The organism is Kribbella sp. NPDC023855, from assembly GCF_040639475.1.
Classification (GTDB): domain Bacteria; phylum Actinomycetota; class Actinomycetes; order Propionibacteriales; family Kribbellaceae; genus Kribbella.
The window spans coordinates 340,915-398,585 of sequence record NZ_JBFAAA010000004.1; the positions used below are offsets into that span (position 1 = coordinate 340,915).

General features: G+C 68.4%; 46 protein-coding genes and 1 pseudogene (2 of these 47 only partly in view). 30 read left to right on the plus strand and 17 right to left on the minus strand.

The features are described from left to right. The 3 genes from AB0F51_RS16920 to AB0F51_RS16930 all read left to right on the plus strand — a co-directional run. A protein-coding gene (locus tag AB0F51_RS16920) for a winged helix DNA-binding domain-containing protein (protein ID WP_360280614.1) crosses the window boundary here: on the plus strand, positions 1-1,041 show its 3' portion. Its footprint begins 96 nt before the window's first position; 1,041 of the gene's 1,137 nt are visible here — the last part of the coding sequence; its start codon lies beyond the left edge, outside the window; its stop codon occupies positions 1,039-1,041. A gap of 180 nt (positions 1,042-1,221) precedes the next feature. Next, positions 1,222-2,415, plus strand: coding sequence for a methionine adenosyltransferase (gene metK / locus AB0F51_RS16925; protein WP_360280617.1), 1,194 nt, complete (start codon positions 1,222-1,224; stop codon positions 2,413-2,415). 72 nt (positions 2,416-2,487) lie between these two features. Next, a complete protein-coding gene (locus tag AB0F51_RS16930; RefSeq protein ID WP_360280620.1) occupies positions 2,488-4,527 on the plus strand; it encodes a primosomal protein N' in 2,040 nt (679 codons plus the stop codon). A 4-nt stretch (positions 4,528-4,531) separates the two neighbouring features. Here AB0F51_RS16930 and AB0F51_RS16935 read toward each other — a convergent pair whose 3' ends face one another. Continuing rightward, on the minus strand, positions 4,532-5,524 hold the full coding sequence (locus AB0F51_RS16935; protein ID WP_360280623.1) for a DUF5937 family protein: 993 nt from the start codon (positions 5,522-5,524) through the stop codon (positions 4,532-4,534). 95 nt (positions 5,525-5,619) lie between these two features. On the opposite strand from AB0F51_RS16935, the gene AB0F51_RS16940 reads away from it, so the two are divergent. From AB0F51_RS16940 to AB0F51_RS16955, 4 genes are all read left to right on the plus strand, one after another. Beyond that, positions 5,620-6,825 (plus strand): MFS transporter, encoded by a 1,206-nt coding sequence (locus AB0F51_RS16940; protein WP_360280626.1) that lies wholly within the window; start codon positions 5,620-5,622, stop codon positions 6,823-6,825. Further along, positions 6,822-7,139 (plus strand): hypothetical protein, encoded by a 318-nt coding sequence (locus AB0F51_RS16945; protein WP_360280629.1) that lies wholly within the window; start codon positions 6,822-6,824, stop codon positions 7,137-7,139. The genes AB0F51_RS16940 and AB0F51_RS16945 overlap by 4 nt, the downstream gene beginning before the upstream one ends. A 617-nt stretch (positions 7,140-7,756) precedes the next feature. Continuing rightward, entirely contained in the window at positions 7,757-9,805 is a 2,049-nt protein-coding gene (locus AB0F51_RS16950; protein ID WP_360280632.1) for a DUF222 domain-containing protein, read from the plus strand. A 623-nt stretch (positions 9,806-10,428) separates the two neighbouring features. Next, positions 10,429-11,046: an HAD family phosphatase gene (locus AB0F51_RS16955; RefSeq protein WP_360280635.1), complete on the plus strand. Its 618-nt coding sequence runs from the start codon at positions 10,429-10,431 to the stop codon at positions 11,044-11,046. A gap of 25 nt (positions 11,047-11,071) precedes the next feature. Here AB0F51_RS16955 and AB0F51_RS16960 read toward each other — a convergent pair whose 3' ends face one another. Both AB0F51_RS16960 and AB0F51_RS16965 read right to left on the minus strand, forming a co-directional pair. After that, entirely contained in the window at positions 11,072-12,265 is a 1,194-nt protein-coding gene (locus AB0F51_RS16960) for a hypothetical protein (protein ID WP_360280638.1), read from the minus strand. 4 nt (positions 12,266-12,269) lie between these two features. Continuing rightward, positions 12,270-13,544, minus strand: a complete 1,275-nt coding sequence (locus tag AB0F51_RS16965) for a C39 family peptidase (RefSeq protein ID WP_360280641.1) — start codon at positions 13,542-13,544, stop codon at positions 12,270-12,272. 184 nt (positions 13,545-13,728) lie between these two features. Between AB0F51_RS16965 and def the strand changes: the two genes are divergently transcribed. From def to AB0F51_RS16985, 4 genes are read left to right on the plus strand one after another with little or no spacing between them, the layout of a single operon-like run. Beyond that, a complete protein-coding gene (gene def, locus AB0F51_RS16970) occupies positions 13,729-14,277 on the plus strand; it encodes a peptide deformylase (protein WP_360280644.1) in 549 nt (182 codons plus the stop codon). Then, positions 14,274-15,206 (plus strand): methionyl-tRNA formyltransferase, encoded by a 933-nt coding sequence (gene fmt, locus AB0F51_RS16975; protein WP_360280647.1) that lies wholly within the window; start codon positions 14,274-14,276, stop codon positions 15,204-15,206. The genes def and fmt overlap by 4 nt, the downstream gene beginning before the upstream one ends. Beyond that, positions 15,203-16,588, plus strand: coding sequence for a transcription antitermination factor NusB (locus AB0F51_RS16980; protein ID WP_360280650.1), 1,386 nt, complete (start codon positions 15,203-15,205; stop codon positions 16,586-16,588). Before fmt ends, AB0F51_RS16980 begins: the two co-directional genes overlap by 4 nt. A 47-nt stretch (positions 16,589-16,635) precedes the next feature. After that, positions 16,636-17,637, plus strand: a complete 1,002-nt coding sequence (locus AB0F51_RS16985; RefSeq protein WP_360280653.1) for a DMT family transporter — start codon at positions 16,636-16,638, stop codon at positions 17,635-17,637. 51 nt (positions 17,638-17,688) lie between these two features. Here AB0F51_RS16985 and AB0F51_RS16990 read toward each other — a convergent pair. Continuing rightward, a pseudogene (locus AB0F51_RS16990) lies at positions 17,689-18,609 on the minus strand (DMT family transporter); the annotation flags it as partial. Positions 18,610-18,653: 44 nt separating this feature from the next. Here AB0F51_RS16990 and AB0F51_RS16995 point away from each other — a divergent pair. From AB0F51_RS16995 to AB0F51_RS17010, 4 genes are read left to right on the plus strand one after another with little or no spacing between them, the layout of a single operon-like run. Beyond that, a complete protein-coding gene (locus tag AB0F51_RS16995; protein WP_360280656.1) occupies positions 18,654-19,850 on the plus strand; it encodes a cysteine desulfurase-like protein in 1,197 nt (398 codons plus the stop codon). A 19-nt stretch (positions 19,851-19,869) separates the two neighbouring features. Beyond that, on the plus strand, positions 19,870-21,462 hold the full coding sequence (locus AB0F51_RS17000) for a hypothetical protein (protein ID WP_360280658.1): 1,593 nt from the start codon (positions 19,870-19,872) through the stop codon (positions 21,460-21,462). Then, positions 21,459-22,760 carry an ROK family transcriptional regulator gene (locus AB0F51_RS17005; RefSeq protein WP_360280661.1) on the plus strand — a complete coding sequence of 434 codons (1,302 nt, stop codon included), beginning with the start codon at positions 21,459-21,461 and terminating at the stop codon, positions 22,758-22,760. The genes AB0F51_RS17000 and AB0F51_RS17005 overlap by 4 nt, the downstream gene beginning before the upstream one ends. A gap of 7 nt (positions 22,761-22,767) precedes the next feature. Continuing rightward, on the plus strand, positions 22,768-24,048 hold the full coding sequence (locus AB0F51_RS17010) for a glycoside hydrolase family 125 protein (RefSeq protein ID WP_360280663.1): 1,281 nt from the start codon (positions 22,768-22,770) through the stop codon (positions 24,046-24,048). Here AB0F51_RS17010 and AB0F51_RS17015 read toward each other — a convergent pair. From AB0F51_RS17015 to AB0F51_RS17035, 5 genes are all read right to left on the minus strand, one after another. Continuing rightward, positions 24,041-24,886 (minus strand): ABC transporter permease subunit, encoded by an 846-nt coding sequence (locus tag AB0F51_RS17015; RefSeq protein WP_360280666.1) that lies wholly within the window; start codon positions 24,884-24,886, stop codon positions 24,041-24,043. The genes AB0F51_RS17010 and AB0F51_RS17015 overlap by 8 nt on opposite strands. Further along, positions 24,876-25,802, minus strand: coding sequence for an ABC transporter ATP-binding protein (locus tag AB0F51_RS17020; RefSeq protein WP_360280669.1), 927 nt, complete (start codon positions 25,800-25,802; stop codon positions 24,876-24,878). Before AB0F51_RS17020 ends, AB0F51_RS17015 begins: the two co-directional genes overlap by 11 nt. A gap of 87 nt (positions 25,803-25,889) precedes the next feature. After that, on the minus strand, positions 25,890-26,555 hold the full coding sequence (locus tag AB0F51_RS17025) for a response regulator transcription factor (RefSeq protein ID WP_360280672.1): 666 nt from the start codon (positions 26,553-26,555) through the stop codon (positions 25,890-25,892). Between the two features lie 26 nt (positions 26,556-26,581). Beyond that, positions 26,582-27,235, minus strand: a complete 654-nt coding sequence (locus AB0F51_RS17030) for a response regulator transcription factor (protein ID WP_360280675.1) — start codon at positions 27,233-27,235, stop codon at positions 26,582-26,584. Further along, complete coding sequence (locus AB0F51_RS17035) at positions 27,232-28,383, minus strand: histidine kinase (protein ID WP_360280677.1); 1,152 nt, start codon at positions 28,381-28,383, stop codon at positions 27,232-27,234. Before AB0F51_RS17035 ends, AB0F51_RS17030 begins: the two co-directional genes overlap by 4 nt. A gap of 129 nt (positions 28,384-28,512) precedes the next feature. Here AB0F51_RS17035 and AB0F51_RS17040 point away from each other — a divergent pair, with 129 nt between their 5' ends. Continuing rightward, entirely contained in the window at positions 28,513-28,950 is a 438-nt protein-coding gene (locus AB0F51_RS17040; RefSeq protein ID WP_360280680.1) for a DUF6069 family protein, read from the plus strand. On the opposite strand, the gene AB0F51_RS17045 is transcribed toward AB0F51_RS17040, so the two are convergent. Next, positions 28,947-29,639, minus strand: a complete 693-nt coding sequence (locus AB0F51_RS17045) for an FCD domain-containing protein (RefSeq protein ID WP_360280683.1) — start codon at positions 29,637-29,639, stop codon at positions 28,947-28,949. The genes AB0F51_RS17040 and AB0F51_RS17045 overlap by 4 nt on opposite strands. A gap of 80 nt (positions 29,640-29,719) precedes the next feature. Here AB0F51_RS17045 and AB0F51_RS17050 point away from each other — a divergent pair, with 80 nt between their 5' ends. Beyond that, positions 29,720-30,931: an alpha-hydroxy acid oxidase gene (locus AB0F51_RS17050; protein ID WP_360280686.1), complete on the plus strand. Its 1,212-nt coding sequence runs from the start codon at positions 29,720-29,722 to the stop codon at positions 30,929-30,931. Between the two features lie 15 nt (positions 30,932-30,946). On the opposite strand, the gene AB0F51_RS17055 is transcribed toward AB0F51_RS17050, so the two are convergent. From AB0F51_RS17055 to AB0F51_RS17065, 3 genes are all read right to left on the minus strand, one after another. Beyond that, positions 30,947-32,074, minus strand: coding sequence for a sensor histidine kinase (locus AB0F51_RS17055; RefSeq protein WP_360280689.1), 1,128 nt, complete (start codon positions 32,072-32,074; stop codon positions 30,947-30,949). 81 nt (positions 32,075-32,155) lie between these two features. Beyond that, positions 32,156-32,794, minus strand: a complete 639-nt coding sequence (locus tag AB0F51_RS17060) for a pyridoxamine 5'-phosphate oxidase family protein (RefSeq protein WP_360280691.1) — start codon at positions 32,792-32,794, stop codon at positions 32,156-32,158. Next, entirely contained in the window at positions 32,794-34,068 is a 1,275-nt protein-coding gene (locus AB0F51_RS17065) for an MFS transporter (protein WP_360280694.1), read from the minus strand. The genes AB0F51_RS17060 and AB0F51_RS17065 overlap by 1 nt, the downstream gene beginning before the upstream one ends. Positions 34,069-34,222: 154 nt before the next feature. On the opposite strand from AB0F51_RS17065, the gene AB0F51_RS17070 reads away from it, so the two are divergent. Beyond that, complete coding sequence (locus AB0F51_RS17070) at positions 34,223-34,696, plus strand: hypothetical protein (protein WP_360280696.1); 474 nt, start codon at positions 34,223-34,225, stop codon at positions 34,694-34,696. An 11-nt stretch (positions 34,697-34,707) separates the two neighbouring features. On the opposite strand, the gene AB0F51_RS17075 is transcribed toward AB0F51_RS17070, so the two are convergent. Continuing rightward, positions 34,708-35,352: an alpha-ketoglutarate-dependent dioxygenase AlkB gene (locus tag AB0F51_RS17075; protein ID WP_360280699.1), complete on the minus strand. Its 645-nt coding sequence runs from the start codon at positions 35,350-35,352 to the stop codon at positions 34,708-34,710. Positions 35,353-35,440: 88 nt separating this feature from the next. Here AB0F51_RS17075 and AB0F51_RS17080 point away from each other — a divergent pair, with 88 nt between their 5' ends. Beyond that, positions 35,441-35,932 carry a DinB family protein gene (locus AB0F51_RS17080; protein ID WP_360280702.1) on the plus strand — a complete coding sequence of 164 codons (492 nt, stop codon included), beginning with the start codon at positions 35,441-35,443 and terminating at the stop codon, positions 35,930-35,932. Between the two features lie 2 nt (positions 35,933-35,934). Here the strand turns inward: AB0F51_RS17080 and AB0F51_RS17085 are convergent, their stop codons facing one another. Further along, a complete protein-coding gene (locus tag AB0F51_RS17085) occupies positions 35,935-37,410 on the minus strand; it encodes an FAD-dependent monooxygenase (RefSeq protein ID WP_360281556.1) in 1,476 nt (491 codons plus the stop codon). Positions 37,411-37,488: 78 nt separating this feature from the next. Between AB0F51_RS17085 and AB0F51_RS17090 the strand changes: the two genes are divergently transcribed. From AB0F51_RS17090 to AB0F51_RS17100, 3 genes are all read left to right on the plus strand, one after another. After that, positions 37,489-38,850, plus strand: coding sequence for an amidohydrolase (locus tag AB0F51_RS17090; protein ID WP_360280705.1), 1,362 nt, complete (start codon positions 37,489-37,491; stop codon positions 38,848-38,850). A gap of 13 nt (positions 38,851-38,863) precedes the next feature. Further along, a complete protein-coding gene (locus AB0F51_RS17095) occupies positions 38,864-39,127 on the plus strand; it encodes a MepB family protein (RefSeq protein WP_360280707.1) in 264 nt (87 codons plus the stop codon). Between the two features lie 374 nt (positions 39,128-39,501). Beyond that, entirely contained in the window at positions 39,502-40,212 is a 711-nt protein-coding gene (locus AB0F51_RS17100) for a hypothetical protein (protein ID WP_360280710.1), read from the plus strand. Between the two features lie 10 nt (positions 40,213-40,222). On the opposite strand, the gene AB0F51_RS17105 is transcribed toward AB0F51_RS17100, so the two are convergent. After that, positions 40,223-41,746, minus strand: a complete 1,524-nt coding sequence (locus tag AB0F51_RS17105) for a glycoside hydrolase family 71/99-like protein (protein WP_360280713.1) — start codon at positions 41,744-41,746, stop codon at positions 40,223-40,225. 252 nt (positions 41,747-41,998) lie between these two features. On the opposite strand from AB0F51_RS17105, the gene AB0F51_RS17110 reads away from it, so the two are divergent. The 8 genes from AB0F51_RS17110 (at position 41,999) to AB0F51_RS17145 (ending at position 56,112) form a co-directional block, all read left to right on the plus strand. Beyond that, positions 41,999-43,270, plus strand: coding sequence for an ROK family transcriptional regulator (locus AB0F51_RS17110; protein ID WP_360280716.1), 1,272 nt, complete (start codon positions 41,999-42,001; stop codon positions 43,268-43,270). Further along, entirely contained in the window at positions 43,267-44,808 is a 1,542-nt protein-coding gene (locus AB0F51_RS17115) for a sugar ABC transporter ATP-binding protein (RefSeq protein ID WP_360280719.1), read from the plus strand. The genes AB0F51_RS17110 and AB0F51_RS17115 overlap by 4 nt, the downstream gene beginning before the upstream one ends. After that, complete coding sequence (locus AB0F51_RS17120) at positions 44,808-45,890, plus strand: ABC transporter permease (protein ID WP_360280722.1); 1,083 nt, start codon at positions 44,808-44,810, stop codon at positions 45,888-45,890. Before AB0F51_RS17115 ends, AB0F51_RS17120 begins: the two co-directional genes overlap by 1 nt. A gap of 47 nt (positions 45,891-45,937) precedes the next feature. Continuing rightward, positions 45,938-46,987, plus strand: a complete 1,050-nt coding sequence (locus AB0F51_RS17125; protein ID WP_360280725.1) for a substrate-binding domain-containing protein — start codon at positions 45,938-45,940, stop codon at positions 46,985-46,987. Positions 46,988-47,044: 57 nt separating this feature from the next. Then, entirely contained in the window at positions 47,045-48,208 is a 1,164-nt protein-coding gene (locus AB0F51_RS17130; protein WP_360280728.1) for a Gfo/Idh/MocA family oxidoreductase, read from the plus strand. Then, a complete protein-coding gene (gene xylA, locus AB0F51_RS17135; RefSeq protein ID WP_360280731.1) occupies positions 48,205-49,365 on the plus strand; it encodes a xylose isomerase in 1,161 nt (386 codons plus the stop codon). Before AB0F51_RS17130 ends, xylA begins: the two co-directional genes overlap by 4 nt. Positions 49,366-49,500: 135 nt before the next feature. Then, positions 49,501-54,882 carry a ThuA domain-containing protein gene (locus AB0F51_RS17140; RefSeq protein WP_360280734.1) on the plus strand — a complete coding sequence of 1,794 codons (5,382 nt, stop codon included), beginning with the start codon at positions 49,501-49,503 and terminating at the stop codon, positions 54,880-54,882. 228 nt (positions 54,883-55,110) lie between these two features. Continuing rightward, positions 55,111-56,112 carry a sugar phosphate isomerase/epimerase family protein gene (locus tag AB0F51_RS17145; protein ID WP_360280737.1) on the plus strand — a complete coding sequence of 334 codons (1,002 nt, stop codon included), beginning with the start codon at positions 55,111-55,113 and terminating at the stop codon, positions 56,110-56,112. A 67-nt stretch (positions 56,113-56,179) separates the two neighbouring features. On the opposite strand, the gene AB0F51_RS17150 is transcribed toward AB0F51_RS17145, so the two are convergent. Continuing rightward, positions 56,180-57,671 carry the end of a hypothetical protein gene (locus AB0F51_RS17150; RefSeq protein WP_360280740.1) on the minus strand. It continues 1,991 nt past the right edge of the window, so the window shows 1,492 of its 3,483 coding nt (coding positions 1,992-3,483); its start codon lies beyond the right edge, outside the window; its stop codon occupies positions 56,180-56,182.

The window sequence follows — 57,671 nt, forward strand, 5'->3', positions numbered from 1 at the left end:
GGGGCGCATGCTCAGGTGTTGTCGGCTGGTGAGACCTCTGTTGCCCTCCGGCTCGAGGGAGCGACGCGGGTCGACGTACAGCGGGCTCTGTGGGAGGACCGGACTCTGGTGAAGACGTTCGGGCCGCGGGGGACCGTTCATCTGTTGCCGACCGATGAGCTGGCCAGTTGGGTGGCCGGGTTGTCCGCTTTGCCGCGGCCGGCTGCTTCGGTGCCGGAGACGATGCGGATGACTGCGGAGCAGACCGCCCAGGTTGTAGCGGCGATCGGGGACGCGCTGGCGGACGACGACCTGACTGCCGACGAACTCGGCGACGAGGTGGTCGGCCGGACCGGTTCGTGGGCCGGCGACCTGGTGATGCCGGCCTTCCAGGGCTACTGGCCGCGATGGCGGCAGGCGATCTCCGAGGCCGCGAACGCCGGAGTCCTTTGCCACGGACCCAATCGGGGACGCAACACCACCTACACCAACCCGCACCGGTTCGCGCCGTTCGAGCCGGTGAGCAAGGACCAGGCGATCGGTGAGCTGGTACGGCGGTACCTGTGGTCCTACGGACCCGCGACCCCACAACACTTCGCGAAGTGGCTCAGCATCTCACCGGTCCTCGCCACCAAGGCCTTCACGTCGTTGGCCGACGAACTCGAGGAGGTCCTGCTCGACGGCACCCCCGCGTGGCTGATCCGCGGCGACACGGACTTCACCACCGAGTCCGCATCCGGCGTCCGCCTCCTCCCGTACTTCGATGCGTACGGCGTCGGCAGTCATCCCCGCGAACGGCTCTTCCCGGGCAAGGCCTGGGATCGTGCGCTGGCCCGCGGACAAGCCGGCAACTTCCCCTTGCTGCTGATCGACGGCATCGTGGCCGGCGTCTGGCACCAGCGACGCAGTGGCCGGACGCTCACCCTGACGGTCGAGCCGCTCCGCGACCTCAAGCCCGGTCAGCTGCGGCAGCTCGACGACCAGGCCGAGCGGCTCGGCGCGATCGTCGACGCGAACCCGGTGCTCACGATCGGAGCGGTGACGGTCGGACCCCACGCCTGATTCAGGCGGGTTAGTCCAGTATGTGAGCAGGCCGTCTCGCCACGTGGGCGAAATGCGTGCTGGTTCCGGCCGGTGGGCACAACTGCTGGCATACTTCCCCACAGCATCGCGTGAGGCGGTGCGCGGACGGGGACGACCTTTCCCGTCGGGTGGCAGACGAGAAAGTCCAAGGGAGAATCCGTGGCACGGCGCCTTTTCACGTCCGAGTCGGTGACCGAGGGTCATCCGGACAAGATCGCTGACCAGATCAGCGACTCGATCCTCGACGCCTTGCTGGCCGAGGACCCGAAGAGCCGCGTCGCGGTGGAGACCCTGGTGACCACCGGGCTGGTGGTGGTGGCCGGCGAGGTCACCACGTCGGCGTACGTGGACATCCCGGGGATCGTCCGCAACCGCATCCTGGAGATCGGCTACGACTCGTCGCTGAAGGGTTTCGACGGTGCCTCCTGTGGCGTCACGGTCGCGATCGGCAGCCAGTCGGCCGATATCGCCCAGGGCGTCGACACGGCGTACGAGACCCGTTCGGACGCGTCCTCGGACGTGCTCGACCTGCAGGGCGCCGGTGACCAGGGGCTGATGTTCGGCTACGCGTCGAACGAGACGCCCGAGCTGATGCCGCTGCCGATCACCATCGCGCACCGGTTGTCCGCGCGGCTGTCCGAGGTCCGCAAGGACGGCACGATGGCCTACCTGCGCCCGGACGGCAAGACCCAGGTGACGATCGAGTACGACGGTGACAAGGCGGTCCGGGTGCACACCGTGGTGGTGTCCAGCCAGCACGCGGCCGACATCAGCCTGGACTCGATGCTGACCCCGGACGTGAAGAAGCACGTGGTCGACCCGGTGCTGGAGCAGTTCGACATCGACTCGGCCGACTACCGGCTGCTGGTCAACCCGACCGGCCGGTTCGAGATCGGCGGCCCGATGGGCGACGCCGGGCTGACCGGCCGCAAGATCATCATCGACACGTACGGCGGGATGGCCCGCCACGGTGGCGGCGCCTTCTCCGGCAAGGACCCGTCGAAGGTCGACCGCTCGGCGGCGTACGCGATGCGCTGGGTGGCCAAGAACATCGTCGCGGCCGGCCTGGCCGCGCGGGCCGAGTGCCAGGTTGCCTACGCGATCGGCAAGGCGGCGCCGGTCGGTTTCTACGTGGACACGTTCGGCACCGAGACGGTGCCGGTGGACAAGATCAGCGACGCGGTGCTCGAGGTGTTCGACCTGCGCCCGGCCGCGATCATCCGCGACCTCGACCTGCTCCGGCCGATCTACGCGCAGACCGCGCGCAACGGTCACTTCGGCCGCACCGGTGAGGACTTCACCTGGGAGCGCACCGACCGGGTCGAAGAGCTGAAGGCAGCCGTCAGCAAGTAGTTCTCCACGAACCGCCCGTGACCTGTGGATGGTCGCGGGCGGTTTGTCGTTTCCCCCGACTAGAGTTCCTGGGTGGCATCGAACGGGGACTCACCTGAGCAGCTGACGCTGCTGCGCGAGACCGTTCGGCGTTCGCGGACCAAGGAGCCGGCCGGGATCACTTCGTCGCTGCCGGTCGCCCGGATCGCGGTCGACGTGTCGCTGCCGCACCTGGACCGGCCGTTCGACTATCTGGTGCCCGACGATCTCGCCGAGGCGGCGCAGCCCGGCGTACGGGTGAAGGTGCGGTTTGCCGGCAAGGACCTCGACGGGTACGTCCTGGAGCGGCTGGAATCGTCGGAGCACGAGGGCAAGCTCGCTAGGATCCGCAAGGTCGTCTCGCCCGAGCAGGTGCTGACGCCCGAGGTCGCCGATCTCTGCCGCGCCGTCGCCGACCGGTACGCCGGAGTCTTCGCCGACGTGACCCGCCTCGCGGTGCCACCACGCCATGCGAAGGTCGAAGCAGAGGCGCTGAAGTGCACCCAGCCGGTCCGCCCGGCAACGTCGGCCTCGCGCTCCGAGTGGGCGCCGTACCCGCTGGCTGCCGGGTTCCTCGATGCGGTGACCCGTGGCGAGGCGCCGCGCGCGATCTGGACCACAGTACCGGGGGCCGATTGGGCGACGGCCTTCGCCCAGGCCGCAGCTGCTTGTGCCTCGGCAGGTCGTGGCGCGCTGCTGCTCGCCCCAGACGCACGCGACCTGGAGCGACTCGCTGCAGCCTGTACTGCGGTGCTCGGGCCGGACGGGTTTGTCATGCTCTCCGCCGATCTGGGTCCGACCGCGCGGTACCGGGCCTTCCTTACCGCCCTGCGCGGCTGCACTCGGGTGGTGATCGGCACGCGCGCCGCAGCCTTCGCACCCGTCGCGGACCTCGGTCTGGTGGCTTTGTGGGACGACGGCGACGACTCGTACGCCGAGCCGCGCGCGCCCTATCCGCATGCGCGCGAGGTGGTCCTGCTGCGCGCGTACCGGCAGAAGTGTGCTGCGTTGCTGGGCGGCTTCGCGCGCTCTGCCGAGACTGCTGCGCTGATCGAGTCGGGTTGGGCGGTCGAACTGATCGCGGATCGCACGGTGATCCGCGCGGCCGCGCCGGCCGTCCACATCGCGGGGGAGTCCGACACCGATCTCGCGCGCGACCCGGCGGCTCGCGCAGCGCGGCTCCCGCACCGGGCTTTTGAGGTGGCGCGGGAGGGGTTGAAGACCGGGCCGGTGCTGGTCCAGGTTCCGCGGGCTGGGTATCTGCCAAGCCTGGTCTGCCAGACGTGCCGTGCGCCGTCTCGCTGTGCCACCTGCGGCGGTTCGCTCCGTCGTACGGGCGGATCGGGGCCGCCGAGTTGCAGTGTGTGCGGCCGACCGGCCGCGGATCACCGCTGCCCGGAGTGTGGTGACACCCGCATGCGCGCCGCCGTCGTCGGAGCCCGCCGTACTGCGGAGGAGCTCGGCCGCGCCTTCCCCGGAGTACTGGTCCGGACCTCGGGTGGCGACAACATGCTGGACTCCGTTTCCGATCAGCCGGCCTTGATCGTCACGACCCCGGGTGCCGAGCCGGTCGCCGCTGGCGGGTACAGCGCGGCATTGTTGCTGGACACCTGGTTGTTGCTCGCCCGGCCGGATTTGCGTGCGCCGGAAGAGGCGGTGCGCCGGTGGTTCAACGCGGCCGCTCTCGTTCGGTCTGCTCGCGACGGCGGGGCAGTGATCATGGTGGGGGAGCCGTCCGCGACTCCGTTGCAGGCGGTGGTTCGGTGGAGCCCGGAGGGGTTCGCGGCGCGCGAGCTGGAGGAGCGGCGTACTGCGCGGCTTGCGCCGGCGGCGAAGCTGGCCGAACTGACCGGGCCGACCGACGCCGTGTCCGACCTGGTGACGCGGGTGCGGCAGTTGATGGATCCTCAAGCGGGGCTGGACGTTCTCGGGCCGGTGGCGATCGACGACGAGACCTCGAGGGCTGTCGTGCGGACTCCGCGGGCGGCCGGGACGAGTCTGGCTCGGGCGCTCAAGGAGGGGCAGGCGGCTCGTAGTACGAAGAAGCTGGTGGGGTCTGTGCGGGTGCAGGTCGACCCTGCGTCCTTCGGGTGAGTTGTCAGGCTGTCGCGAGGGCTGCTGGGCGGGAGGCGGCCAGGAGGTGGTTGCCGAGGGTGGTGCGCGAGTAGAGGACCGTGCGACCGTCCCGGCGTGAGTCGACGACGCCAGCGTTGCGCAGGATGCTTAGGTGCACGCTCAGGGTCGGTGCGGAGACACCGAGCTGGTGGGCGAGGTGAGTGGTCGACATCGGCAGGTCGAGGTGGCTGACGATCGCGGCACGGGTCTTGCCGACGAGATCGGCGAGCGGCGACTCGCTGAGGTCTTCCTGGCTCTCCCAGAGCCGGCCAAGCCCGCGCGGCGGGTAGGTCATCGTTGGGAGATGCGGCGCAGCGGTGATCTGCAGGGTGGTCGGCCAGGTGAACACGCAGGGGATCAGCAACAGGCCTTGGCCGGATAGCGGCTGGCCGTCGCAGCAGTAGGGCTTGTCGACCTCGATCCGGTCGCCGCGGAACGTCACCGAGGGGTGGAGATTGCGGAGCAGCCCGGCCACTCCGCCGCAGGACAGCTCGTCCAACCGGTAGGCGAGGTCCTCCTGGAGCAGCGACCGGATTCGGCCCCAGTCGGGCTCGATCGCCAGCCGCCAGTACTCGTCGAGCGCGGTCGTGATGCGGACGAGCGCCTTGGCCGGGTTGGCGATCAGCTCGGGCAGCAGGGGGTGTGGCGTGTCCTGCTGCAGCTGGGTCAGTTCGTCGACGACCAGCGGCAGGGGAGTGGCGGCGATCGCGGCCAGGCCCGATTCGAAGCTGGTAGAGCGGCGCGGCGGCGCCGGGGTGATGAAGTCGGGGATGTAGCTGACCGGCGGGATGAGGGCCTTCAGCAACGAAAGGTCGTGCTGCGCCAGCAACGGGCGGACCTTGCGCAGCCACGGTCCGTGCACGCTGCCCGTCGTACTGTTGCTCAGCGCCCGGATACTCGTCACGGTCTCCCAGACCGGCGAGAACGCGAACCTGATCCGGCTCAGGTCGTCAGGGCTGAGCCGCAGGGTGATCACCGGACAACCTTAAGGCCGGGGTAGCGGCCGGGTCTAAGGATTAGTCCACGGTCTAATGATCGACAGACCGGGCGGATGGCCTGAAGGTGGTTTCCATGAACGATGCTCCACGCCTGCCACGCGCCTTCTGGGCTCTGTGGGTCTGCCAGCTGATCAACCGGCTCGGCAGTTTCGTCCAGCCCTTCCTCGTCCTCTACCTGACCCAGGAGCGTCACCTCTCAGCCGGTACTGCGGGTGCGGTGGTGGCCGCGGTCGGCGCGGGGTCGGTGGTGTCGCAGCTGGTCGGCGGCTGGCTGTCCGACCGGTTCGGTCGCCGCCGCACGATGCTGATCGGCTTCCTCGGTACTGCGGCCGCGCTGATCCTCTTGGGTTCGGCTCGCTCGATGGTGACGATCTGGGCGGCGGCGTTCGTGGTCGGCCTGATGGGCGACCTGTTCCGGCCTGCGGTCCAGGCGACGGTGGCCGACCTGCTCCAGCCGCGGGAACGCGTTCGCGCCTACGGACTGTTGTTCTGGGCGATCAACCTCGGCTTCTCGGTCTCCACCGTCAGCGCCGGCGTACTGGCAAGCATCGGCTACAACTGGCTGTTCTGGATCAACGCCACTACGTCGGTCGTCGCCGCGCTGGTGATCTGGCGAATGGTGCCCGAGACCCGACCGGTGCTCGACGACGGACCGCGTCGGCCGCTGCTGCCGGTCGCCTTGCGAGACTCCACCTTCCTGCTGATGATCCTGCTCCAGATCGGCTACGCAACGATCTACTTCCAGGGCTACTCGACGTTGCCGCTGGCAATGGCCGGCGACGGCTTGCCGTCGTCGACGTACGGCTTGGTGATCGCTCTGAACGGTGTGGTCATCGTCCTGGTGCAGCCGTTCGTCAACCGGCGCCTGGCGGCCCTCGATCGCCCGAAGCTGCTGGCCTGCTCGATGCTGGTGGTCGGCCTGGGTTTCGGCCTGGGCGCTGTTGTGGACAGTTGGTGGGGATACGGGCTGTCTGTCGTGGTCTGGACAATTGGCGAAATCGGCTTCGCAGCCGTGATCGGCGCGGTGCTCGCCGACCTCGCCCCGATCGACCTCCGCGGCGGCTACCTCGGCCTGGCCGGCAGCATGTCCTTCGGCCTCGGCAGCGTCATCGGGCCATTGCTCGGCACCAACGCTCTCGAACACTTCGGCGGAGCGACCGTCTGGCTAGCCTGCGCCGCCCTGGGCGTCATCCTCTTCCTCGGCCAACTCGCCCTCGCTCCGGCGCTGCACGCCCGCGCCGAGGCGAACGCCCGGGCCGAGGACGAAGTACCGGCGTGATCAATCGCGGATTCATGAAGGCCGCCGCGGCCGCCGCGGCGGCGATCAGGGCGAGGGATGCCCAGAACGCGCTCCCTGCCGCCGCGTGTGGCGGGCTGGAGCTGAGGCGGTGGAGGAAGACCGTCCCCAGCAGCGCGACGCCGACCGTACCGCCGAGTTGCTGGACGGCGTTGAGCAGACCCACCGCCGAGCCTGTTTCAGCTGGCCGCACACGATGCAGCGCGGCGATGAAGAAGGACGTGGTCAACACACCAGCTCCCACCCCGCTGATCCCGACGGCCGACAGCAGCCAGCCGATCATGCTCGCGTGGTAGACACCGCTCGTCGTCAGCACCCGGCACCGAACGGCGCCAGCCCCGTACTTCGGGATCAACAGACGCCCGGCCAGCCAGGCCACGAGCCTCGAACTCGTTGACCAAGGCAACAAGATGAGATCCCGATCCGGAACAGGCGTTTGCACCCGAGATGTCGCCGAGCCGCCCGCCGGCGATCAGCAGTCCGGCGAACGGCAGCGTGTAAGCGGCGCTCAGCTCGGACCTGGACTCCCTGCACCACGACCTCACCTTCCCGAAATCAACTCCCAGGAAAGCGCCCCCATACTCTGAACCTCAAGTCCTCCGCCCCCTCCACGCCCCGAACGCCCAGCACACGGGCCTGGCCTGCCGGTTCATAGGGTGTCTGGGCGTTTCATAGATTGGCGGCATCCGTCGCGTACCCGTGCTCGTACGCCCTACCCGTGCTCGTATCGCAGGCTGAAGCTCGTGCCTGCCCGAACCTTCTGCTTCCACCGCAGACTTATCGCCGAGCGGTGACACTCCGGGATCACAGCCCCGTCACCTGGTTGGCGTCGGGCCTCCATCGCCTTACAGGCAAGGGATCCCGGGCATATCGCGATTTGCATCGATCAATCACACAGAGTAGTATCGAACACATGTTCGCATCCGATGTCAGTGAGTACACGGCCCGGGAGACCCTGTCCGCGGCCGACGAACTGACCGGGCTGCGCGACCGCATCGACGTCCAGCTGCTCCGCCTCGGCCAGCACTTCGCCGACCTCCACCCCGCCCCCGCCACCATCTCCGACCACGAACTCGTCCCCGGCGGCGAACAAACCCGCGTCTACGGCGGCGCCGGCTGCCCCGCCGTCGCCGAGTTCGCGGTCGCCGAGTTCGGCGCCGTCACCGGCCGCTCCACCTGCGCAGCCGCCCGCTACATCGGCCAGGCCCTGGCACTGCGCCACCGCCTCCCCAGACTCTGGGCACAAGTCGAATCCGGCCACGCCACCCCCTGGAAAGCCTGCAACATCGCCCAAGCCTGCCGCGACCTGTCCGAAGAAGCAGCCGGCATCGTCGACCGGCGCGTGGCCGCCATCGTCAACACCCTCAGCCCGCTGCGCCTGCACAACATCGTCAAAGCCGCCGTCTGGGAAGCAGACCCGATCGCCGCCAGCGCCCAGGCAGAACAACGCGCCCGCGAACGAGGCGTCTGGACCGGCCGCACCGACGGCCTCGGCACCACCACCTTGTTCGTCAAAGCCGCCACCGGCGACATCATCCGCTTCCAAGCCACCCTCGACCAACTCGCCGACGCCCTCGCCGCCCTCGGCGACACCTCCCCCCTCAACGCCCGCCGAGCCCGCGCCATCGGCCTCATCGCCGACCCCGCCCTAACCACCGACCTCCTCAAAGTCGCCCACCACCTCACCCCACCCACCGCAGCCGACACCGCCCCACAGGACCCCGCCGCACCCGACACCGCCCTACCCGCCCCCGTCCCGCCCGACGCCACCCCCGTCCCGCCCACCCCCGTCCCGCCCGACGCCACCCCCGTCCCGCCCGACGCCACCCCGCCCAACCCCCTCCCGCCCGAACCCACATCCACCCCCACCGCCCTACCCAACCCAGTCCCACCCGTCTCCACATCCACCCCCGCTGCAGTCGACACCACCCCGCCCGAAGCCGCTGCCGCCCACCCGCCCGAGCCCCAGTGCACACCGCAACCTGCCGCCGACTCCGCACGCGCCTGCCCACCCGAGCCCCAGTGCACGCCGCAACCTGCCGCCGACTCCGCTCCCGCCTGCCCACCCGAGCCCCCGTGCGCACCGGAACCTGCCGCGTCTGCACACGCTCCTGGCCACGCGCCCGCTCCCTCACCCCAGCCCGCCGGCCCCGCGTCCCAACCCACTGCTCCTGCACTCCAGCCCACCGCCGATATCGCTGTACCCCCCAGCGTCGCGCCGACGACCCCGCCGGAGTCCGTCGACCGTGCGCAGCAGGACCCGCGCCCGGGATCTCAGCCTGTGCACTGGCCCTGGGACGAGACACCTGGCCCCGAGAACCCGGAACAGGACCAGGAGCCGGGGCAGGAGCCCGGCCAGCGCGAGGCGAACGAAGAAGACACATCCAGGCTCGAGCCCGAGGCGCTGCGCCGGTTGATCGGCAAACTAGCCGCCACCCAACAGCCCACCACCCACAAACCCACCCGCCGGCACGCCAGCGGAACGACGCTCTACGTCCACCTCACCGACGAAACCCTCCTCACCGGCGAAGGCGTCGCCCGCATCGAGGGCCACGGACCCATGCTCATCACCCAGCTCGCCGAACTCACCGGCCACAACCACATCACCATCCGCCCCGTCATCGACCTCAACGACAAACTCAGCGTCGACGCCTACGAAATCCCCCAGCGAATCCGCGAACACCTCAAACTCAAATACCCCACAGAACAGTTCGTCTACGGCACCGCCGACACCAGCCGCACCCCCGACCTGGACCACATCCAACCCTTCACACCCAACGGCCCACCCGGCCAAACCAACACCGACAACCTCATCCCGCTCCGGCGCTTCAGCCACCGGGTCAAAACCCACGCCGGCTGGCAAGTACGCCGCCTCGACAACCACACCCTCGAATGGACCACCCGCCACGGCTTCAAATTCATCGTCGACCACCAAGGCACCCACCCCGCCGACCGACAATGAACCCGACCACCAACCAGCAAGCCTGATCAACCGAGGCGGCGATAGCAGTAGCCAGCAACCACCAGCATGCAGGCGAACTGCCCCGTCGATGCGCAGGAGCCGAGCGATGGCAGCGATGGCTCGAGCGTCGTGCCCGCCCGAACCCCTCGTGGGGCGCGCAGGCTCGCCGAAGAACGGTCGCATCGATCCGGCGCGCCGGGTGAGCTAAGCCTGGCGACCGCCAGTCGGGCGCGGGTGGGTGCAAACGCCGGCAGGAACATGTCGACGCGGGTTCGGGATGCCTGCGCGTTGCACCGCGAGGGGTTCGGGTGGGTGCGACGCTTCAGCCCGGAAGGCGGGTGCGGGTGGGTGCGAGACTCCAGCAGGAACACGCCGACGCGGGTTCGGGATGCCTGCGCGTCGTACCGCGAGAGGTTCGGGTGGGTGCGACGCTTCAGCCCGGAAGGTGAGTACGGGTGGGTGCGAGACTCCAGCACGAACACACGCTGACGCGGGTTCGCGATGCCTGCGCGTTGCGCCGCGAGAGGTTCGGGTGGGTGCGACGCTTCAGCCCGGAAGGTGAGTACGGGTGGGTGCGAGACACCAGCATGAACCCAGCACCAGACGTTTCGTAGGGTGGCGGTATGAGTGAGTCGAGGGTTGAGGTTGTGGTGTTCGATATTGGTGGGGTGTTGCTGGACTGGAGTCCGGATTATTTGTACCGGGAGTTGATTCCGGATGTCGCGCAGCGCGAGCACTTTCTGACCAACGTTGCGACGCACGAGTGGAACCAGCAGCAGGATGCCGGGCGGACCTGGGCTGAGGCGGTAGCCGAGTTGACCGCGTTGCACCCGGAGCACGCTGAGTGGATCGAGGCCTACGACACCGGCTGGCTCCAGATGGTCAACGGTCTGATCGAGGGGACCGCCGAGATCGTCACCGAGCTCCGGTCGCAGGGCGTGCCGACGTACGCGTTGACGAACTTCTCGGCGGAGAAGTGGGAGATTGCGAAGGAGGCGTTCCCGATCCTGGCCGGGTTCACCGGGGAGGTTGTCTCCGGTACGGAGCGGACGGTCAAGCCCGGCGAGCAGATCTACCGCATCCTGCTGGAGCGCTACGACCTAGACCCCGCCCGGGCCTTCTACACCGACGACAAGGAGGCCAACGTCGTCGCCGCCCGTGCGGTCGGCATGCAGGCCGAGGTCTTCACCGACGCCCCCACCCTCCACACCCACCTGAAATCCCGCGGCCTCCCCATCTGACGCCAGCCCCCGAGGCCCAGCAATTTCAGGTGGTGGTGACGGCGAGGGCTTCGGTGTATTTGCGGGCGGCGCCAAGGTGGGCGACCTCGACGATGAGGGTGCCGTCCTGGCAGGTGGGTGGGGTGAGGGCGGCGTCCGGGGGAGTGGCGTAGATGCGTTGCGGGCGGGCGATGCCGGGTTGCCAGCGATGCAGCTGGAAGCGCTCCACGCCTTCGGTCACCAACCGCACCTCCCAGTGGATCCAGTTGCCGCACGGCACGATCGTGTCGGTGACGATCGGGCCGAGTGAGCGCGCCGGGCCGCCGGCTGTCTCGCGGACGTAGGCGGTGCTTTGGTACTGGTCCGGATCCGTCGGGCCGACCTCCGACCAGACAGTTGCCCCACGCAACGATGCGCCACTCCATTGGAGGCAGTTCTTCGCCGCCGCGACTGGCCGGACAGCAGCGCCTCCAGTCAGCCCGACGGTCAGCAGCCGCTTGCACCGGCGCGAGGTTTCCGGCGCGGTGATCTCGCTGAAGGTCACCGAATCGCCCGAGACGACCGGATCGGCGATGTATCCCGGATCGGCCACGCAGCTCACCGTGCGCGACGTCAGCGTCGCGAGCTCGGCGATCACCAGACAGGACCGGCGTTTGGCATCGGTGCTGCTGTAGGCGAAGGTCCCGCCGGCCGCTCCGATCTCCGGCTCGGAGATCCGGGGCAGCGCCGGCTGAGTTGCCAGGTCGATGCCCTTGCCGGTCGTCAGGTCGTACCGGTATGCGCGGATCTCCGGGCTCGGACCGCTGTCGCGGATGTCCTCGATCAGCGCCCAGCGGTCGTCGATCACCACCGGCGATTGCGCGACGAACCCGGCCGGCGGGACGTGCTTCACGACGACCCGCTTGCTCGTCCGGTCCGTCACTGTCGTGGTGCCCGCCTCGTCGCTGCTGCGAGTGACGAGGTACTTCCGCTGCTGGGTCACGACGTGCTGCCCGTCGACCGGCTGCTGCAGGATCTTGGTCCAGGTCGGCGGACCGGCGGGGGGCGACGGCACACTCGGGCTCGGCGACGTCGGCGTACCGTCCGGCGTGGCCGGGGTCGACGGCGAGCCCGCGCCCGGCGTACCGGGAGCGGTGGTGCTGGGCGGCGCGCTCTCGGGGGAGTCGGAGGAGCAGGCGCTGGCGAGCAAGGCGAACCCAGCTACGGCTGCTACCGGAGCCAGAAACTGTGTACGACGCATTCGCCTACAGACCCATGTTCTTGAACGAGTTGGCCAGGGTGGCGTTGAACAACGCCGAGGCCGGAACGTTCTTCGGCCCGTGGGTGACGTTGCCGCGGCTGTTGAAGCGCCGCTCGTTGAACACCTCGAAAATGGCGATCGTTCCCTTCTGAGCGTCGTACCCGCGACCGACCTGGAAGTGCCCGCTGTGGTTGAACGCGAGGTACGGGAAGTACCGCTTCAGCAGTTGCGGGTGCTCGATGATCGGCGCCGGCTTGCCGTCGCCGAGGTGGCTGCGGTGGACGGCGAAGAACTTCTGGGTGTTCCAGTGGCCGACGCTCTGGACGATGTAGCTGCCGGCCGCGAGGTCCCAGTTGGTCTTCAGGTTGGTCTGCTTGACCATCGCGGTGATCGCGGTCCCGGAACTCGTCGAGCCGAGGTCCTTGGCCCAGGACGCCTGGGTGTCCTTCTGCTTGTCGTCCGCCCAGTCGATCGACTGGAACGTCGCCGGACCGCACCAGTAGCCCCGCTCCTGCGAGGTCTGATAGCCCTTCATGATGTACGACGACGACGGCAGCTGCACCACGGGCGCGGAGGTCGACGGCTTCGGCACACCCGGCGAGGCAGGCGTGGTCTTCACCGGCACACTCGGCGTCACGGTCGGCGTCGTGGTTGGTGTCGTGGTTGGGGTCGGTGTCGGGGTCGGCGCGACCTGGTCCGAAGTACCAGCTGGTACTTCGAGTTCGCGCAGCGCGCGGGCCTTGTCGCGGCCGTCCCAGGCCGCCCGCATCTCCTCGAGCTCCGCGTTGAGCCGCCGACTGTCCGGCAGCGCCGACCGCGCGGTGACGAACCCGGCCGGCGTCAGCGCCCCGGTCGCGATGTCCTGCTCGGCGCTCGCGTCCCCACCTTCGGCATCAGCTGAAGCGCGGCTGTCAGCCTTGGCGGTCAGCTCACTGAGCTGCGCGCCGCTGGGCAGCTTGTCGACGAAGCCCAGCCCGAGGCAGTAGTTCTCCGTCTCGAGTTTGAAGCACCGCATCACCTGCTTGCTCTGGTCCGCGAGAGTGGTTGCCCGCAGCATCGGCGCGTGCGGCGCGGTCCGGATCACCTGCCGCGCCAGCTCGGACCACGACCTCGCCACCGGCGGCTCTGCGGTCGGAGCGGTCGATGCTGCCGGGGCGGTGGCCGGTAGCTCGGCTGGTCCCGAGGGCTCTTGAGGTATGCGGGCCGCGGCCAGTGGGGCCTGGGCGAGCAGGGCACCGAGCAGGATCAGGCCGGCTGCCCCCCGTGTCGCTGTGGGCATTGTGGTCTCCCGTTGGGCGTGTGACGGTAGTGACTGTTGGTACGCCTGAGACCACAGTACGTGCTTGCGGCAACAATGTGGAGGGGGACCGTCGCTGAGCGCTACGCCGGGCGGTGTGCGAGCCGCCCGGGCCCCGACCACTAGACTTGCCGGGTCCCCCTTCGGTGAGTGCTGTGGAGTTTGCGTGTCGGTCCAACCCATCCGCCTGTTCGGCGATCCCGTCCTGATCACCAAGGCCGACCCCGTCGTCGACTTCGACGCCGAGTTGCGCCGGCTGGTGGCGGACCTCACCGACACCATGCAGGCCGCGCCCGGTTCCGGCCTGGCCGCGCCGCAGATCGGGGTCGGCCTGCGCGTCTTCACGTACTTCGTCGACGGCGAGCTCGGCCACCTGGTCAACCCCGAGCTGGAGCTGTCGCCGGAGGAACAGTTCGGGCCCGAGGGCTGCCTGTCCATCCCCGGCCTGACCTTCGACTGCCGACGCGCGCTGAACGTCATCGCCAAGGGCTTCAACATGTACGGCGATCCCGTGGTGATCGAGGGCTCGGACCTGCTCGCCCGCTGCATCCAGCACGAGACCGACCACCTGGACGGCGTGCTGTTCGTCGACCGGCTGGACACCGTGACCCGCAAGGCCGCGATGAAGGCGATCCGCGAAGCCGAGTGGTCCGGGCTGTCCGGACCGCCGCAGGTCAAGGTCTCGCCGCACCCGATGAACGGATTCGGACTGTGAGAGTCGTTTTCGCCGGCACCCCCGAGGTGGCCGTCACCGCGCTCCGCGCGATCGTTGCCAGCGGCCATGAATTGGTTGCCGTCGTCACCCGTCCGGACGCACCGGCGGGCCGCGGCCGCAAACTGGTCGCCTCACCGGTCGCGCAGTACGCCGAGGAGCTCGGTCTCGAGGTGCTCAAGCCGGTCAAGCCGAGCGATCCCGAGTTCCTCGCACGACTGACCGAGATCGCGCCGGACTGCTGTCCCGTCGTCGCGTACGGCGGGCTCCTGCCGCAGGCCGCGCTGGACATCCCGCCACACGGCTGGATCAACCTGCACTTCTCCGTACTGCCCGCCTGGCGGGGTGCCGCACCGGTGCAGCACTCGATCATCTCCGGTGACGACGTGACCGGCGCCAGCACGTTCCGCATCGTCAAAGCACTCGACGCGGGTCCCGTGTACGGCGTACTGACGGAGCGGATCGGCCCGAAGGACACGGCCGGTGACCTGCTCGCCAGGCTGTCCGAGTCGGGCGCCAAACTGCTCGTCGACACCCTCGACGGCATCGAAGCCGGCGTCCTCCAAGCGCGTGAGCAGCCGGCCGACGGTGTCTCGCTTGCTCCGAAGATCACCGTTGAGGACGCCGAGGTGGATCTCACCGCCCCGGCGCAGCGCGTCGACCGGCTGGTCCGTGGCTGCAACCCGGTGCCGGGTGCCTGGACGACGTTCCGCGGCGAGCGGCTGAAAGTGCTCGACGTCGATCTGACCGAGGACGAGGACCTGAAGCCCGGCGAGTTGCGCACCACCAAGTCGACCGTCGAGGTCGGTACCGGCAGCAAGACGCTGAAGCTCGTCACCGTCCAGCCGCAAGGCAAGAAGCCGATGGCCGCGGCCGACTGGGCCCGCGGCGTGCGGATCACGCCCGACGACCACCTCGGCCCGGCAGAGTGAGCGACCGGACCCCGCGGAACCGGGCGCCGCAGCGGCGGCCCGACAAGGTTCGCCAGGTCGCCTACCAGGTGATCCGGCAGGTCTCGTCGCAGGACGGCTACGCGAACCTCGCCCTCAACAAGGCGCTGCGCGACCAGCGGCTGAGCGGCCGCGACGCCGCGTTCTGCACCGAACTCGTGCACGGCACGCTGCGCTGGCAGGGCACGTACGACGCGATTCTTGCCGGCAGCGTGTCCCGCCCCTTGGCCGAGCTGGACCCCGAGCTGCTCGACCTGCTCCGCCTCGGCGCTCACCAGCTGCTCCGGATGCGCGTCGACTCCTACGCCGCCGTCAACGAGATGGTCACCCTGACCCGCGCCGAGGTCGGCCAGAGCCGCAGCGGCCTGGTCAACGCCGTACTGCGCAAGGTCAGCCAACGCACCCTCGACCAGTGGATCGCGGCGATTGCGCCGCACTCGGACGACGACCTGTTCGGCTTCCTCTCGATCGCGAAGGCTCACCCACGCTGGATCGTCGAGGCGTTCGCCGACGCGCTCCACACCGACGGCTACGAGCTCGACGACCTCCTGGACGCCGACAACGAGCCACCGCGGGTCACCCTGGTGGCACGACCCGGCCTGGCAGAGGTGGACGACCTGATCGAGGCCGGAGCCACCAGAGCGCGCTATTCGCCGTATGCGGCTGTGCTGCAGGGTGGTGGCGACCCTGGTCGCATCTCGGCCGTCTCCTCGGGGCGGGCCGGAGTGCAGGACGAGGGGTCGCAGTTGGTCGCTACTGCGCTCGCTATGGCGCCGCTGGAAGGTCCGGACGCTCAGTGGCTCGACCTGTGCGCTGGGCCCGGCGGCAAGTCCGCGTTGCTCGCAGCGATCGGTAGTCAGCGGGACGCACTGCTGACGGCGGTCGAGCCGCTGCCGCACCGGGCTGAGCTGGTCCGGGCGAACCTGCGCGCAGTACCGGGAGATCACCGGGTGCTGGTCGGCGACGGCACCAAGCCGACGTGGCCTGAGGGCTCCTACGACCGGGTCCTGGCAGATGTCCCTTGCAGCGGGCTGGGTGCGTTGCGGCGACGCCCGGAGGCGCGCTGGCGTCGTACTGCGGAGGACGTGGCCGAGTTGCGGCCGCTGCAGGAGCGACTGCTCGACTCAGCGATCACCTCTGTCCGCAAGGGCGGTGTGGTGGCCTACGTGACGTGTACTCCGCATCTGCAGGAGACCCGCGCGGTGGTGGACGCAGTACTGGCTCAGCGCTCGGATGCGGTGCTGGAGGATGCCCGCGAGCTCCTGCCCGGCGTACCGTCGCTGGGTGAAGGGCCGGATGTCCAGCTGTGGCCGCATGTGCACGGCACGGACGCGATGTACCTGGCCCTCATCCGGCGCCAATAGGTGGACCGCCTGTCAGGTGCATCCAGCCGAACGGTCATGATAGAGGCGTGACGACCACGGAAACCCGTCCTCCCCGGAGCGCGCAGCAGCACCACCTCATCGGGCTCACCGCCGCCTTCGGCATCGGCATGCTGTTCGCGATCCAGTCGCGGCTGAACGGGCAGCTCGGCCGTGAGCTGGGCGACGGCATTCCGGCCGCCCTCATCTCGTTCGGCAGCGGGCTGGTGGTGTTGCTGATCGGCTGCGCGGTGATCCCGCCGATCCGTCACTCGGTGGGCAGGGTCTGGCGGACGATCAAGACACCGTCGGACGGGAATGGGCTGCTCAGGTGGTGGCAGTGCATCGGCGGTCTCGCCGGCGCGTTCCTGGTCGCGGTCCAGTCGGTCACTGTGTCAGTGATCGGTGTCGCCGTGTTCATCGTCGCCGTGGTGGCCGGACAGGCGGTCAGCAGCCTGGTAGTGGACCGGGTGGGCTTTGGGCCGGCCGGGCCTCAGCCCTACACGCCGCTGCGGATCGTGGGCGCAGTGGTGGCCGTGGTGGCCGTAGTACTGGCGGTGTCGGATCGTTTGAACCACCCGTCCGGCCTACTGCTCGCAGTTCTCCCAGCTATCGGAGGTGTCTTCACTGCGGTGCAGCAGGCCGTCAACGGCCGAGTCGCCCGTACTGCGGCGCTGGACGCGTCGGGAGCCATAGCCGCCGGAGTCATCAACTTCCTGGTCGGCTTTGTCGCGCTCCTGGTCGTCTTCGGGGTCGACCTGATCGTGCGTGGCGCTCCGAACAGCCTGCCGTCCGACCCCTGGCTCTACCTGGGTGGCCTGTGCGGCGTCGTGTTCATCAGCGCGGCCGCCGCTGTCGTCCGGGTGGTCGGCGTCTTCCTGCTAGGCCTTGGCACCATCGCCGGCCAGTTGATCGCCAGCCTGTTTCTCGATCTCTTCGTACCGGCGTCCGACCAGCCCGTCACGCTCCCGGTCGTCGCGGGCACGCTGCTCGCCCTGGTGGCCGTCGTCGTCGCCTCGATCCCCAACCTCCGCAGGTCCCGCGGCGCCTAGCGGTGCCGCCGGGCGGAGCGTCCTGAGGACTCCCTGGGAAACCGCGACCCCGAGCAGCACGATCACCGCGCCGACCGGCTGGTACCAGGTGAGGCGCTCCTGCAGGACGATGACGCCGGCGAGGATCGCGAAGATCGGCATGATGTAGGTGACCATCGAGCTCATGCTCGCGCCGACCAGCCGGATCATCCGCAGGTTCAGCACGAAGGCGATGCCGCTGCCGAGCGCGCCGAGGGCGACGACGCTGCCGATCGCTTTGAGTGAGAGCGACCACGGGGCCGGTGGTGCCTGGCCGGACACGATCGGCGCGGCGATCGCGAGCTGAACGGTCGAGCAGAGCAGCAAGGCCGCCGACAACGACGTACCGGACAGCTTGCTGCCGGCCAGGAACTTCTTCTGGAACGGGATGGCGATGCCGTACGACACCGCGGCCGCCATGCAGAACAGCTGGCCGACCAGGTCCGAGCCGCCGTGCAACTGCCAGGCGCCGAGCACGACCATCATGCCGAGGAAGCCGATCAGCAGGCCGAGCACGCGTTGCAGGGTGAACCTCTCGGTCCGGAATGCCAGTACGGCGATGGGTAGCACGACCAGCGGGGTGATCCCGTTCCAGATGCCGGCCAGCAAGGAGGGGATGCGCTGTTCGCCGTACCCGAACAAGGTCCAGGGGACGGCCGAGCCGATCAGGCCGGCGACGAAGCTGTAGGCCCAGATCCGGGGCGACCGCGGTAACGACTCGCGCTTGACCAGCAGCACCGCGAGCAGGACGAGCGTGCCCGCGATCACCCGGCCGAGCGCCAGGTACGCCGGGTGCAGCTCGCGCACGCCGATCGAGATGAACAGGAAGCTGCAGCCCCAGATCGCGCCGAGGGACAGCATCACCGGGAGCCAGGCGCGCACCGGCGGCCTGTCAGGAGTCGCAAGGGTTCTCACTCCTGACATCCTGCAGCATGCCGCCGACAATTTCCTCATCCTGCCCGCAATTGGGCAGCGGCCCGGGTGACAGGATGGTGGGCATGGGTTTTGACGTGGAAGCAGTCCGCAAGCAGTTCCCGGCGTTGGGTGAGGGGGCGGCGCATTTCGATGGACCGGGCGGTTCGCAGACGCCGCAGGTGGTGGCCGACGCGGTCGCGACGACGATGGTGTCGGCGCTGGCGAATCGCGGGCAGGTGACCGCCGCCGAGCGGCGGGCGGACGGCATCGTGCTCGATGCTCGCCAGGCGATGGCGGACCTGCTGGGCACCGATCCGCGGGGCATCGTCTTCGGCCGAAGCATGACCCAGCTGACGTACGACTTCGCCCGTACGCTCGCCAAGGATTGGGGTCCCGGTGACGAGGTGATCGTGACCCGGCTGGACCACGACGCGAACATCCGGCCCTGGGTGCAGGCGGCCGAGGCGGTCGGCGCGACGGTCCGCTGGCTGGACTTCGATCCGGACACGTCGGAGCTCGACGACATCGCGCCGCTGCTCTCGTCGCGGACCCGCCTGGTCGCCGTCACCGCGGCGTCCAACCTGCTGGGAACCAAGCCGGACGTCGAAGCCATCGCGAAACTCGTCCACGAGGCTGGCGCCTTGGTGTACGTCGACGGGGTGCACCTGACTCCGCATTCGCCGGTGGACGCGCGCTTCGCGGACTTCTACGTCTGTTCGCCGTACAAGTTCTTCGGACCGCACTGCGGCGTGCTCTCGGCCTCACCCGAACGGCTCGAAGGACTGCGGCCCGACAAGTTGCTTCCGGCAAGTGATGTGGTGCCGGAGCGGTTCGAGTTCGGGACGCTGCCGTACGAGTTGCTCGCCGGTACTACGGCCGCGGTCGACTTCCTGGCCGGACTCGGGGGCACGGGGGAGAGCCGGAGGGCGCGGTTGCTGAGCTCGCTGGCGTTGCTGGAGGACTACGAGGACGGGTTGAGGTCGGAGCTGGAGACGAGGCTGAGTGAGATCGGGGGAGTGACGCTCCACGGTCACGCGAAGCGGCGTACGTCGACGGTGTTGTTCTCCGTCGACGGCGTGGATTCGAAGGTGGTGGCCGCCAAGCTGGCCGAGTCGGGAGTTAACGCTCCGGCGGGATCCTTCTACGCACTCGAGGCGTCCCGGCGTCTCGGGCTGGGTGACGGAGGAGCGGTACGCGCGGGAATGGCGCCGTACACGAACCAGTCCGACGTCGACCGCCTGGTCACCGCGGTAGACCTATTAATCAACTCCCTGGACTAAGTCCGCTAAGCTCCCTTCCGTGAGAGCACCCACCCAGGTCTTCTTCCAGCTCAACCCCGCAGACGCACTCCGTCCCGCGGGGCCTACCTCGCCTACGCGCTGGACAGCCCCCGGCATCGAGGTCCGCTGGACAGAGGCGCCCCCGCGCTCCAGCACCACCACCTCCGCTGCCGAAGGCAGCGCGGTTCTGGTTGCCGCCTCCGGCGGGGTGGCTCGGGTGGTTCTGCGGTGGGACGAGCCCGTTCCAGCGCACGCCCTCGTCCTCGGTGACGCGTGGGAACGGTCCTACGGCGATCTCCAGTGGCGCCATCTCCAGCCCGACCGGCTGCTCCCGTGGTACTGGCTCGGCCACGACGAGAAGACCGGAGCAACGTTCGGCGCCGGTGTCGACGTCCACCCCGGCGCCTTCTGTTCCTGGACCGTCGACCAGACCGGCTTCACGCTCTGGCTCGACCTCCGCAACGGCGGCGGCCCGACCCACCTCAGCGGCCGAGAGCTGACAGCCGCCGTCGTACGACGCTTCGAAGACGCCGGTACGCCGTGGCTAACCCTGCACTCCGCCATCGAGGCGATGAGCTCGCACGTGACCCTCAAGGACATCGGCCCAGTAGTCGGCGCCAACAACTGGTACTACGCCTACGGCGAGGGCTTCGACGAGAAGGCGGTGCTCCAAGACGCCGCCACCGTGGTCGAGCTAGCCGACGGTCATCCGGTGAAGCCGTTCAGCGTCGTGGACGACGGCTGGAATCCCGGCGGCAACGGCTCCGGCGGCCCCTGGGACAGCGGCATCCCAGGCCTCTTCGACGACATGGCTCACACCGCCGCAGCCATCAAGGAGATCGGCGCCCGCCCAGGCCTCTGGTTCCGCCCGCTCCTCTCCCGTGAGCCCGGCCCCTGGGCCCGCCCCGGCCAGTACGACGGAACCGGCCGCGCCCTCGACCCGACGTACCCGGAAGTTCTCGACCTGATCCGGGCGGACCTGCGCCGCTTCAAGGACTGGGGGTTCGAGCTGGTCAAGCACGACTTCAGCACCTACGACCTGTTCGGCCGCTTCGGCCCCGCGATGGGCGCCCGCCTGACCGACGACGGCTGGCAGTTCCACGATCCCACCCGCACGACCGCCGAGGTCATCCTCGACCTGTACGGCGAAATCCGCGCGGCCGCCGACGACCTCGTACTGATCGGCTGCAACACGGTGGGCCACCTCGCGGCCGGCCTGGTCGACGTCCAGCGCACGGGCGACGACACCTCCGGCCGCGACTGGGAGCGAACCCGCAAGATGGGCATCAACTCGCTCGCCTTCCGCCTGCCACAGCACCGCCGATTCTTCACCCTCGACGCCGACTGCGTGCCCTGTACGCCGCAAACGCCCTGGGAGCTGAACCGGCAGTTCCTCGACCTGATCGCCAGATCGGGAAGCGCGCTGTTCGTCTCCGTCGATCCGGCCGCGCGGACGGCGCGGACGGACCGCGATCTTGGCCACGGTATACGGTTGGCGCTCAGTGGTGGCGACGCCGCGGACGGTGGGATCGAGCCGCTCGACTGGCTGGTGAACACGACGCCGGCCAGGTGGCGCGCCGGCACCGGCACGGTATGGATGGGGGAGTGGTGAGCAGCGACGGGCCACCGGCAGTGGTACGCCGGGGTACGAACCTGGATCGGGTGGGCGGCTTCAACGACACGGTCGTGCTGGATGCGATCCGGTGCGCCGAGCAACGCCTGAGCCGGGTCGAGATCGCGGCCGCCACCGGACTGTCCGGCCAGGCCATCTCCAACATCACCCGCCGGCTGCTCGACGCCGGCCTGGTCCGCGAAGCCGGCCGGCAGAAGGGCGCCGGTCTCGGCAAACCCCGCACCCTGCTCGAGTTGGAACCCACCGGCCAGTACGCCGTCGGCGTGCACCTCGATCCGGCGGTGGTCACGACGGTGGTGCTCGACCTGACCGGAGAGGTCGTGGTCCGCGAACGTGCCGAGACGCCCGCGTCGGACGATCCGGACGAGTTGATCGCCGGGATCGCCGCCACGGTCGAACGCGTGATCGCCGAAGCCGGCGCGCCGCGGGAACGCGTGGTCGGCGTGGGTATCGCGGCGCCCGGACCGATCGACGTCGAGCGTGGTGTCGTTGTCGACCCGCCGAACCTGGCCGCCTGGCACCTCGTCCCGCTGCGCGACGCCCTTCGCGTGCGCACCGGTCTGCCGGTCCTGCTGGACAAGGACGTCACCGCGGCGGCCTCGGCCGAGAAGTGGGCCGGCGGGCCGAACGGCCGCGGCAGCTTCGTCTTCTTCTACCTCGGCACCGGCGTCGGGGCCGGCCTGGTGATCGGCGACGAGGTGGTCCGCGGTTCGAGCAGCAATGTCGGCGAGATCGGCCACGTGATCGTCGACCCCGACGGCCCGGTCTGCTACTGCGGACGCCGCGGCTGCGTCGGCGAGACGAGCCAGCCGCGCTATCTGGTCCAGCAGGCGGTCCAGGCCGGAGTACTTGCCAAAGGCATCGATCTCGACGACCGGCAGGCCGTCGACCTCGGGTTCGCCGAGCTGTGCAGTCAGGCCGCGGCCGGTCCGGGCGTGGCCCGCGAGCTGGTCGTCTCGCTGGTGGACCGGATCGTCAAGGTGGTCGAGGACATCGCGAACCTGCTCGACCTGGAGCGCATCGTCTTCGGCGGCCCGCACTGGGACCAGCTCGCCCCCTTTTTCGACGACACGGTCCGGGCAGCCCTGGTCGAGCGGTTCCTGGTCCGCTCGGTGCACCCCTTGGCCGTCACCGGTACTGCGCTCGGCGCGGACGTCGGTGCGGTCGGTGCGGCCAGCCTTGTGCTGGACCACACCTTCTCTCCCAACCCCTCAGTGCTCTTGCTCGGACCCGCAGAGAGCGCTCCACCTGTCGTAGCCGGGTCCAGTGAAAGGTGATATCTCCATGACCGGTATCGATCCCGAGATCCTCGCCCGTGCCACCGAGGAGGTACGCCGGGCCACCGGTGACCAGGTGATCGCGGACATGTTCCACCGGTCGATGGCGGAGAACCTGCCCGCCGTCGCGGAACGGCTGCCGGACGGTACGACGTTCGTGCTGACCGGTGACATTCCGGCGATGTGGTTGCGTGACTCCGCCGCCCAGTTGCGGCCCTATCTGGTGCTGTGCGCCGACGACCCGGCCCTGCAGGACACGCTGATCGGCGTGCTGCACCGCCAGCTCGAGTACATCGCGATCGACCCGTACGCCAACGCCTTCAACCGCGAGCCGAACGGCGCCGGGCACACCGGCGACGAGACCGAGATGTCGCCGTGGGTGTGGGAACGCAAGTACGAGATCGACTCGCTGTGCTTCCCGATCGAGCTGGCCTACCGGCTGTGGCGGATCACCGGCCGCGCGGACGTGATCGACGACCGCTTCCGGGTCGCGGCCGAGGCGGTCCTGGAGCTGTGGACGGTCGAGCAGGATCACGAGGCCAATTCGCAGTACCGGTTCCAGCGGCACGACGATCGGGACAGTGACACCCTCGTCCGCGAAGGCCGGGGACGGCTGACCCGGCCGACGGGGATGTCCTGGAGCGCTTTCCGGCCGAGCGACGACGCCACTGAGCTCGGCTTCAACGTGCCCGGCAACATGTTCGCCTCGGTGGTGCTCGGCTACCTGCAGGTGATCGCGACCGAGGTGCTCGGCGACGCCGCGCTAGGTGACCGCGCCAAGGAGCTGAAGGCCCGCATCGACGAGGGCATCGCGGAGTACGGGACCGTCGACCACCCGACATTCGGCCGGGTCTACGCCTACGAGGTGGACGGCGCGGGGGAGCGGTTGCTGCTCGACGACGCGAACATGCCCAGCCTGCTCTCCATGCCGATGACCGGCTTCGCCGCACCCGACGACCCGACGTACCTGGCGACCCGGTCGCTCCTGCTCAGCCCCGAGAACCCGTACTACTACAGCGGTACGCATGGTGCCGGGATCGGCAGCCCGCACACCCCGCCGGACCACATCTGGCCGATCGCGCTCGCAGTCCAAGGCCTGACCAGTACGTCGGCGGACGAGCGACAGCGGCTCCTCGAACTGCTGCGCGACACCACCGGCGGTACCGAGCAGATGCACGAGTCGTTCCACGTCGACGACCCGACGGTGTACACCCGCGAGTGGTTCTCCTGGGCCAACGCCATGTTCTGCGAGCTCTGCCTCAGTCACGCCGGACGTACCCTCAGCTGACGTCGCGTCGCCGGGTGGTGACGACAGCCAGTACGACGAAGACGACGGCGTAGCCCAGCATCGTCAGGAGCGCGCGATCCCCGGACACGGCATCCCGTACGCCGGGTGGCGCGTCGGCCGGGTTCATCCCGGTCACGCTGAACACCAGCGCGCCGGCGTTGGCACCCGGCATCGCATCGGACAGGAACTCGAGATCGGGGAGCAGGCTGCTGACCACACCGGCCAGCAGCGCCTCGATCCCGAGGATCCAGACCACACCCAGCCCGATCGGGAGCGCAACGTTGCGGAAGGCAACGGCCAAGGCGGCGCCGGCCAGGCACCAGAGGGTGAGGACGAGCCAGCCGCCGGCGAGTCCTTCCAGCACGGCCATCGGGCCCGGCCAGTTCATCGGCGCACCCTCGCCCGCGGCGATGGCGATACTGCACAAGGCGCAGGCGGCGAAGATGCCGAGGACCCAGACGGCCAGCATCGTGAGCAGTCCCAGCAACTGACCGGCCAGCAACGTGCCCCGGCCGGGACGCTGGGTGAGGATCGTCTTCAGCGTTCCCCAGGTGTACTCGCCACCGACCACGATCGCACCGAGCACCAGAGCGAGCGCTCCCGCGAACACCGGGAAGCCACCGATCGTGTTGTCCAGCACGCGTTCCGGCAGGACGCCGCGCAGTACCTCGGAGCGGGGGATGCCGTTGGTCTGCGGGTTGTCGTCGCCGGTCAGATAGCCCAGGTAGGGCAACAGGTAGCCGAAGATCAGGCTCAGCACCAGGCCGGCTCCGAACAGCACCCAGACGGCGGATCGTTTGCGGAGCTTGAGCAGCTCTGCGCGGTAGCTACCCAGCATTGGCTTTCTCCTTGCCAGTCTCGGTCGTGAGTTCGAAGAACACGTCCTCGAGGGCTCGTTCGGTGCTGTGCAGCTCGGAGACCGCGATGCCGGCCTCGACCAGGACGCGGTTCACCTCGGCGGCCCGGTCGGGGGCGACCTTCACCCGCAGCGTGTCGTCGTACAGGTGGACGGCGGCGACGCCGAGGTGGCCGATCAGCAACGCATGGGCGCTGTCCCGTGGGGTCGCGCGGATCACCAGCTCCTGTTCGGTCCGCAACTCGTCGACGGTGTGCTCGGCGACCATCCGGCCCTGGCTGATGATGCCGACCCGGTCGCAGATCTGCTGCACCTCACCGAGCAGATGGCTGGACAGCAGCACGGTCCGGCCGTCGGCGCCGAGCTCGCGGATGAGTCGCCGCATGTCCCGCATCCCCGCCGGGTCGAGTCCGTTGGTGGGCTCGTCGAGGATGACGAGCTCGGGATCCTTGAGCAGCGCCGCCGCGACCCCGAGCCGTTGCTTCATGCCCAGCGAGTACGTCGAGAAGCGGTCCTTGGCCCGATCGGCGAGATCGACCAGCTCGAGTACTTCGCGGATCCGGGTGCGCGGCACGTCGGCGTACTCGGCCAGCAGGCGGAGGTTGTCGAGACCGGACAGGTACGGATAGAAGGCGGGCGACTCGATCATCGACCCGGTGCGGGCCAGCACCTTGGCCTGGCCCGGGGCGCCGCCGAGGACGCGGACCGAGCCGCTGGTCGGAGCGATCAGGCCGGTGAGGATGCGCAGGGTGGTCGTCTTGCCGGCGCCGTTCGGTCCGAGGAAGCCGTAGACCTCACCGGGCAGCACGGTCAGATCGACACCGTCGACCGCCAGGGTGTCGCCATAGCGTTTGGTCAGGCCCGAGACCTCGACCAGCGGGGCAGTGGATGCGTTCATGCCTCGACAGTGCCGGTCGGCACCCCTCGACCGCGTCGTCCGCCGGGAGTGACTCCGCCTACCGCTCCGGGAGTACGGCGGTCGCGTTCAGCCGAGCCAGCCCGGGCGGACGAGGCCGGTTTGGTAAGCGACGACGACGAGTTGGGCGCGGTCGCGGACGCCGAGTTTGATCATGGCGCGGCTGACGTGGGTCTTGGCGGTGGCCGGGCTCAGCACGAGGCGTTCGGCGATCTCGTCGTTCGACAGCCCTTCGCCGACGAGTGCGACGATCTCCCGCTCGCGGTCGGTGAGGACGTCGAGCTCCTTGCTCGCGTGCGGCTGGCGGCTCCGGGTCGCGAACTCGGCGACCAGGCGGCGGGTGACGCCGGGGGACAGCAGCGCGTCGCCGCGGGCCACGACGCGGACCGCCTGCAGGAGTTCGACCGGCTCGGTGTCCTTGACCAGGAACCCGCTCGCGCCGACCCGGAGCGCCTCGAACACGTACTCGTCGAGGTCGAAGGTGGTCAGGATCACCACGTGCACGTCACACAGCGTTTCGTCGGCGCCGATCAGCTTGGTCGCCTCGAGGCCGTCCATGCCCGGCATCCGGATGTCCATCAGCACGACGTCCGGCTTCTCCGCCCGCGCCACCTCCAGCGCGGCGGCACCGTCGGCGACCTCGCCGATCACGGTGATGTCGTCCTCGGCGTTCAGCAGCGAACGGAATCCGGCACGCACCAGCGCCTGGTCGTCAGCGAGCAAGACCCGAATCATGCGCCCACGCTATCTGGTGGGGGCGGTCAGGCGAGACCGGCGTCGTGGGCGAGGAGGGCGATCTGGGTGCGGTTGCCGAGGCCGAGTTTGCCGAGGATGTGTGAGACGTGCGCCTTCACCGTCGCCACGCTCATGTGCAGCTCGGCCGCGATGTCCGCGTTCGCCTTGCCTTGCGCGACCGCGAGCACCACGTCGTACTCCCGTGGGGACAGCCGCGAGATCGCTTCCCGAGCTTGCGTGTGGGCGTCGGCCTGGGTCGCTGCCTGGTCCATCAACCGGCGGGTGATCGCGGGCGACAGGATCGGGTCACCCGCCGCGACCCGGCGTACCGCCTCGACGATCTGCGCCGGTGGGGTGTCCTTCAGCAGGAACCCGCTCGCCCCCGCGCGCAACGCGTGCAGCACGTTCTCGTCGGTGTCGAACGTGGTCAGCACGACCACCTCCGGCGGATTCTTCCGTGCCCTGAGGCGTCGGGTCGCGACGATCCCGTCGACGCGCGGCATCCGGAGATCCATCAGCACGAGGTCGGGGAAGTGCGCGTCGATCGCCGCCGGCACCTCGTCCCCGTCGGCGGCCTGGGCGACCACCGCGATACCGTTCGCGCCGTCCAGCATCATCTCCAGACTGGCCCGGACCAACGCGTCGTCGTCCACCACCAGGACCCGGATCGTCTCGCTCATGCCGGCCACGGTAGCGAGGCCTGCAGGCGGAACCGTCCATCGGCCGCCCGCCCGTGGTCCAGCGTGCCGCCGGCCAGGTGCACCCGCTCGGTCAGCCCGACGAGTCCGGTCCCGCTCCCCGGCGTCAGCGGTACGCCGTACCCGCTCGGGTTGGTCAACTCGATCCGCAGCGACTGACCCGGTCGCCCGTCGACGACCAGCGTGACGGGATGCCCGGCCGCGTGCTTGCGCGCATTCGTGAGCCCCTCCTGGACCACCCGGTACGCCGTCCGCCCGGTTGCCGGTGGCAACAATTCGGGGGAGTTGACGGATTCGTCGTACCGGATCTCGGTACCGGCGTCTCGCGATTCGGCGACGAGGGCGGCCAGATCGCCGAAGGTCGGTTGCGGCCGTCCGCCGGGGAGTTCGTCGATCTCGCTGTCGCGTAGCACGCTGATCACCTCGCGCAACTCGTCGAGCGCCTGATGGACGCCGGCCCGGATCACGCCCGCCGCCTCAGCGAGTTTCTCGGGCGGCGAGTCCGGCCGGTACTCCAGCGCACCGGCGTACGTGGCGAGCAACGACAACCGATGAGCCAGTACGTCGTGCATCTCGCGGGCCATTTGGGTCCGCTCCAGTGTGCGTGCTTCGGCGACCCGGCGGCCCTGCTCCTTCTCGGCCCGGACGGCGCGTTCTCGCAGCGAGTTGAGCAGCGCTTGACGTGCCTGGGTCCACTGCCCCCAGCCGAGCAGGGCGGCATGGACGGCGACGTCCAGAACGACGTACCAGCGCAGGTCGATCCCGCCCATCGGCCGCCAGATGCCCTGGACGAGGTGCCCTGCGACGCCGGCTCCGGCCACGAGAGCGGCTGTCTTGAGCGGACGGCGTTGCGCGACGGTCAAGGTGCCGACTGTCGCCGCCGGCGTCGCGGCCGGGGAGAGCGCTGCCAACGCGGCCTGCCCGAGCGCGCCCTGCACAGGACGACGGGTCAGCACCGGAATGAGGCCACAGGCAACAATCCCGACCGCCACATCGAGCACCAGCCGCCCGCCTCGGAAATCACCCGCCTGCCGCCCGACGATCGTCAACGCCGACAGCGCTCCCACCGCCGTCACCGCGATCACGTTCGCCCACCGCTCGCGCCGCCGGTCGGCGCAGATTTCCTCCATGCCGCCGACCCTAGGCGCCCTCGCTGCTCCCCACCACCGACCAAAGTCGGTACCGTGCCGACTTGCGATCGGGGTGGTTGAGCCGCTCGGCCGATGCCTGTGGACAGCCCCCTCGCCGAGGCTTGCGGCATGACCACTACCTCGAGCACCACCGTGAATCCCGTCCGCGTCGCCGGTCGCAGCCGGCTGGCCGTCGTCGGCGTCACCGCCCTCGCCGCGCTCGCCTGGTGGGCAGTTCTGGCCAAGGCCTTCGGGATCGAGTTGCAAGCGAAGCAGGGCTCGACGATCCAGGTCGGCGCTGGGGCCGTTCTCTTCGCGTCGGTCGCGATGGCCTTCGCAGGCTGGGCTCTGCTCGCCATCCTCGAACGCAAGACGATCGCCGCCCGCAACACCTGGACCATCGTTGCGGTGATCGCCTGCCTGCTCTCCTTGGGCAGCCCGCTGAACAGTGGCATCGGTGTCGGCGCCAAGCTCGGTCTGGCTTCGTTGCACCTCGTCGTGGGTGCGGTGGTGATTCTCGGCCTGCGGCGCACTGCCCTCTCCACCGCCGAGCGCTGCAGGCCCTAGCGCAGTTGAGCTGCTCGGTAGAAACCTTCGATGTGAGCAGTGATGAGGGCCGCCGCCTGGTCGCCCTGGCCGGCCCGGATGGCCGCCACGATCGCCCGGTGCTCGGTGCGCAACCCGACCGCCGTCGCGTCCCAGTCGGCCAGGTTCGGTACTGCGGCCAGCACGTATCCGTGAATCGCGGTGCGCAACGACGACATCACCGCCGCGATCAGCACGTTGCCCGCGAGCGCCGACAGCGCAACGTGGAACTCCGCATCCAGCAGGTGGAACTCCTCCGGGGTGAGCCCCGGAGCATCCATCCGGTCCAGCAACTCCTCGGCCGTCGCCAGCTGCTCGTCGCCGGCCTTGTTCTGGGCGGCTTCGCGGGCCGTCCAGGACTCCAGCAGAACCCTGGTCTGGACGATGTCACCCATCGGCAGGTGGTTGGTGGCCAGGTGCAGCCGCAGCAAGGCGGTCAATGGCGCCGCCGGCTCCGCGACGATCACCGCACCTGCCTCGGGGCCGGAGCCGGTCGCAGTACGGACGATGCCCATCGCCTCGAGCACCCGGACTGCTTCCCGTACCGACGGTCTGCTGATCCCGAGCTGCTCGGCCAGGGTGCGCTCACCGGGCAGCCGGCCACCCAGCCGGAGCCGGCCCGCCGCGAGATCGGCCTCGACCCGGTTCAGGACCAGCTCGTAGTTCTTCACAGACGCGAGTGTAGCCGTGTGGTCGGACCACAGACTATGCTGTGGTCCGACCACACCGTCCGCTGCCCGAGGGAAGTCCGATGACCGATCGCCAGATGCCCCGCTGGTCCGAGCTCAAGCCGCTGCTGCGTCCCAAGCCGGTCACGCTGAACGCGACCGACCGCCGGCTGGCGAAGGCGCTCACGATCGCGGACCTGCGCGCGATCGCCAAGCGCCGTACGCCGCGCTCGGTCTTCGACTACACCGACGGCGCCGCCGAGTCGGAGATCAGCCTGGGCCGCGCCCGCCGGCTGTTCGCCGAGATGGAGCTGCAGCCGTCGATCCTGCGCAACGTCTCCGAGATCGACCTCGGGACGACGATCCTCGGCCGGCGCTCGGAGCTGCCGTTCGCGTTCGCGCCGACGGGCTTCACCCGGATGATGAACCACGAGGGCGAGAGCGCGGTGGTCAAGGTCGCGCAGGAGCTCGGCATTCCGTACGCGCTGTCGACGATGGGGACCACCTCGATCGAGGACGTCGCCAAGGCCGGGCCGGACGCGCGCAAGTGGTTCCAGCTCTATGTTTGGAAGGACCGCGCGGCGGGGGAGGACCTGGTCAAGCGGTCGGCCGCCGCGGGGTACGAGGCGTTGATGCTGACGGTCGACGTACCGGTCGCGGGTGCACGCCTGCGCGACGTACGCAACGGCTTCACCATCCCGCCGTCGCTGACGGTGAAGACGGTTCTGGACGCGTCGCTGCACCCGGCGTGGTGGGCCAACCTGCTCACCACCCGGCCGCTGACGTTTGCGTCGCTGTCCAGCTGGGACGGCACGGTCGCCGACTTGCTGAACCAGCTGTTCGATCCGACGATGACCATCGACGACCTGACCTGGCTGCGCTCGATCTGGGACGGGCCGCTGATCATCAAGGGCATCCAGACGGTGGAAGACGCCCGCCGCGTGGTCGACGCCGGCGCCGACGCCATCGTCCTGTCCAACCACGGCGGCCGCCAACTCGATCGAGCCCCCACCCCGCTCCGCATCCTCCCCGACGTCCGCAAAGCCATCGGCACCGACGCCGAGATCTACCTGGACACCGGCATCATGAGCGGCGCCGACATAGTCGCAGCCCTCGCCCTGGGCGCCGACGCCTGCCTAGTAGGCCGCGCCTACCTCTACGGCCTCATGGCCGGCGGCCAACGCGGAGTAGCCCGAGCCGCCCAAATCCTCACCACAGAAATCCACCGAACCATGGCCCTCCTAGGCGTCCCCACCGTAAAAGACCTAAACCCCACCCACGTCCACCTCCCGTAATCGTTGTGGTTGGGGTTAGAAGGGCAGGGTGGCGGTGACTCTGAGGCTGCCGGTGGGGGTTCGGGTGGTTGTGAGGGTGCCACCTAGGGCGGTGGCTCGTTCTCGCATGCCTACGATGCCGTTGCCGTCCTTCGGTGGACCCACGAGCGCAGTCCCGTCGTCATCCACCTGCACCACCAGCGACTCCTCGCCGTACTGGATGCGCACGGTCGCCTCCTTCGCCTTCGCGTGCCGTACGACGTTGGTGAGCGACTCCTGGATGATCCGGAACGCCGCCCGATCCAGACCAGTCGGCAGTGGGCGCGGCTCACCGCGGATGATCGCGTGCACCTCCAACCCCGCCATCGACGTCCGGCTGATGAGCTGGTCGAGTCCGTCCAACCCGGCGACGGGCTGCCGTGGCGCGGCCTCGTCCGACTGACGTAGTACGCCGACTATCGAGCGCAGCTCGACAAGTGCTTCCTTGCTGGCGTCCTTGATCGCCGCCAACGCCGGCGCGGCCTGCTCCGGCTGCCTGTCGACCAGGTGCAGCGCAGTAGACGCCTGCACGTTGATCAGCGAGATGTGGTGCGCCACCACGTCATGGAGCTCCTGCGCGATCCGCAGCCGCTCCTCACCGGCCCGGCGAAGCTCTGCCTCGCGCTTGGTCTTGTTGGCCGCCGCCACCCGCTCCCGGTGACCACGGAACAGCTCCGCCAAGAACCCCAGTACTACGAAACACGTCCCTACCAGGAGCACCTGGTAGACGCCCTGCTGGTTGATGTTGAGTACCAGCCGCCCGAGCACATGTCCGGCGTACAGGGCGACGAGGCCGAGCCAGCCGGCCAGCCGGTGACCGGTCCTGATCACGGTGAAGACGGCGATGACGAAGCTGAAGATCACCGGGCCGTACGGGTACTCCCGGAGCATGTAGACGAGAGTCGAGACGACTGTCACCCACATCACCGCCACCGGTCGGCTGCGGAGCCAGTAGAGCGCCCCCGCGCCGATCACGAGGAGCACCACCATGATCCAGTCGGCAGGTCTCCGGTCGTGCGCGTTGCGGGACGCACCGAACGAGCCGGCGATGGTCACCACCATGAGGACGGCAGGCAGCGCCACCCGTCTCACGCGGGCGCCGACCGTCGGCTCAGCGGTGCTCACCCTCGAACCGTAGAGGTCCGGGTCACCCGGTGTCATCGTCGCCACGGAGTACGTCGTACTGCTTCTCCTGCGGTACGCCGCTCAGTACTTCCCGTTGTAGATGCCCTCTTCATACCGCGGCCCGTAGTACTCGCGCAGCTCGGCCAGCTCGGCGTCCTTGCGGTCGAGCGCCTTCGCGATCTCGGCCCGGCTCGGTACTGCGTCCGGGTTCCAGGTCTCGGGCTTCCACACCTTCGAGCGCAGGAACGCCTTCGAGCAGTGGTGGAAGACCTCCTCGATCTCGACCAGCAGCACCAGCTGCGGTCGGTGGCCTTTGACAACCATCTCGTCGAAGAACGGCGCGTCCTTCACGATCCGGGCCCGGCCGTTGATCCGCAGCGTCTCCCCGCGACCCGGGATGAAGTAGATGAGCCCGACGTGCGGGTTGGTGAGGATGTTGAGGAAGCCGTCGACGCGCCGGTTCCCGGTCCGCTCCGGGATCGCGATCGTGCACTCGTCGAGCACCTTGGTGAATCCGGCCGGATCGCCCTTGGGGGAGACATCGCAGCTGCCGTCGGCGGCGGACGTGGCGACCAAGCAGAACGGCGACTCGGCCAGCCACTGCTTGTCGAGCTCGTGGAGCTCCTTGCGCACCTTGTCGGCGGTGGTCTGCAGCGGGGGCGGGACCACCTCGCGCAGCTCGTCGTACGAGGTGATCTCGACCAGTCCGGGGATGTCCATCAGGCGGCGCACTCCTCATTGAGCGACGGCTCGGTCACCTGGCTGGCGGACCGTGTCCGTGCCGCCCATCGTACGGCGGGACCAGTTGCCACACTGGTCCCCAGGAACAGTGCACCGACCACCATCCAGCCCACTGCACCCCATCCCAGGACCAGTGTCGTGAGCAGCGCCGGGCCGAGCATGCGAGCCACAGCAGGGCCTGTGCCGAAGAAGCCCTGGTACTGCCCCTGCTTGTCGGCGGGCGCCAAGCCGAAGCTGATTTCCCACGCTCCAGAGGCCAGCTTCATCTCACCGAACGTCAGCAGAGCGGCAGCAGCAGCCAGTACTCCGGCCGCGACGGCAGGAGCCATTCCGATGGCGGTCAGCGCGAAGACCCCGCAGGCGGCCAGCATCGCGACTCCCGCGAACCGGATCGAGCGGGTCGCAGTACGGAGGCTGGTGACGCTCCGGGCGATCCGTACCTGGAAGAGCATGACGCCGAGCGTGTTGATGATCAGCAGCGAGGCAACGACCCAACCAGGAGCGTTGGTGCGCTCGACGATCCACAGCGGGGCGACCAGACTCAGCAGCGGCATGAACATCAGCATCACTGCGTTCAGGAGAGCCAGCAGGGCGTACGGGCGATCGTGCAGAACAGCCAGGCGGGGCTCGCCGGCGACCCGGAGCTTCACTGCCTTGACCGCGGGCACCCGGTGGATCAGTCCGGCGGCGATCAGGAAGCTGGCGGCGTCGATGGCGAACACAGTCAGGTACGCCGGTGCCGTGTCGAACCGCAGCGCGACACCACCGAGTGCCGCGCCGACCGCGAGACCGGCGTTGACCGTCGCCTGCAGGAAGGCGCGGATGCGGGTCCGCTCGGCCGGCTGGACCAGGCCCGCCAGCAGCGCTTGCCGGGCGGCGGTGAGCCCGGTCTGGCTGGTGGCGTAGGCGATGGCCGCGATCAGGAAGAGCGGGAAGCTGCGGACGAAGAGGAACGAGCCGACCGAGACCGCGGTGGACAGCGCCAGCAGGATGGCGACACCGCGAGCGCCCTTGCGGTCGGCGAGATTGCCGAGCGGGACACCGGTCAGAAAGCCGACCAGCCAGGCGATCGTCAGGCCGAGCCCGACCTGCGCGGTGGACAGCCCGACGACCCGCGTGAAGAAGAGCGCGGAGGTGACGATGAACGCGCCGTCACCCACCGAGTTGGCCAACTGTGCAAACGCCAGGTTGCGGGCAACTCCCGCCGGCGGCAACAACGAACCGACCTTGGTACGACGGACAGTGGTGGTCATCTCGATCTCCCTTGGCTCTTGTACCAAGACCCTAGATCTCCACCGGCCCATCCATCAGGTCCACTTCTCCTCTGATCCCATGGGCCAATTGAGGCAGCGAAATTGGTCTGTGGACAACGGAGAATCGGGGCGGAGACGACGGCACATTCTAGGTATGACCTTCACTGATCTCCCCGCGAACTGGCTCAAGCTTCCTCTCACCGATCCGGACCTGGCCGCCGACGTCGTCGACCTGTACGTCTCACAGGGCGACCGGCGCCGCGGCGTGCTCTCAGCGCTGCTGTGCGACGCCGAGGTGCGTTTTGTGGCAGCCATCGATCTGGATCTGCCAGAGGAGGGCCCACTCACCTCACCCAAGGCGTGCGCTAGAGCGTTGGCGCCATTGATACCTGCCTTACAGCTCCGCCCGGAGGGCGCTTTGCTGCTCGCCCTTGGGCGCCCTAGACCCAATCCGGCCTCGGACCATGACTGGACCAAGGCCGCGCTCGAGACCTGCCGGGCGGCATCGATACGACTGCTGACCTTCTATATCGCCACGCCCGGCCACCTGCGCCGCGCAACGCTGCCCACGCCACGCCTCACGCCCATCCCGCGGCCGCCGTGGGTTGACTGCCGGCTGTCGTGCTAGCGGACGCAGGGCTAGCGGACGCCGCGAGGGCGGAACTGGATGCTGATGCGCGGACCGATGTGGCCGGCCGACTTGGGGATGGCGTGTTCCCAGGTGCGCTGGCAGCTGCCGCCCATCACGATCAGGTCGCCGTGACCGAGTGGATAGCGGAGGGTCGAGCTGACCGGACCGCTGGACCCGCCGGGTTTCGGCCGGAGAGCGAGAACGCGTGGTTCACCGACGGAAAGGATGGCCACCATCGTGTCCTCACGGCTGCCGCGGCCGATTTTGTCACCGTGCCAGGCAACGCTGTCGCGCCCGTTCCGATAGAAGCACAAGCCGGCCGTCCGGAATGGTTCACCCAACTCGTCCGCGTAGTGCTCACTCAACAGGTCCCGGGCCTCGTCGAGAATCGGAAGGGGAAGATCGTGATTCTCACCGTAGAAACACAGCAGCCTCGGCACGTCGACCATCCGGTCGTACATCTGCCGCCGCTCCTCGTGCCACGGCACATCGGCAGCCAGCCGCTCGTACACCTGATCCGCCCCGGTCAACCACCGCGGCAGCACGTCGATCCACGCACCCTGGCTCAACTCCGTACGCCGAATCCCGTCCAGCGAACCCAACGCAGGATCCTCGAACGCATCCAGCAAGGAGCCCTGAAGGTCAGCACCCATAACCCCACCATACCCGAAACTCGAACAGGTGTTCCCCTAGGTTCCCTAGGTTGACCCTCTGTGATCATCAATCCACTAAACTCGGCGGGTGACGCGGCGACGACCGGCTGGGGGAGCGGATGAGCGGGCGATGCTTACCGGTTGGCTGGACTTTCAGCGTGCGACGGTGCGGCTGAAGTGTGATGGGTTGACGGAGGACCAGGCGCGGCTCGCTCCGTTGCCGTCGTCACCGCGGATGACCGTGGCGACGCTGGTTGCGCATCTGTGCTGGGTTGAGCAGTCCTGGTTCGAGGTCAGCTTCCTCGGCCTCCGGGAGTTGACGGCTCGGGATCCGTTCGAGTTGCCGTCCGCGCCCAGTGCGCCGCTCGGCCGACTGCTCGACGAGTACGACGCCCAGTGCGGCAGATCCCGCGAGATCGTGGCGGGCCATCAGCTCGACGAGCTCGAGGCCTGGGCACCCGAAGGACTGGAGTTGGTGTCGTTGCGCTGGATCATCGGTCACCTCCTCGAGGAGACTGCGCGGCACCTCGGTCACCTCGATGCCCTTCGGGAGTTGATCGACGGCAGCACTGCCCACTGACCTCAAACCGGCTGCCCGAACCAGTGGGTCAGGTGGCGGGTCAGCGACTGTTGGTTGTCGCCGAGCCAGGCGAGGTGGCCGTCAGGGCGGAGGAGGACGGCGGGAACATCGAGGGCTGCGGTGGGGTCTGCGAGGTAGTCGACGCGGTCTGACCAGCCGTCTACCGTCAGGCGTTCGGTGCGGTCGAGGAGTAGGCCGCGGCCGCGATGGAGCCGGCTGTAGAGGGTGCCATGGTTGAGGTCGAGGTCGCGCTGGCGGCGGCCGAGCAGGTCTGGGCCTTCGCCGAAGTCGTAGCGGAGGTCGATCGCGGTGATCTTCTCGATCAGGTGGCGATGCACCTCGTCGAAGTCCATCAGTTCGGTGAACAGCCTGCGCACGGCCTGGGCGCCCGGTTCGTCCGACATCAGTTCCGTCTGGGCGCGGGTGTTGTCCAGCACAGCCTCGGCGACGGGGTGACGTTCGGACTCGTAGGTGTCCAGCAGTTTCTCCGGCGCCCAACCGTTGACCGACGCAGCCAGTTTCCAGCCGAGGTTGAACGCGTCCTGAAGGCCGAGGTTGAGACCTTGGCCGCCGGCGGGCGGATGGATGTGGGCCGCGTCGCCGGCCAGCAGTACCCGCCCGACCCTATAACGCTCGGCCAGCCGGGTCGCATCACCGAAGCGAGACATCCAGCGCGGCGAATGTACGCCGAAATCGGTACCGGCGATGGCGTGCAACTGTTGCCGGAAGTCCTCGAGGGTGGGCGGCTCCGCGCGATCGCTGATTCCCGCGGCGGGCACCACGACGCTGTAGACGCCTTCACCGAACGGCCTGAGCCACACTCGCTTGCCAGTCGCGTGGATCTCGGTCAGCCTGGCGGCGATCTCCTCCTGCGATACGCCCACCTGCATCTCGCCCATGAGCGTGTCGATTCGAGAGGGTTCGCCAGGGAAGCCAACGCCGAGCAGTTTGCGCACGGTACTGCGCGCGCCGTCGCAGCCGACGAGATAGCGCGCACGCACCTGTTCTGCGCCGATGCCGCCGACGGCGCGATTGCCATCGGCCAGTTCGACGGTCACCCCCTCGTCGTCCTGCTCGAAGCCGGCGACCGCACAACCGCGCCGGACCTCCGCACCCTGTTCGATCGCGTGTTCTTCGAGCAGCCGGACGATGACCGGGTGCTGGATGCCGAGCAGATAGGCATGCGCGGAATCCAGACCCTCGGGTTCGGTCTTGGCGATCCCGGCGAAGATGCCGCCGACCGGCCGCCGTCTTCCGTGCTCGAGCAGGCGATCCAGCAGCCCGCGCATCGCCAGCAGTTCGAGACTGCGAATGTGCAGACTGACAACGCGGACGAACGAGACCGGCTCGGTTTCCTTCTCCAGAAGGAGTACCCGCACATCGTGCAGCCTGAGCTCGGCGGCCAACATCGCGCCGACCGGCCCGCACCCGGCGATAACCACGTCGTACGGATCGGCGGAGAGTTGCTGAAGGTCCATAGTCACGGTCAACCGCAAAATACCACCTGATCCCGACTACTGCGGGATGATCCTTGGGTCACGAGCTCTGGAGGAACGATGACGCGGTTGGTGATCCGGAACTGTTCGGTGCTCGTTGTGCCGGTCGCGGGGGTGTGCCGGGTCGACGAGTACCAGGACATCCTGATCGAGGACGGCGCGATCACCGAGGTGATGCCAACCGGGGCGGTCGATGCCGAGCCCGGTCTGGAGGAGCTCGACGCGACCGGGCTGATCGCCGTACCGGGGCTGGTGAATTCGCACACCCACAGTCCGATGGTGATGATGCGGGGCGCCGCTGAGGACGTGTCGATCGACGACTGGTTCAACCGCAAGATCTGGCCGATGGAGATGAACCTGACGCCCGAGCGGGTGAAGGTCGGCGCCCGGCTGGCGTGCGCGGAGATGTTGCTGGCCGGCGTCACCACGTTCGTGGATCACTACTTCCATGCCGAGCAGATCGCCGCGGCCGCGCTGGAGACCGGGATCCGGGCCGATCTCGCGCCGACCTTCTTCTCGTCGACCGGCGCGGACGTACGCGAAGCGGCGTACGAGTCGGCGCGGGAGATCCGGGCGCTGGGGAAGAGCTCGGCCGGAGACGGACCGCCACGAATCACGGCCAGCCTCGGACCACACGCGCCGTACACGGTGACAGAGGAAGACCTCGTCCGTACTGCGGAAGTCGCGCGCGCCGAGGAATTCCGCATCCACCTGCATGCGGCCGAGACTGCCGACCAGACGCAATCGTCCAAGGAGCGTCTCGGGGTCACGCCGATCGAGGTGCTGGAGCGCACCGGCGTACTGGATGCGGGAGCGTTGATCGCCCACGGCTGCGGCATCCTCGACTCCGACCTCGGCATCCTCGCGAACCACGCGCGCCGTACGACGGTCGCCGCGTGCCCGAAGGTCTACCTGAAGCTTGCGATGGGCTCGACCACTCCCATCAGGCAACTGCAGTCGGCCGGGATCGCAGTCGGGGTCGGCACGGACGGAGCCGCCGTACACAACACCCTCGATGTCTGGGAATCCCTGCGGTTGTTGGCATTGACGCAGAAGCAGCGCGAGGAGGATGCCGAGTGGATGACCGTCTCGGACACCCTTCGCCTCGCAACGAGAGGCGGCGCGGCAGCAGCCGGCCTGGCCGACACGATCGGCGCGATCGAGCCCGGACGCCGCGCGGACATCGCCCTGGTCGACCTGTCCGGACCCCACTGCCAGCCACTCCACGACCCGCGCGCCGCGCTCGTCTACTCCGTACGGGCCTCCGACGTCGTCACAGTTGTTGTCGACGGCAACATTATCGTCCGCGACCACCGCCTGATCACGGCAGACCTGGATGAGATCCTGCACGCCACGAAGGACGTGGCACACACGCTGATCGACCTGTCCCACGGCGGAGCAGTCCAGCACCACGCACCCTGATGTTCGTGACAGGGTGAGCAAATGCCAACCAACCGCGGGCGCTCGCCTACGAGCCTTGCGGCTTCACCTGCTCGCAGCCGATCCCAGAAGTCGAGAGTGCCGAGCCATCCAGCCTTTCGACGCCGGCGATCCGATCGGCCTCTTCGTCATCAGCACCCGCGATCGTGATCACTTCGGCCAGTTCGTCTTCCCCATGGCTGCTCTCCGCCACCACGGCGTCACTTCAACAGCGGGTTCCGGGGGCAAACGAGCGTTTCGTGTCTACCGCCTTGGGTGACCACCACCAGCCAGGCCGGTACTGCGCGGGCGGGGCAGCTAGACCACTTTCTCGAGTTGCCTCACGACCGACCGACCCCATCGACGAGCTCCGGACTGAATGGAGGCGAACGGTCACGCGCAGTGCCCGAAGTGTTAAGGGAGTGTGTGGAATTCGGCGGCTGTGATTCGGGGTTTAGAGGGCGGGGACTGTTGCATTGATACTGGAGGATGTGAACTGGGCGGGGGTGATTCGGGTGCCCGGACGGGTGGATTCGTTGCTCTGTGCAAGGCGCGTTCAGCCGTGGGTGACGCTCGTCGGTTTGCCCTGGCCGCACCCCCTTGCGACGTGGCACGATCGGCCACCGGGGAGTCAAGTCATCAGGGGGCGGACGAATGGCGAAGGCCAAGCGAGTCAACGACCGGAGTGCGAGCGACATGGGTGCCGACAGGGCTGAGGACCGCCGCCACCAGAACGGCCCAGCGCCACTCACGGTCCGCAACGGCCGCTCACCCAACGGAGCCCCCGACGCAACGGCAGCCAACGGGACACCCAACGGAACGCCCCCGATCGAGCCCGTTCCCGGCAATGGACCAGTTCCCGTCCGGGAGCCGGTGCCCAGTACTTCGAACTTCGGTACGCCGGTGAAGGTCGACGAGATCGCGGTAGCAGCGATGGCCTTGTCGGAGAACCTCTTGGCCGCGACCCGCGGCCTGCCCGAGTCGGTCGCGTCCCGCCAGTTGCGGCGCGACCTGGACGAGGCGGCCGACACGTTCCGCGCGGTGGCCGGCGAACTGGAGGCGACCGCCGGCAGCCTGGTTCGCCTGGCCGCTACCGAGGGTCAGTCCTGCGGCGTCAGCTGGGGGATCTGCGAGGACCACGGCCTGACCTTGATGAGCGTCGGCGAAGTCGTCACCTGCCACGTCCTCGGCTGCCATCGCGAACAGCAGGCCGTCGTGGAACGCTGCATGCAACCGGTCGCCTACCGCGTCGTCGACGTGGCCGGCCCTGCCCTCCTCACCTGTGCCGGCCACGCCATCGCCTGCCGAGTGCACCTCGACGGCGCCGTCATCACGCTCGCCACCGACAGCCTCGAACTCCTTTAGAACAACGGAGCTACTGGATCCGGCACGACGTCAGGTGGTCGTTCGCATTGGGCGACAGGGCAACGAAGTTCGCCGTGTCCGCCGTCCTGGTCCAGCTCTGCCCGGTGAAGTTGTCCTCGGCAAACATCGTCACCGACCAGCCAGCCGGGACCCGGACCGACGACGCCCAGTTGTCCGGTACGCCGGCTGTCGCCAGTTGCGCGCGAGTGTAGTTGCCTTTAGCAAGTGCCTGCCCGGCCGCGCCGCCGTAATCCACGTGCTGGTAGAAGATCACCCCACCTGTACCCTGGCTCGGCATCGGCTGGGTCGGCCGCTGAGCGGTCAGCGGGAGCTGCCCCTTGAACATCCGCCCACCGTCGTTCGTGAGCCGCAGGTAGTAGTCCGACGAACACGCCGTACCGTCCTCGTCGAGCGCGCGAATCCCTGACCCACCGGGGATCCAGGCCGAGCTCTCGGCCGTCTTGGCGATCTGGTTGCCCTCGTTGTACTCGTCGAACATCGAGATGTACATGCCCTGCACGCCGACCCGGGTGAGGTTGTAGAACTGCCGCCACATCAGGTCGCCGTGCCGTCGGTGCCCCGACTGCAGATCACCCGGAATCACGCACGGCTGATAGTCGATCCCGTACGCGTTGCAGTCGGCCTGGTCCTGCTGATTCACGTTGTTGTAGTAGTGATCCGCGCCGGCCACGTCCTGGATCCGGCCGACCATCCACGGCGAGATCATGTTGAACGCGTGGTACACATCGAGATACCCCGCCCGCGAGTCCTCGACACCGCGTCGCCAGTGCGTTGGCACACCACCGATCACGTAATAGCCCTGGCCCTTGAACCAGTTCACGACATCGAGACAAACCGAAGCAGGGAAGGCCTTGTTGGCCTCGTTGAAGCCGAAGCCCCAGATGCACACCACCGGCTTGCCGTTCTGCTTCGCGTACGCCGGTGAGCTCGTGTAAGCCCGCATCTTGTTGATCCAGTCGGCCTTCATCTCCGACTGCATGTTCGTCCAGTCGGTCGCGTCGTACATGATGTAGAACTTCCGCCCGAACGTCTCGGCGGCCTGGCGGACCTTCACCGCCATCGCGTCGCGGGTCGGGCCTTCGCCGCCGGTCGGATTGAACCGTTGCAGCGCGGCGGTGTCACAGCCGTGCTGCTGCATCCACTGGAAATGCGTGTCGACGGTCTGCTGGTCGTACGACGAGAACAGTTTCGCGGGCTGCCCGTTGCCGAGATTCGCGTACGCCGTCTGGTAGGTGCTCGTGTAGTCGCGGACGTCGGGCCAGCTGCCCAACGCGTTGTTGCTCGGCGACGGCGGCTGACCCCAGTTGTTGCTCCAGTGCCACCAGCCGTTGATCGGTGCGCCGTCGCCGGCGCAGGCGAACCAGCCCTGGTAGCCGACGGTGATCTTGCCGACCACGTCGCCGGGTGGACTGGCGACCGGCGTCGCGGTGGTCGCCGAGGTCGGCAAGGTGCTGCCGATCGTGGTTGCTGCGGCTGCCGAGGCAGCCAGGAAGGTACGGCGGGTCACAGACATGTGCAGGCTCCTGATGGGGGCGGGGCAGGACTGCGGAGAGTGGCGCCGAGCGTACAAACGAGCGCTTCAATCTGCAAGACTTCGATGAAAGTCTGCAAATTGCGAATCGAAAGCTTTCGACCAGGTCGTGAAGAAACTTGGCCGCAACATCTTGACGGCCATCCCGCCGGTACTTAGTTTGTTGGCTCAACAGACAAAGTCTGTGACTGGCATCACAGATGCCGTTCTCCAGGGGGAGAAGGGGGTGGGCTCATGACGCTGTCCAAGGGCAGTCGGCCAGGCAGCGGTGTCGTCGCCGCCGATCATGTCTCGCTCCGGCGGAACAATCTGTCCGTCGTCCTCCGGCACGTCCGCGAGGCGGGATCGCGCTCACGCGCCCGGATCGCAGCGGAGACCGGCCTCAACAAGGCGACCGTGAGCAGCCTGGTCGCCGAGCTGGTCGAACGCGGCCTGCTGCGCGACGGTCAGGCCGAAGCCGGCGCGCTCGGCCGGCCCGGGCAACTCGTCGAGCTCGACGGTCGCGGCATCTGCGGCGTCGGCGCGGAGATCAACGTCGACTACCTCGCCGTAACAGCTCTCGACCTCGGCGGCGAGACAGTCACCGAACGCCGCGTCCCGCTCGACGTCGCCCACCTCGATCCCAGTACGACGCTCGATCACCTGGCCGAGCTGGTTCAGGAGTCGGTGGCGGCCGTGCTGGCCCGGGGCGGTCTGATCGCCGGTGTCACGCTCGCCGTACCGGGTCTCGTCCAGAGCGCGACCGGGTTGCTGAAGCTCGCGCCGAACCTCGGCTGGGCGGAGGTGTCCGTGGTCGACGAGATGCGCGAGCGGCTCGGCGGCCCGGCGTACCCGGTGCGGGTGGACAACGAGGCGAACCTTGCCGCGCTGGCGGCGTACTCGGAGATGAAGACGGGGCCGGACCCCGTGCAGGACATCGTCTTGCTGACCGGTGCTGTCGGTGTCGGTGGCGGCATGGTCACCGGCGGGCACCTGCTCCGCGGTGGGCACGGCTTCAGTGGCGAGGTCGGCCACATGCCGGTGGCCCCGGCCGGTGGGACCTGCGGCTGTGGCCGGACCGGCTGCTGGGAGACCGTGGTCGGCCTGACCGCTTTGTTGAACAAGGCAACTGATCTCGACGACCCGGTCCGCGACCCGTCACTGGACGTGGAGCAGCGGCTGGCCGAGATCACCCGGCGGGCCGAGGCCGGTTCGGCCCGGACCCTGAACGCGCTGGCCGAGGTCGGCACCTGGCTGGGAATCGGAGGAGCGGTCCTGGTGAACATCCTGAACCCGGACGTGCTGGTGCTCGGCGGCTACTTCGCCGTGCTCGGGCCGTGGCTGAAAGAACCGCTGGAGACCGCGATCCGGGAACGGGTGATCGCTCCGGACGGCGGTGGCTGCCGCGTCGTCCAGTCCGAGCTCGGCTTCACCGCCGCGGTCCGCGGCGGCGCGCAGATCTCGCTGGACCAGGTTTTCCTCGACCCGACACTGGTCGGTCGCGACGCGGCAGGAGTGGCCCAATGACCCAGTACGACGTCCCGTCGGCCGGCGAGGCGGAGAGCGCGGAGCTGCTCCGGATGACCGGGATCGTGAAGGAGTTCCCCGGCGTCCGGGCCCTGGACGGTGTCGATCTGGACATCCGGCGCGGCGAGGTGCACTGCCTGCTCGGCCAGAACGGCGCCGGCAAGTCGACGCTGATCCGGGTGCTGACCGGCGCGCACAAACCCGACGCGGGCACCATCCGGGTGAACGGCAGCCTGGTGTCGCTGAACACCCCGGCCGACTCGATGCGGCTGGGAATCGCTGCCATCTACCAGGAACTCGACCTGGTTCCCGACCTCACCGTCGCCGAGAACGTGTTCCTCGGCCACGAGCCGGCCCGGTTCGGGCTGACCCGCCGGCACGAGGCGAACACGAAGGCCCGCGAACTGCTCAAAGGCCTCGGCCACGGCGAGATCCCACCGGGCCGGACCGTCGGTCTGCTGTCGGCCGCCGGTCAGCAGGTGGTCAGCATGGCGCGAGCGCTGTCCAGGAAAGCGCGGCTGATCGTGATGGACGAGCCGTCCGCGGTGCTCGACTCCGAAGAGGTCGACAACCTGTTCCGGGTGATCCGCGACCTCACCGCGCAGGGTGTCGCGATCGTGTACATCTCGCACCGGCTCGAGGAGATCCGCGAGATCGGCGACCGGGTCACCGTGCTCAAGGACGGCGCCACCGTGGCCACCGGCCTGGATGCCCGCGAGACGCCGACCACCGAACTGATCCGGCTGATGACCGGCCGCTCGATCGAGTACGTCTTCCCGCCTCGCGTCGAGGTCGCGAGTACCGCACCCATCGTGCTCGAGGTGGAGAACCTGTCCCGGCCACGGGAGTTCGCCGACATCCACTTCGCAGTACGGGCCGGGGAGATCCTGGGGCTGGCCGGCCTCGTCGGGTCCGGGCGTTCCGAAGTACTGGAGACCGTGTACGGCGCGCGCAAGGCGGCGACCGGTGTTGTCCGGGTGGACGGCAAGTTGCTCAGGGCCGGTCAGGTGCAGGAATCCGTCAAGGTGGGGATCGGGCTTGCCCCGGAGGAGCGCAAGAGCCAGGCGCTGCTGCTCGACGAGGCGGTCTACAAGAACATCACGGTGTCGAGCATGGGCCGCTTCGCCAGCGGAGGATTCCTCAACGGCCAGGCGGAACGGAAAGCGGCGGAGGAACTGACCAAGGCGCTCGACGTTCGCCCGGCCGGAGTCGAGCAGCCTGTCCGCAACCTGTCGGGTGGGAACCAGCAGAAGGTCGTGCTGGCCCGCTGGCTGTTGCGGGACTGCCGGGTTCTGCTGCTGGACGAGCCGACCCGGGGTGTCGACGTCGGAGCGCGGTCCGAGATCTACGCGCTGATCCGCAAGCTGGCCGCCAACGGGATCGCGATCGTGCTGGTTTCCAGCGAGGTCGAAGAGGTGCTCGGTCTGGCCGACCGGGTCGTGGTGATGCGGGAGGGGCGGGCCGTGCACACGGGCCCCGCGCAGGAAATCGACGAGCACCAGGTGCTCGACCTGGTGATGGAAGGAAGTGCCGTCTGATGAACGACGGAGTCGCACGACCCACGGATACCCAGGGGCAGACCATGGTCGAGGTGGACCCGGTGACCGGGACGGTGCCGCGCAGCGGCCGGGGTGGTCCGATGGCGGGAGCAGCCGTCGGCAACCTGTTGAAGAGCGGGGCCGGCCGGAACGTCGGTCTGGTCATCGCGCTCGTCCTGCTCTGCATCGTCGGATTCGTCACAGCGGGGGACAGGTTCGCCAGTACCGCCAACATCCTCACCATCCTGCGGCTGGCGGCGGTGGTCGGTGTGGTCAGCATCGGCATGACGTTCGTGATCACCGGCGGCGGGATCGACCTGTCCGTCGGGGCGATGCTCGCCCTGGCCAGTGTCTGGGCGAGCACGCTGGCCACCCAGCAGATGGCCATCGACTACCACTGGATCTTCATGGTCACCACCGCGCTGCTGGTCGGCTCGGCGTGTGGTCTGGTCAACGGGTTACTGGTTGCCTACGGCAAGATAGTGCCGTTCATCGCGACCCTGGCGATGCTGGCCGGGGCGCGCGGTCTGGCCGAGATCCTGTCCGACCGCAAGACCCAGATCATCAACGTCAACTCGTTCGTCGACTTCTTCGGCGGCTCGCTGATCGGCGTACCGGTGCTGGTCTGGATGTTCGTCGTGGTCGCCGCGGCGGGCTGGGTGCTGCTCAACCGGACCACCTTCGGCCGGCGGACCTTCGCCGTCGGCGGCAACGCCGAGGCGGCGCGGCTGGCCGGTATCAAGGTACAGAAGCACACGGTCGCCCTCTACGTGCTGGCCGGCCTGTGCTGTGGCATCGCCGCGGTGATGCTGATGGCCCGGACCACGACCGGCAGCTCGACCCACGGTCAGCTCTACGAGCTCGACGCGATCGCGGCGGTGGTGATCGGCGGCACGCTGCTGTCGGGTGGCCGCGGCACGATCGTCGGGACCGTGTTCGGCGTGCTGATCTTCACCACCCTGAACAACGTCTTCACCCTGAACAACTTGAGCATCTCCGCCCAGTCGGTGGCGAAGGGCGTGATCATCGTGATCGCTGTCCTCCTCCAGCAACGCCTGGCCGCTCGCGCCACCACGCATTGACCGAAGAACGGCAACCCCTGTAAATGCACCACCTTTTGGAGGACAAGATGTCCGTACGTTCCGCCCGATTACTGTTCACCGCCGGCCTGGTCGGGCTCAGCTCGATGGCCCTGATCGCCTGTACCAGCAACACCCCCGAGGCCGAGAAGACCAAGGACTCCGGCACCCAGCAGGTCGCGGCCAAGGGCAACGACGAACCGGGCAAGAAGGTGAAGATCGGCTTCTCGGCGCCTGCCGCGGACCATGGCTGGATGGGCGCGATCACCAAGGCCACCCAGGCCGAGGCGAAGAAGTACTCCGACGTCGAGCTGGTCGTTGCCGAGGGCACCAACGACGTGAACCTGCAGATCAGCCAGGTGGAGACCTTCATCAACGACAAGGTCGACGCGATCGTGCTGCTGCCGTTCGACGGTGCGGCGCTCACCCCGGTGGCGATCAAGGCGATGGAGGCCGGTATCACGGTGGTGAACGTGGACCGCGAGTTCGGCAGCACCTTCGCGGCCCGGACCACCATCCTCGGCGACAACAAGGGGATGGGGGTGTCCGCGGGCACCTACGTCTGCAAGGAGATGAAGGGCAAGAAGGACGCCGTGATCGCGGAGATCGCCGGCATCGACTCGCTCCCGCTGACCCAGGCGCGCAGCGCGGGCTTCAAGGAAGCGCTGGCCGACTGCGGGCTGAAGGTCAGCAACCGGGTCGCGGCGGAGTTCACCGTCGAGTCCGGTGAGAAGGCCGCGGCCAACCTGTTGCAGGCGGCCCCGAAGATCGACGCGATCTGGAACCACGACGACGACCAGGGCGTCGGCGTGATGGCGGCGATCAAGAACTCCGGCCGCAAGGAGTTCTTCGTCGTCGGTGGCGCCGGTTCGGCGAACGTGATGCGCGACATCAAGGCCGGCAACTCGGTGGTGAAGGCCACCGTCATCTACCCGTCCACGCAGGGTGCGGACGGCGTCCGGCTGGCTCGCCTGCTGGTCCAGAAGAAGGCCCTCGGCGACCTGGTGGAGGTCGAGGTGCCGCGCACCATCCAGCTGTACGCGCCGGTCGTCACCAAGGACAACGTCGACCAGTACCTGCCGACCGCCTTCGAGAGCTGACACGGCGAGAGCTGACGCAGCGAGAGCTGACAAAACCGAGAGCTGAGGACTATCTGTATGACGAACCTGGGCATCGGCCTGATCGGGTACGCCTTCATGGGGGCCGCCCACTCACAGGCCTGGCGCAGCGCGCCGCGCTTCTTCGACCTGCCACTGCAGCCGGACATGACCGTTCTGTGTGGCCGGTCGGCCGACGCGGTCACCGAGGCCGCCGGCAAGCTCGGCTGGAGCCAGACCGAGACCGACTGGCGCAAGCTGCTGACTCGCGACGACGTGCAGCTGATCGACATCTGCACGCCGGGCGACAGTCACGCCGAGATCGCGATCGCCGCGCTGCAGGCGGGCAAGCACGTGCTCTGTGAGAAGCCGCTGGCCAACACCGTCGCGGAGGCCGAGCAGATGGCGGCCGCGGCGGCCGAGGCGGCGGCCAACGGGGTCAGGTCGATGGTCGGGTTCACCTACCGCCGGGTGCCGGCGATCGCGCTGGCCCGCCAGTTGGTTGCCGAGGGCAAGATCGGCACCATCCGGCACGTGCGGGCGCAGTACCTGCAGGACTGGATCGCGGATCCGGAGGCGCCGCTGTCGTGGCGGCTGGACAAGGAGAAGGCCGGCTCGGGGGCGCTCGGTGACATCGGGGCCCACATCGTCGACCTGACCCAGTACATCACCGGCGACCGGATCACCGAGGTCAGCGGGCAACTGGAGACGTTCGTCAAGGAACGTCCGGTGGCGGCCGCGCACAGCGGGTTGTCCGGCGAGGCCGGTACCGAACATGGACCGGTCACGGTGGACGACGCCGCGATCTTCCTCGCCCGGTTCGGTGGCGGCGGGCTCGGCGTCTTCGAGGCGACCCGGTTCGCGACCGGCCGGAAGAACGCGATCCGGATCGAGATCAACGGCAGCGACGGCAGTCTGGCGTTCGACTTCGAGGACATGAACGAGCTCCACTTCTACGACGCGACGGAGCCGGCCGAGACCGCGGGCTTCCGGCGCATCCTCGTCACCGAGGCGACGCACCCGTACGTCGCCGCCTGGTGGCCGCCGGGTCACCTGCTCGGCTACGAGCACGGCTTCACTCACCAAGTGGTCGATCTGGTCACCGCGATTGCCGAGGGCAAGGATCCGGCACCGTCGTTCGCGGACGGCCTGCAGGTCCAGCGCGTGCTGGCCGCGGTCGAGGACAGCTCGACCTCCCGACAGTGGCAGGAGATTCCTGAATGAACTCATACACACCGGCCAAGAGCGACAAGTTCTCCTTCGGATTGTGGACCGTCGGCTGGGAAGGCGTCGACGTCTTCGGTACTGCGGTCCGCGCGCCCCTCGACCCCGTGTACGCGGTGGAGAAGCTGTCCGAGTTGGGGGCGGCGGCGGTGTCGTTCCACGACGACGACCTGGTACCCGACGACTCGACCCGTCAGCAGGTGCTGACTCGGTTCACCAAGGCCCTGGCTGACCACGACATGGTCGTGGAGGAGGCCACCACCAACCTGTTCGCCCACCCAGTCTTCAAGGACGGTGGCTTGACGGCCAACGATCGTGACGTCCGCCGGTACGCGCTGGCCAAGGTGCTGCGCAACGTCGACCTCGCCGCCGAGCTCGGCGCGAAGATCTATGTGCTCTGGGGCGGTCGCGAGGGCTCCGAGTCGGGTGGTTCGAAGAACGTGCACGCGGCGCTGGACCGCTACAAGGAGTCGATGGACCTGCTCTGCGGCTATGTGCGTGAACAGGGCTATGACATCCGATTCGCGATCGAGCCGAAGCCGAACGAGCCGCGCGGTGACATCTTGCTGCCGACCATCGGCCACGCGATCGCCTTCATCAACGACCTCGAGCACCCCGAGATGGTCGGAGTCAATCCCGAGGTCGGGCACGAGCAGATGGCCGGGCTGAACTATGCGCACGGGATCGCGCAGGCGTTGTGGCACGGCAAGTTGTTCCACATCGATCTGAACGGTCAGCACGGTCCGCGGTTCGATCAGGACCTGCGCTTCGGCGCGGGAAACCTGCGGGAGGCGTTCTGGACCGTCGATGTGCTCCAGGGTTCCGCCGGTGGACCGGCCTTCGACGGCTATGTGCACTTCGACTACAAGCCGCCGCGCACCGAAGACATCGAAGGGGTCTGGGAGACCGCGCGGGGCTGTATGCGCAACTACCTGATCCTGCGGGAGAAGGTGCAGGCCTTCCGCGCCGACCCCGAAGTACAGGAAGCCGTCGCGGCCGCCCGCGTGAACGAACTCTCCCAGCCCACCCTGGGTGAGGGCGAGTCGCTGGCGGATCTGCGCAAGGCGACCTACGACCCCGACGCGCTGGCACAACGCGGGCTCGGGTTCGAGCGGCTCGACCAGCTCGCCATGGACCACCTGCTCGGCGTCCGATAACCCGACCCATCCCGCGCAGGGCAGAGCACGGGGACCGCAGTAGCTGAACTTCGCAGTACCAGGGCCGAAAAATCCGGGGACCCGCCCCGGAACCAGATGGAGCGCGCGCCTTATCCGACCCATGAGGAGCACCCCATGATCCAGCTACGCAGACGAGGCACGCTCATCCGTGTCCTCGTGCTCGCCCTGATCGCCTCCTTGGCGATCACTTTGCCGGCCCAGGCCCATCCGGGGCACGGGGCCGAGACCTTCAACGCGTTGATCTTCAGCAAGACCGCCGGGTTCCGGCACGACTCGATCCCGGCCGGGATCCAGGCGATCAAGGAGCTGGCGGCGGGCAACGACTTCACCGTCACCGCGACCGAGGACGCGGCGATGTTCAACGACACCGAGCTCGCGAAGTACGAGGTGGTGATCTGGCTGTCGACGACGGGTGACGTGCTCAACGCGGATCAGCAGGCCGCGTTCGAGCGGTACATCCGCAACGGTGGCGGATACGCCGGGGTGCATGCCGCGTCGGACACGGAGTACGACTGGCCCTGGTACGGCAAGCTGGTCGGCAGCTACTTCGACAGCCACCCGCCCGGTACGCCGAACGCGACGGTGAAGGTGGAGGACCACGCGCACCCGTCGACTGCCGAGGCGCCGACGAGCTGGCCGCGGACGGACGAGTGGTACAACTACCGGTCGAACCCGCGGGGTGCTGTGCACGTGCTGGCCTCGCTCGACGAGTCGACGTACACCGGCGGCAACATGGGCGTCGAGCACCCGATCGCGTGGTGTCAGGACTACGACGGCGGCCGCGCCTGGTACACGGGGATGGGGCACACGATCGAGTCGTTCTCCGACGCAACGTTCCGCAAGCACCTGCTCGGCGGCATCAAGACCGCGGCGGGCGTGCAGCCGGCCGACTGTGGCGCCTCGCTGAGTGACAGCTACGAGAAGGTCACCCTCGACGACGACACCGCGAACCCGATGGAGCTGGCGATCGCCAACGACGGCCGGGTGTTCTACATCGACCGCAACGGCGCGATCAAGATCATCAAGACCGACGGTTCGGTCCTCACCGCGGGCACCCTCAGCGTGTACACCGGCCAGGAGTTCGGCCTGCTCGGGATCGCGCTCGACCCGGCCTTCGACCAGAACGGCTTCCTCTACCTGTACTACTCGCCGACCGGAAGCGATCCACACGACAAGGTCTCGCGTTTCAAGGTCACCGGGGACACCGTCGACCTGGCCAGTGAGAAGCAGGTACTGCGGATCGACACCCAGCGCAACGAGTGCTGCCACGCCGGTGGTGCGCTGGAGTTCGATGGCCAGGGCAACCTCTACATCGCGACCGGTGACAACACGAACCCGTTCGACTCCGACGGCTACTCGCCGCTGGACGAGCGGGCCGGCCGCGCCGCCTGGGACTCGCAGCGCAGCGCCGCGAACAGCAACAACCTCAACGGCAAGGTGCTGAAGATCCACCCGGAGGCCGACGGCAGCTACACCGTCCCGACCGGCAACCTCTTCCCGGCCGGTACTGCGAAGACGCGGCCGGAGATCTTCGCGATGGGCTTCCGCAACCCGTTCCGGATCGGTATCGACCCGGCCACCAACAACCTCTTCGTCGCCGACTACGGTCCGGACGCCGGCCAGGTCTCACCGACGCGTGGCCCGGACGGCCGGGTCGAGTGGAACATCGTCAACAAGCCCGGCTTCTACGGCTGGCCGTACTGCGTCGGCAACAACACGCCGTACAACGACTACAACTTCGCCACCGGCGCGGCGGGAGCAACCTTCAACTGCGCCGCTCCGGTCAACGAGTCGCCGAACAACACCGGAATCACCCAGCTGCCGGCGGCGATCCCGGCGACGATGTGGCAGGGCAAGTCGACCACCGGTGTCCCCGAGATCGGCGGCAGCGGTGCGCCGATGACGAGTGGCGCGTACAAGTTCGACCCGGACAGCAACTCGGATCGCAAGTGGCCGAAGTACTTCGACGGCAAGGCCGTGTGGGCGGACTGGAACGACAGCCGGCTGTTCTCGGTGCAGTTGAAGGACGACCGTACCGGGGTGGCGGACGTATCCCGGATGCTGCAGAAGATGGCGTTCGTCCGGCCGCACGCGTTGCAGTTCGGACCGGACGGTGCGCTGTACGTGATCGAGTGGGGCAGCGGGTTCGGCGGCAACAACGCGGACTCCGGCATCTACCGGATCGACTACGTGCAAGGCAATCGGGCGCCGATCGCGCAGTTCAGCACGGACAAGACGTCCGGACCGGTGCCGTTGACCGTCGCGTTCGACTCGACCGGCTCGCGTGATCCGGACGGTCAGCCGATCACGCTGGCGTGGGACTTCGACGGCAACGGAACGACGGACAGTACCGACCCGAAGCCGTCGCACACCTACACCACGGCCGGGGTGTTCACGGCCCGGTTGACAGTGACCGACAGCGATGGCCGGACCGCGGTCTCCAACCGCACCATCACGGCCGGCAACACCGCACCGACGATCACGGTGGAAGCACCGCTGGACGGTGGGTTCTTCGACTTCGGCGACACGATCAGGTACAAGGTCACTGTCACCGACCCGGAGGACGGCACGGTCAACTGTGCCGAGGTGATCACCCAGCCCGCGCTGGGCCACGACGAGCACGCCCACGACTACGAGCAGTACCCCGGCTGTGAAGGTGTCATCCCGGTCAACGGGGACAACGGCCATGTCGGCGCGAACATCTTCGGCCTCGTCAAGGTGAAGTACACCGACAAGGGGGCGCCGGGGAGCGGGCGGCTGACCACCGAGAAGGTCGTGCAGCTCCAGCCGAAGACGCGCGAGGCGGAGTACTTCAGCGAGACCGGTGGGCCGGGCGACACGGGCGGCGTACAGGTCGAGGACACCGGTGACGTGGCCGGTGGTGGCAAGAACATCGGGTTCATCGAGGACGGTGACTGGTGGGGCTGGAAGCCGACGAACCTGACCGGCATCACCCAGCTCCAACTGCGGGCCGCTTCACCTGACGCGGGAGCGACCGTGCAGGTGCGGCAAGGGTCGCCGACGACCGGACCGATCGTTGCCACCATCAACGTCACCCCGACCGGTGCCTGGCAGACGTACGGCAACTTCACCGCGGACGTCTCCGGCGCCTCGCTGACCAGCGGACCGCTGTACTTCGTCAAGACGACCGGGCAGCTGAACGTCAACTGGGTGAAGTTCATCGGCAAGGGCATCACGGAGAACCAGCGGCCCAACGTCTCGATCAGTGCCACACCGGTGCAGGGCAAGGCGCCGCTGAAGGTCGACTTCACGGCGACGGCGACCGACCCCGAAGGCGACGTCCCGTTGTCCTACGTGTGGAGCTTCGGTGACGGCGCCACCGCCACCGGTGCGACTGTCAGCCACACCTACACGACCTCCGGTACCCACGAAGCGACCGTCACGGTGACGGACGCGAAGGGTGCGGCCGGTACGTCGCACGTGCAGGTGAAGGTCGACGCGTCAGCTCCGCCGACCTGCTTGACCGGCCGGTCGGACGGCTTCGAGGGGACGACGCTCGACACCGGACGCTGGAACTCCATTGTCAGAGGCAACCAGGAGCTTGCCGTGAGCAACGGCAACCTGGTGCTCCCGCTGACCGCGACCGACATCTACGGCACCGGCAACACCGGTACGCCGAACATCGTGCTCCAGCCGCTGCCCGCGGGTGCATGGCAGGCGACGGCGAAGATGACGTTGCCCGCCCGGCTGGCGTACCAGCAGGCTGGGTTGATCGTCTACGGCGACGACGACAACTACGCGAAGATGGTGCTGCAGGGCCGCTCGACGGGTTCGCCGTCGGCCGCGGACCGGATCTTCCAGTTCATCCGGGAAGAAGCCGGTGCACCGAACGAGGTGGCCGCGTCGAACACGGCCAACCTGGGCGCGGCGTACCCGGACACCGTCTGGGTCCGCTTCACCAGCAACGGGCAGAACCTGCGGGCGTCGTACAGCGTTGATGGTGCGACCTTCGTCGACATGCCGGAGACCAAGCAGCTGGCCGGGATCAGCAACCCGAAGATCGGGCTGTTCGGGCTGGCCAACCGGACCGAGGCGCTGCCGATCACGGCGCAGTTCGACTACTTCTCCATCACGCCGGACGACACCGCCGAGGCACCGACTCCCGACGACGAGTTCGACGGTACTGCGCTCGACGCCTGCCGCTGGTCGGCGAGCGTGCGGCCGGACGCAGCGGCGTACCGGGTGACCGGCGGGAAGCTCGAGATCGACACCAGCAAGGGCGACATCTACCAGGGCACGGCCACGAACCCGAAGAACCTGCTGCTGCAGCCGGCTCCCGACGGTGACTGGACGATCGAGACCAAGGTGGACGGGTCCGCGTTCGACGAGCGGTACCAGCAGGGCGGCCTGATGGTGTACGGCGACGACGCGAACTACGTGAAGCTCGACTTCCTCACCTCGAACGTCGCCGGCAGCACGGTGACCCGGGGGATCGAGTTGCGCAGCGAGGTGAACAACACGATCGTCCAACCCGCACCGAACGCGTCACCGGCACCCACCCAGGGTGTCTGGTATCTGCGGCTGGCGAAGAGCGGTACGACGTACACCGGGTCGTACAGCGCGGACGGGCTGGAGTGGACCACCCTGCCGGCCGTCACCAACACCGCGCTGACGTCGGCGAGCTTCGGGATCTATGCCTTCGGGGTCGACCAGGTCGCTTCGAAGACGGTGAAGTTCGACTACTTCAAGCTGGTCAAGGACACGGTCGCGCCGCAGGTGAACCTGTCGGTCAACCCCTCGGCGCCGTCAGGTGACAACGGCTGGTGGACCGATGCGGTGGTCGCAACGGCGATGGCGACGGACAACCAGCCCGGTCAGCTCTACCTCGAGCAGAAGGTCGGCGACGGCGACTGGGCGGAGTACACGACTCCGGTCAGTCTGACGGCGGACGGCACCCACACCCTCCAAGTGCGGGCGAGTGACACCGCGGGCAACGTGTCCGAACCCAAGTCGGTGACGGTCAAGCTCGACAAGACCGCCCCGGCGGCGACAGTGACCGGTCTGACGGCTGGCGCCGAGCTCGGTGTGGCGAGTCTGGCCACGGTGGCGGCGACTGCCACGGATGCGCTCTCGGGGATGGCCGGCGTGACGCTGACCATCGACGGGCAGCCGTTCCCGGCGACCGGCAAGCTCGACGGCATGGTGCTCGGTCTGGGTGCGCACGAAGTGATCGCCCGGGCGACGGACAAGGCCGGCAACGTCGCGGTGACGAAGGTGCCGTTCACGGTCATCGCGACTTACGCGCAGGCGCTCGAGGTGGTCAAGCGCTACCGGGACGTTCGAACGCTGGACCTGCAGCCCACCGTCGAGATGAAGGTGCAGCTGCGGGCGGCTGAACGGGAGCACGCCAAGGGTCGCCTGGCGGCCGCCCGGACCGCGATGGACAAGTACCTGGCCGAGGCTCAGAAGGTCGCCGACGTACCGGCCAGGACGCTGCTCGTCGCTATCGGTCAGGACCTCAGGCAGAGGATCTGACCCCATGCTCGTCGCCGTGCGCAACCGCACCCTGTCCGACGCGGAGAGGTGGACAGGAGCTCCTCCGGCCCGGGGTGGTTCGGCCCCGCCCCGGGCCGGTGGGAGAGCGGTGGCGCACGGTCGGCGGGGGACCGGTTCGTCCGGTTCCGGTCCCCGGCGCCGCGACCAGCGCTCCGGCCGCGGCGCCGGGGACACCCCTTTGAATCCCATGTGTAGAAGGAGTTTGTGATGGCACGACCGATCACCCTGTTCACCGGCCAGTGGGCCGACCTGCCGTTCGAGGAGGTGGCCCGGCTCGCGTCCGGATGGGGCTACGAAGGACTCGAGATCGCCTGCTGGGGTGATCATCTCGACGTCCGCAAGGCGGCCGAGGACGACGACTACGTCCGCGGCCGGCTCGACATCCTGGAGAAGTACAACCTGAAGGTCTGGACGATCTCCAACCACCTGCTCGGCCAGGCGGTCTGCGACGACCCGATCGACCAGCGGCACCAGGCGATCCTGCCCGCGCACATCTGGGGCGACGGCGATCCGGAAGGCGTCCGGCAGCGGGCGGCCGAGGAGATGAAGACGACCGCGCGAGCCGCTCGCCAGTTGGGTGTGGACGTCGTGGTCGGCTTCACCGGGTCGTCGATCTGGAAGACCGTCGCGATGTTCCCGCCGGTCCCACCGGCGATGATCGAAGCCGGGTACAAGGACTTCGCGGACCGGTGGAACCCGATCCTCGACGTCTTCGACGAGGTCGGGGTGAAGTTCGCGCACGAGGTGCACCCGTCCGAGATCGCCTACGACTACTGGTCGACGACCGCGACGCTGGAGGCGATCGGGCATCGCGAGGCGTTCGGGCTGAACTGGGACCCGAGCCACTTCGTCTGGCAGGACCTCGACCCGGTCGGTTTCCTGTGGGACTTCAAGGACCGGATCTACCACGTCGACTGCAAGGACGCGAAGCGCCAGGTCGGCAACGGCCGCAACGGCCGGATGGGTTCCCACCTGGCCTGGGGCGACCCGCGGCGCGGCTGGGACTTCGTCTCGACCGGGCACGGCGACGTCCCGTGGGAGGCCTGCTTCCGGATGCTCAACTCGATCGGGTACGACGGCCCGATCTCGGTCGAGTGGGAGGACGCCGGGATGGACCGCCTGGTCGGCGCCGCCGAGGCCCTCCAGTTCGTGAAGTCGCTGGCCTTCGACCCGCCGACCGCCTCCTTCGACGCGGCCTTCTCCTCCTGATCACAGCAGTCCTGATCACAGCAGTACTGCGCGCCGCGGACCCCGCGGCGCGCAGTACTGTCTGTCGCTACTTGCCGATCTTCACCGACAAGGTGGTGCTGTTGTTGGCCGGCACCGGATCACCGGTCGGCGAACTGACCGTGGCCGAGGTCGTCACCACGCCCTTGCTGCCCTTGACGAGCAGGTGGACGTTGAACGACCAGCTCGTACCGGAGACCAGCGAGGTCGGCCGCGGGCAGGTCAGGACCTGGCCTGCCTTGGTGCAGCCGGCGGTGTCGAACACGTAGACCGCGGCCTTGATGTCCGGCAGTCCGATCGTGACCGTCGGGGACTGGGCGTCGGACGGACCGAGGTTCGTCACCGTGGCCGTGTAGACGATCGTCGACGACGGCTTGTAGACGTCCTTGTCGGCGACGAGCGCCATCCGCAGATCGGCCGAGGAGCCGACCGTCGTGGTGGCGGACGCGGTGTTGTTGCCCGGTACCGGGTCCGTCGCGTTCGAGGTCACCGTCGCGCTGTCCGAGATGTTGCCGGCCGGGGCACCGGACGCGACGCGGGTGGCGATGACCACCGTGGTCGGGCCGCTGGCCGGAGCCATCGTGCCGAGCTCACACTCGACCTGCTTGGACGGTGGATCCACCGGAATCGTCACCAGCACACAGCTTCCGGATCCCGTCGTGACCGTCGCGGACGTGAAGTCGACCGCTCCGGGCAGGACATCGACCAGCTTGACCCCGGTCGCCGTCGACGGTCCCGCGTTGCTGACCCGGACCGTGTAGGTCAGCGGCCGCCCGGCGAACACCGGGTCGGGACTGTCGGTGGAGGTGACGGACAGATCGGCCTGGGTGCCGACCTGGGTGGTGACCGTGTCGGTGTTGTTTCCCAGGTCGGGATCGGCCGTCGTCGAGGTCACCGTCGCGTCGTTGTGCATGGCACCGGAGAACGACGAGTTGATGGTGGCAACTACCGTCATCGTTCGGTTGCCGCCGGCAGCGATGTTGCCGAGCGAACAGGTGGTCGGTTGCGACGGGCTACCCGGCACACCCGCAGTACAGGTGCCACCGGTGGCGCTGACCGAGACGACGGTGACCTGGGCCGGGAGGACGTCCCGGACGACCACGTTGGTCGCGGTCGACGGTCCCGCGTTGGAAACCGTGGTCGACCAGGTGATCTGGCCGCCCGCTGTCGCCGTCGCCGGTGCCGTCTTGTCGATGCTCACGTCCGCCGAGGAAGCGAAGTGCAAGGTGTCGGACGCGGAGTTGTTCGCCGTGTTGGGATCGACCGAACCGCTGCTGACCGTCGCGGTGTCCGCGATGTCCTGCGCTTCGTTCGCGCTTTCCCGGATCACGACGCTGCGCTGCTGACCCGACGGGACGTCACCGAGCAGACAGGTCGCCTGCGCGCTGCCGGCCTGGTCGCCCGCGGGTGCGGTGCACCCGGTCGACGTGGTGGACAGCTGGAACGTCCCGCTCGAGGTCACCGTGTCGGTCACCTGGACCGCCCGCGCGATGGCCGGGCCGTTGTTCGTCACGGTGATGGTGCACGGGTACGACGTACCG

Excerpts from the sequence above, each read along its gene's own strand:
- AB0F51_RS17140 (WP_360280734.1), top strand. The coding sequence starts at position 49,501 with ATGATCCAGCTACGCAGACGAGGCACGCTCATCCGTGTCCTCGTGCTC.
- AB0F51_RS17090 (WP_360280705.1), top strand. The coding sequence starts at position 37,489 with ATGACGCGGTTGGTGATCCGGAACTGTTCGGTGCTCGTTGTGCCGGTC.
- AB0F51_RS17035 (WP_360280677.1), bottom strand. The coding sequence starts at position 28,383 with ATGGAGGAAATCTGCGCCGACCGGCGGCGCGAGCGGTGGGCGAACGTG.
- AB0F51_RS17060 (WP_360280691.1), bottom strand. The coding sequence starts at position 32,794 with ATGGACATCCCCGGACTGGTCGAGATCACCTCGTACGACGAGCTGCGC.
- AB0F51_RS17075 (WP_360280699.1), bottom strand. The coding sequence starts at position 35,352 with ATGGGTGCTGACCTTCAGGGCTCCTTGCTGGATGCGTTCGAGGATCCT.
- AB0F51_RS16950 (WP_360280632.1), top strand. The coding sequence starts at position 7,757 with ATGTTCGCATCCGATGTCAGTGAGTACACGGCCCGGGAGACCCTGTCC.
- AB0F51_RS17120 (WP_360280722.1), top strand. The coding sequence starts at position 44,808 with ATGAACGACGGAGTCGCACGACCCACGGATACCCAGGGGCAGACCATG.
- AB0F51_RS17085 (WP_360281556.1), bottom strand. The coding sequence starts at position 37,410 with ATGGACCTTCAGCAACTCTCCGCCGATCCGTACGACGTGGTTATCGCC.
- AB0F51_RS17040 (WP_360280680.1), top strand. The coding sequence starts at position 28,513 with ATGACCACTACCTCGAGCACCACCGTGAATCCCGTCCGCGTCGCCGGT.
- AB0F51_RS17100 (WP_360280710.1), top strand. The coding sequence starts at position 39,502 with ATGGCGAAGGCCAAGCGAGTCAACGACCGGAGTGCGAGCGACATGGGT.
- AB0F51_RS17070 (WP_360280696.1), top strand. The coding sequence starts at position 34,223 with ATGACCTTCACTGATCTCCCCGCGAACTGGCTCAAGCTTCCTCTCACC.
- AB0F51_RS17125 (WP_360280725.1), top strand. The coding sequence starts at position 45,938 with ATGTCCGTACGTTCCGCCCGATTACTGTTCACCGCCGGCCTGGTCGGG.
- AB0F51_RS17020 (WP_360280669.1), bottom strand. The coding sequence starts at position 25,802 with ATGAACGCATCCACTGCCCCGCTGGTCGAGGTCTCGGGCCTGACCAAA.
- AB0F51_RS17145 (WP_360280737.1), top strand. The coding sequence starts at position 55,111 with ATGGCACGACCGATCACCCTGTTCACCGGCCAGTGGGCCGACCTGCCG.
- AB0F51_RS17050 (WP_360280686.1), top strand. The coding sequence starts at position 29,720 with ATGACCGATCGCCAGATGCCCCGCTGGTCCGAGCTCAAGCCGCTGCTG.
- AB0F51_RS16940 (WP_360280626.1), top strand. The coding sequence starts at position 5,620 with ATGAACGATGCTCCACGCCTGCCACGCGCCTTCTGGGCTCTGTGGGTC.
- AB0F51_RS17010 (WP_360280663.1), top strand. The coding sequence starts at position 22,768 with ATGACCGGTATCGATCCCGAGATCCTCGCCCGTGCCACCGAGGAGGTA.
- AB0F51_RS17030 (WP_360280675.1), bottom strand. The coding sequence starts at position 27,235 with ATGAGCGAGACGATCCGGGTCCTGGTGGTGGACGACGACGCGTTGGTC.
- AB0F51_RS16960 (WP_360280638.1), bottom strand. The coding sequence starts at position 12,265 with ATGCGTCGTACACAGTTTCTGGCTCCGGTAGCAGCCGTAGCTGGGTTC.
- AB0F51_RS17105 (WP_360280713.1), bottom strand. The coding sequence starts at position 41,746 with ATGTCTGTGACCCGCCGTACCTTCCTGGCTGCCTCGGCAGCCGCAGCA.
- AB0F51_RS17110 (WP_360280716.1), top strand. The coding sequence starts at position 41,999 with ATGACGCTGTCCAAGGGCAGTCGGCCAGGCAGCGGTGTCGTCGCCGCC.
- AB0F51_RS17025 (WP_360280672.1), bottom strand. The coding sequence starts at position 26,555 with ATGATTCGGGTCTTGCTCGCTGACGACCAGGCGCTGGTGCGTGCCGGA.
- AB0F51_RS16965 (WP_360280641.1), bottom strand. The coding sequence starts at position 13,544 with ATGCCCACAGCGACACGGGGGGCAGCCGGCCTGATCCTGCTCGGTGCC.
- AB0F51_RS17015 (WP_360280666.1), bottom strand. The coding sequence starts at position 24,886 with ATGCTGGGTAGCTACCGCGCAGAGCTGCTCAAGCTCCGCAAACGATCC.
- AB0F51_RS17065 (WP_360280694.1), bottom strand. The coding sequence starts at position 34,068 with ATGACCACCACTGTCCGTCGTACCAAGGTCGGTTCGTTGTTGCCGCCG.
- xylA (WP_360280731.1), top strand. The coding sequence starts at position 48,205 with ATGAACTCATACACACCGGCCAAGAGCGACAAGTTCTCCTTCGGATTG.
- AB0F51_RS17115 (WP_360280719.1), top strand. The coding sequence starts at position 43,267 with ATGACCCAGTACGACGTCCCGTCGGCCGGCGAGGCGGAGAGCGCGGAG.
- AB0F51_RS16995 (WP_360280656.1), top strand. The coding sequence starts at position 18,654 with ATGGGTTTTGACGTGGAAGCAGTCCGCAAGCAGTTCCCGGCGTTGGGT.
- AB0F51_RS17130 (WP_360280728.1), top strand. The coding sequence starts at position 47,045 with ATGACGAACCTGGGCATCGGCCTGATCGGGTACGCCTTCATGGGGGCC.
- AB0F51_RS16955 (WP_360280635.1), top strand. The coding sequence starts at position 10,429 with ATGAGTGAGTCGAGGGTTGAGGTTGTGGTGTTCGATATTGGTGGGGTG.